This window comes from Kitasatospora xanthocidica, from assembly GCF_014656195.1.
Classification (GTDB): domain Bacteria; phylum Actinomycetota; class Actinomycetes; order Streptomycetales; family Streptomycetaceae; genus Kitasatospora; species Kitasatospora xanthocidica.
This window is the reverse complement of record NZ_BNBY01000007.1, coordinates 169066-226736: the sequence shown is the minus strand read 5'-3', so window position 1 is coordinate 226736 and position 57671 is coordinate 169066. Positions and strand designations below refer to the sequence as shown.

The 57671-nt window shown below is 71.6% G+C and carries 54 protein-coding genes and 1 pseudogene (2 of these 55 only partly in view); 34 read left to right on the top strand and 21 right to left on the bottom strand.

The window, feature by feature from the left end; translation table 11 throughout:
* On the bottom strand, positions 1-561 hold the 5' portion of the coding sequence (locus IE332_RS15570) for a TIGR04222 domain-containing membrane protein (RefSeq protein WP_189916440.1). It extends 570 nt beyond the left edge of the window; 561 of the gene's 1131 nt are visible here — the first part of the coding sequence; it begins with the start codon at positions 559-561; its stop codon lies off the left edge, out of view.
* Positions 562-595: 34 nt separating this feature from the next.
* Positions 596-1896: pseudogene (locus IE332_RS15565) on the bottom strand (MbnB/TglH/ChrH family RiPP precursor modification enzyme).
* 420 nt (positions 1897-2316) lie between these two features.
* Between IE332_RS15565 and IE332_RS15560 the strand changes: the two are divergent.
* The 7 genes from IE332_RS15560 to IE332_RS15530 all read left to right on the top strand — a co-directional run bounded on the left by IE332_RS15560 (position 2317) and on the right by IE332_RS15530 (position 9413).
* Positions 2317-3327, top strand: coding sequence for an MBL fold metallo-hydrolase (locus IE332_RS15560; RefSeq protein ID WP_189916439.1), 1011 nt, complete (start codon positions 2317-2319; stop codon positions 3325-3327).
* A 168-nt stretch (positions 3328-3495) separates the two neighbouring features.
* A complete protein-coding gene (locus IE332_RS15555; protein WP_189916438.1) occupies positions 3496-5382 on the top strand; it encodes an ATP-binding protein in 1887 nt (628 codons plus the stop codon).
* Positions 5379-5810, top strand: a complete 432-nt coding sequence (locus tag IE332_RS15550) for a roadblock/LC7 domain-containing protein (protein WP_189916437.1) — start codon at positions 5379-5381, stop codon at positions 5808-5810. The genes IE332_RS15555 and IE332_RS15550 overlap by 4 nt, the downstream gene beginning before the upstream one ends.
* A complete protein-coding gene (locus IE332_RS15545) occupies positions 5807-6160 on the top strand; it encodes a DUF742 domain-containing protein (protein ID WP_189916436.1) in 354 nt (117 codons plus the stop codon). The genes IE332_RS15550 and IE332_RS15545 overlap by 4 nt, the downstream gene beginning before the upstream one ends.
* A gap of 82 nt (positions 6161-6242) precedes the next feature.
* A complete protein-coding gene (locus IE332_RS15540) occupies positions 6243-6803 on the top strand; it encodes a GTP-binding protein (protein WP_189916569.1) in 561 nt (186 codons plus the stop codon).
* Complete coding sequence (locus IE332_RS15535; RefSeq protein ID WP_189916435.1) at positions 6800-7993, top strand: cytochrome P450; 1194 nt, start codon at positions 6800-6802, stop codon at positions 7991-7993. The genes IE332_RS15540 and IE332_RS15535 overlap by 4 nt, the downstream gene beginning before the upstream one ends.
* Before the next feature lie 412 nt (positions 7994-8405).
* Positions 8406-9413: an NsdA family TPR-like regulatory protein gene (locus IE332_RS15530; protein ID WP_189916434.1), complete on the top strand. Its 1008-nt coding sequence runs from the start codon at positions 8406-8408 to the stop codon at positions 9411-9413.
* On the opposite strand, the gene IE332_RS15525 is transcribed toward IE332_RS15530, so the two are convergent.
* The 5 genes from IE332_RS15525 to IE332_RS15505 all read right to left on the bottom strand — a co-directional run bounded on the left by IE332_RS15525 (position 9390) and on the right by IE332_RS15505 (position 13402).
* Positions 9390-10022, bottom strand: a complete 633-nt coding sequence (locus IE332_RS15525) for an HAD family hydrolase (protein WP_189916433.1) — start codon at positions 10020-10022, stop codon at positions 9390-9392. The genes IE332_RS15530 and IE332_RS15525 overlap by 24 nt on opposite strands.
* Positions 10023-10126: 104 nt before the next feature.
* Positions 10127-10531, bottom strand: coding sequence for a peptide-methionine (R)-S-oxide reductase MsrB (gene msrB / locus IE332_RS15520; RefSeq protein WP_189916432.1), 405 nt, complete (start codon positions 10529-10531; stop codon positions 10127-10129).
* Positions 10532-10553: 22 nt separating this feature from the next.
* Positions 10554-11936, bottom strand: a complete 1383-nt coding sequence (gene murC, locus IE332_RS15515; RefSeq protein WP_189916568.1) for a UDP-N-acetylmuramate--L-alanine ligase — start codon at positions 11934-11936, stop codon at positions 10554-10556.
* Between the two features lie 160 nt (positions 11937-12096).
* Positions 12097-12558, bottom strand: coding sequence for an indole-3-glycerol phosphate synthase (locus IE332_RS15510; protein ID WP_189916431.1), 462 nt, complete (start codon positions 12556-12558; stop codon positions 12097-12099).
* 73 nt (positions 12559-12631) lie between these two features.
* Entirely contained in the window at positions 12632-13402 is a 771-nt protein-coding gene (locus tag IE332_RS15505) for a pyrimidine reductase family protein (RefSeq protein ID WP_189916430.1), read from the bottom strand.
* A 157-nt stretch (positions 13403-13559) separates the two neighbouring features.
* Here IE332_RS15505 and zapE point away from each other — a divergent pair, with 157 nt between their 5' ends.
* The 4 genes from zapE (at position 13560) to IE332_RS15485 (ending at position 18810) form a co-directional block, all read left to right on the top strand.
* Positions 13560-14603 carry a cell division protein ZapE gene (gene zapE / locus IE332_RS15500; RefSeq protein WP_229928637.1) on the top strand — a complete coding sequence of 348 codons (1044 nt, stop codon included), beginning with the start codon at positions 13560-13562 and terminating at the stop codon, positions 14601-14603.
* 36 nt (positions 14604-14639) lie between these two features.
* Positions 14640-16730, top strand: a complete 2091-nt coding sequence (gene uvrB / locus IE332_RS15495) for an excinuclease ABC subunit UvrB (protein WP_189916429.1) — start codon at positions 14640-14642, stop codon at positions 16728-16730.
* Positions 16731-17037: 307 nt separating this feature from the next.
* Positions 17038-17616: a TerD family protein gene (locus IE332_RS15490; protein WP_189916428.1), complete on the top strand. Its 579-nt coding sequence runs from the start codon at positions 17038-17040 to the stop codon at positions 17614-17616.
* Positions 17617-17823: 207 nt separating this feature from the next.
* Positions 17824-18810, top strand: coding sequence for a TerC family protein (locus IE332_RS15485; protein ID WP_189916427.1), 987 nt, complete (start codon positions 17824-17826; stop codon positions 18808-18810).
* 102 nt (positions 18811-18912) lie between these two features.
* Here the strand turns inward: IE332_RS15485 and IE332_RS15480 are convergent, their stop codons facing one another.
* A complete protein-coding gene (locus IE332_RS15480) occupies positions 18913-19566 on the bottom strand; it encodes an MBL fold metallo-hydrolase (RefSeq protein ID WP_189916426.1) in 654 nt (217 codons plus the stop codon).
* A gap of 48 nt (positions 19567-19614) precedes the next feature.
* Positions 19615-20349, bottom strand: a complete 735-nt coding sequence (locus IE332_RS15475; RefSeq protein ID WP_189916425.1) for a maleylpyruvate isomerase family mycothiol-dependent enzyme — start codon at positions 20347-20349, stop codon at positions 19615-19617.
* Positions 20350-20618: 269 nt separating this feature from the next.
* On the opposite strand from IE332_RS15475, the gene uvrA reads away from it, so the two are divergent.
* From uvrA to IE332_RS15420, 11 genes are all read left to right on the top strand, one after another.
* Positions 20619-23639, top strand: coding sequence for an excinuclease ABC subunit UvrA (gene uvrA, locus IE332_RS15470; protein ID WP_189916424.1), 3021 nt, complete (start codon positions 20619-20621; stop codon positions 23637-23639).
* A 132-nt stretch (positions 23640-23771) separates the two neighbouring features.
* Positions 23772-24218, top strand: a complete 447-nt coding sequence (locus IE332_RS15465) for a Rieske (2Fe-2S) protein (RefSeq protein ID WP_189916423.1) — start codon at positions 23772-23774, stop codon at positions 24216-24218.
* 66 nt (positions 24219-24284) lie between these two features.
* Complete coding sequence (gene uvrC, locus IE332_RS15460) at positions 24285-26345, top strand: excinuclease ABC subunit UvrC (protein WP_189916422.1); 2061 nt, start codon at positions 24285-24287, stop codon at positions 26343-26345.
* Positions 26346-26463: 118 nt separating this feature from the next.
* Positions 26464-27348, top strand: coding sequence for an RNase adapter RapZ (rapZ, locus tag IE332_RS15455; protein ID WP_229928619.1), 885 nt, complete (start codon positions 26464-26466; stop codon positions 27346-27348).
* 66 nt (positions 27349-27414) lie between these two features.
* Entirely contained in the window at positions 27415-28512 is a 1098-nt protein-coding gene (locus tag IE332_RS15450; protein WP_189916421.1) for a gluconeogenesis factor YvcK family protein, read from the top strand.
* Entirely contained in the window at positions 28503-29483 is a 981-nt protein-coding gene (gene whiA, locus IE332_RS15445; protein WP_030238424.1) for a DNA-binding protein WhiA, read from the top strand. Before IE332_RS15450 ends, whiA begins: the two co-directional genes overlap by 10 nt.
* A 396-nt stretch (positions 29484-29879) precedes the next feature.
* Positions 29880-30887, top strand: a complete 1008-nt coding sequence (gap, locus tag IE332_RS15440; protein ID WP_189916420.1) for a type I glyceraldehyde-3-phosphate dehydrogenase — start codon at positions 29880-29882, stop codon at positions 30885-30887.
* Positions 30888-31039: 152 nt separating this feature from the next.
* Positions 31040-32245, top strand: a complete 1206-nt coding sequence (locus IE332_RS15435; RefSeq protein ID WP_189916419.1) for a phosphoglycerate kinase — start codon at positions 31040-31042, stop codon at positions 32243-32245.
* A 4-nt stretch (positions 32246-32249) separates the two neighbouring features.
* The gene (tpiA, locus tag IE332_RS15430; RefSeq protein ID WP_189916418.1) at positions 32250-33035 is read left to right on the top strand and encodes a triose-phosphate isomerase; all 786 of its coding nucleotides are present in this window, start codon (positions 32250-32252) and stop codon (positions 33033-33035) included.
* 87 nt (positions 33036-33122) lie between these two features.
* A complete protein-coding gene (gene secG, locus IE332_RS15425; protein WP_189916417.1) occupies positions 33123-33359 on the top strand; it encodes a preprotein translocase subunit SecG in 237 nt (78 codons plus the stop codon).
* 205 nt (positions 33360-33564) lie between these two features.
* On the top strand, positions 33565-33852 hold the full coding sequence (locus tag IE332_RS15420; RefSeq protein WP_030238413.1) for an RNA polymerase-binding protein RbpA: 288 nt from the start codon (positions 33565-33567) through the stop codon (positions 33850-33852).
* A 75-nt stretch (positions 33853-33927) separates the two neighbouring features.
* On the opposite strand, the gene pgl is transcribed toward IE332_RS15420, so the two are convergent.
* The 5 genes from pgl to tkt all read right to left on the bottom strand — a co-directional run bounded on the left by pgl (position 33928) and on the right by tkt (position 40742).
* Entirely contained in the window at positions 33928-34716 is a 789-nt protein-coding gene (gene pgl / locus IE332_RS15415; protein WP_189916416.1) for a 6-phosphogluconolactonase, read from the bottom strand.
* Positions 34713-35798, bottom strand: coding sequence for a glucose-6-phosphate dehydrogenase assembly protein OpcA (gene opcA / locus IE332_RS15410; RefSeq protein ID WP_189916415.1), 1086 nt, complete (start codon positions 35796-35798; stop codon positions 34713-34715). The genes pgl and opcA overlap by 4 nt, the downstream gene beginning before the upstream one ends.
* Positions 35795-37351: a glucose-6-phosphate dehydrogenase gene (gene zwf / locus IE332_RS15405; RefSeq protein ID WP_189916414.1), complete on the bottom strand. Its 1557-nt coding sequence runs from the start codon at positions 37349-37351 to the stop codon at positions 35795-35797. Before zwf ends, opcA begins: the two co-directional genes overlap by 4 nt.
* Positions 37352-37412: 61 nt before the next feature.
* Positions 37413-38555 carry a transaldolase gene (gene tal / locus IE332_RS15400; protein WP_189916413.1) on the bottom strand — a complete coding sequence of 381 codons (1143 nt, stop codon included), beginning with the start codon at positions 38553-38555 and terminating at the stop codon, positions 37413-37415.
* 87 nt (positions 38556-38642) lie between these two features.
* Complete coding sequence (tkt, locus tag IE332_RS15395) at positions 38643-40742, bottom strand: transketolase (protein WP_189916412.1); 2100 nt, start codon at positions 40740-40742, stop codon at positions 38643-38645.
* Between the two features lie 464 nt (positions 40743-41206).
* Here tkt and IE332_RS15390 point away from each other — a divergent pair, with 464 nt between their 5' ends.
* Positions 41207-42154: a heme o synthase gene (locus tag IE332_RS15390; RefSeq protein ID WP_189916411.1), complete on the top strand. Its 948-nt coding sequence runs from the start codon at positions 41207-41209 to the stop codon at positions 42152-42154.
* 55 nt (positions 42155-42209) lie between these two features.
* Here IE332_RS15390 and IE332_RS15385 read toward each other — a convergent pair whose 3' ends face one another.
* Positions 42210-42851 (bottom strand): DUF2461 domain-containing protein, encoded by a 642-nt coding sequence (locus IE332_RS15385; protein ID WP_229928618.1) that lies wholly within the window; start codon positions 42849-42851, stop codon positions 42210-42212.
* Positions 42852-42924: 73 nt separating this feature from the next.
* Between IE332_RS15385 and IE332_RS15380 the strand changes: the two genes are divergently transcribed.
* The gene (locus IE332_RS15380; RefSeq protein WP_189916409.1) at positions 42925-43263 is read left to right on the top strand and encodes a hypothetical protein; all 339 of its coding nucleotides are present in this window, start codon (positions 42925-42927) and stop codon (positions 43261-43263) included.
* A gap of 62 nt (positions 43264-43325) precedes the next feature.
* On the opposite strand, the gene tgmC is transcribed toward IE332_RS15380, so the two are convergent.
* From tgmC to IE332_RS15365, 3 genes are read right to left on the bottom strand one after another with little or no spacing between them, the layout of a single operon-like run.
* Complete coding sequence (gene tgmC / locus IE332_RS15375; RefSeq protein ID WP_189916408.1) at positions 43326-44468, bottom strand: ATP-grasp peptide maturase system methyltransferase; 1143 nt, start codon at positions 44466-44468, stop codon at positions 43326-43328.
* Complete coding sequence (gene tgmA, locus IE332_RS42375; RefSeq protein ID WP_189916407.1) at positions 44465-44767, bottom strand: putative ATP-grasp-modified RiPP; 303 nt, start codon at positions 44765-44767, stop codon at positions 44465-44467. Before tgmA ends, tgmC begins: the two co-directional genes overlap by 4 nt.
* Positions 44764-45297, bottom strand: a complete 534-nt coding sequence (locus IE332_RS15365) for an ATP-binding protein (protein WP_189916406.1) — start codon at positions 45295-45297, stop codon at positions 44764-44766. Before IE332_RS15365 ends, tgmA begins: the two co-directional genes overlap by 4 nt.
* Positions 45298-45476: 179 nt before the next feature.
* On the opposite strand from IE332_RS15365, the gene IE332_RS15360 reads away from it, so the two are divergent.
* Together IE332_RS15360 and IE332_RS15355 are read left to right on the top strand one after the other, a co-directional pair.
* Positions 45477-46751 (top strand): helix-turn-helix domain-containing protein, encoded by a 1275-nt coding sequence (locus tag IE332_RS15360; protein ID WP_189916405.1) that lies wholly within the window; start codon positions 45477-45479, stop codon positions 46749-46751.
* Positions 46748-47302, top strand: coding sequence for a flavoprotein (locus IE332_RS15355; RefSeq protein ID WP_189916404.1), 555 nt, complete (start codon positions 46748-46750; stop codon positions 47300-47302). Before IE332_RS15360 ends, IE332_RS15355 begins: the two co-directional genes overlap by 4 nt.
* A 66-nt stretch (positions 47303-47368) precedes the next feature.
* On the opposite strand, the gene IE332_RS15350 is transcribed toward IE332_RS15355, so the two are convergent.
* The gene (locus IE332_RS15350) at positions 47369-48349 is read right to left on the bottom strand and encodes a COX15/CtaA family protein (protein ID WP_189916403.1); all 981 of its coding nucleotides are present in this window, start codon (positions 48347-48349) and stop codon (positions 47369-47371) included.
* 190 nt (positions 48350-48539) lie between these two features.
* Here IE332_RS15350 and IE332_RS15345 point away from each other — a divergent pair, with 190 nt between their 5' ends.
* Complete coding sequence (locus IE332_RS15345) at positions 48540-49859, top strand: choice-of-anchor A family protein (RefSeq protein ID WP_189916402.1); 1320 nt, start codon at positions 48540-48542, stop codon at positions 49857-49859.
* A 331-nt stretch (positions 49860-50190) separates the two neighbouring features.
* A complete protein-coding gene (locus tag IE332_RS15340; RefSeq protein WP_189916401.1) occupies positions 50191-50883 on the top strand; it encodes an LAETG motif-containing sortase-dependent surface protein in 693 nt (230 codons plus the stop codon).
* 110 nt (positions 50884-50993) lie between these two features.
* Here IE332_RS15340 and IE332_RS15335 read toward each other — a convergent pair whose 3' ends face one another.
* Entirely contained in the window at positions 50994-51713 is a 720-nt protein-coding gene (locus IE332_RS15335; protein ID WP_189916565.1) for an ABC transporter permease, read from the bottom strand.
* 47 nt (positions 51714-51760) lie between these two features.
* Positions 51761-52687 carry an ABC transporter ATP-binding protein gene (locus tag IE332_RS15330; protein ID WP_189916400.1) on the bottom strand — a complete coding sequence of 309 codons (927 nt, stop codon included), beginning with the start codon at positions 52685-52687 and terminating at the stop codon, positions 51761-51763.
* Between the two features lie 164 nt (positions 52688-52851).
* On the opposite strand from IE332_RS15330, the gene IE332_RS15325 reads away from it, so the two are divergent.
* The 6 genes in view from IE332_RS15325 to IE332_RS15300 are tightly spaced (at most 57 nt apart) and all read left to right on the top strand, a layout consistent with a single transcriptional unit that may run on beyond the window.
* Complete coding sequence (locus IE332_RS15325; protein WP_189916564.1) at positions 52852-53667, top strand: helix-turn-helix transcriptional regulator; 816 nt, start codon at positions 52852-52854, stop codon at positions 53665-53667.
* Positions 53668-53716: 49 nt separating this feature from the next.
* Positions 53717-55132, top strand: a complete 1416-nt coding sequence (gene sufB, locus IE332_RS15320; RefSeq protein WP_189916399.1) for a Fe-S cluster assembly protein SufB — start codon at positions 53717-53719, stop codon at positions 55130-55132.
* 57 nt (positions 55133-55189) lie between these two features.
* Positions 55190-56419 (top strand): Fe-S cluster assembly protein SufD, encoded by a 1230-nt coding sequence (gene sufD, locus IE332_RS15315; RefSeq protein WP_189916398.1) that lies wholly within the window; start codon positions 55190-55192, stop codon positions 56417-56419.
* A 5-nt stretch (positions 56420-56424) separates the two neighbouring features.
* Positions 56425-56742 carry a non-heme iron oxygenase ferredoxin subunit gene (locus IE332_RS15310; protein ID WP_030055938.1) on the top strand — a complete coding sequence of 106 codons (318 nt, stop codon included), beginning with the start codon at positions 56425-56427 and terminating at the stop codon, positions 56740-56742.
* Between the two features lie 6 nt (positions 56743-56748).
* Positions 56749-57513: a Fe-S cluster assembly ATPase SufC gene (sufC, locus tag IE332_RS15305; protein ID WP_189916397.1), complete on the top strand. Its 765-nt coding sequence runs from the start codon at positions 56749-56751 to the stop codon at positions 57511-57513.
* Positions 57510-57671 carry the 5' portion of a cysteine desulfurase gene (locus tag IE332_RS15300; protein ID WP_189916396.1) on the top strand. 1098 nt of this gene lie beyond the right edge of the window, so the window shows 162 of its 1260 coding nt (coding positions 1-162); it begins with the start codon at positions 57510-57512; its stop codon lies beyond the right edge, outside the window. Before sufC ends, IE332_RS15300 begins: the two co-directional genes overlap by 4 nt.

Below are 57671 nucleotides of genomic sequence, written 5' to 3'. Positions count from 1 at the left end.
GCCGCCGACCACCAGGACGGCGGGGACCGTGAGGTCGGGGCGCTCGTGGCCGTAGGCGCCGTCGTCGATCACCTCGGCGGCCACCGCGAAGGCCACCACGACGAGCAGCGCGAGCCAGAGCAGCCGACGGGCGGTGCGGGCCCGCCGCAGCCGCTCGGGGCGGCGCAGCAGGCCGCGGTCGGCGAGCCGGTCGCCGATCTCCTGGACGGCGGCGGAGCGCATCACCATCCGGCGCAGCGGGGCGATCTCGCGGCTTCCGGTGGGGCCGACGGCGTCGTGGATCGCCTGGTCGACCGCGTCGTACGGTTGGCCGCCGGTGAGCGTGACCAGGCCGGAGCGGCTGATCACCACCTGCTCGCCCAGGTGCATCCGGACCAGCGCGGTGTCGAAGACCCGGCCCGGTCCGCCGGCCAGGAAGGCGGCGTCGAGCAGCGGCAGGCCGCGGCCGGGCAGGCCCTTGGCGTAGCGGACCTTGGCGACGTGCTGCCGGGCCTGGACGGCGAACAGGGCGGCGGCCACCAGCAGGACGGTTGGGACGGTGAAGTAACTGTTGTGCCACATGGGCGGTTCCCCCGGAAAAGACGATGGGTCGTGACTAGCGGCGCAGGGCCCGGCGCAGTCGCGCGAGCGGGCCGGACGGCCGTACGGGTGCCGGGCGGAGCCACTGCTCCAGGGCCCGGCGGTGGTCGGCGGCGAGCGGGCCGCCTTCGGTGAGCACCCACTGGGCGAAGGCCCGGGCGTCGGCGCGGTAGCCGCCGGTCTGCGGGTGGGTGCGGGCGTACGCGAGGAAGAGCGGCCCGTACCGCTCCCCGAGCAGGCGGGGAAGGTCCGGGGCCACCTTGGCGGTGGTGCCGCGCCGCTTGGCGGCGAGGCCGGTGGACTGGGCGCGGACCTGCGCCGGGTCGAAGCCGGGCGGGACGGGTCCGCCGGCCACCAGGGCGGCCAGCAGCTCCTCCTGGCGCCGGGCCAGCCGCTGCCGGGCGGCGGCGAGGTCCTGGTCGTCGGCGGGGGCCTGGGCCGTGATCCGGTCGCTCATCGCCGGGTGCTCCCCTCCAGCACCCGGCGGATGGCGTCCAGTTCACCGGCCAGCTCGCTGGGCGGCGGGAAGTCGGCGTCCCGCTCCAGCAGGACGCCGGGCGGTGCGACCCGGGCGCAGAGCTCGGCCAGCACCTCCAGCACCGGTTCGGTGACCGGGTGGGCGTGGGTGTCGTGCCAGACGCCGTCGACCGTGGTGCCGCCAGCGACGTGCACGTAGGCGAGCGCCTCCAGCGGCAGCCGGTCGAGTTCGGCGGCCGGGTCGATGCCGAGGTTGACCCGGTTGGTGTGCAGGTTGGCGACGTCGATCAGCAGCCGGACGCCGGTCCGCGCGACCAGCTCGGCGAGGAACTCGCCCTCGGTGAACTCGTCGTCCGGCCAGGCGAGTTGGGCGGCTATGTTCTCCAGGGCGAGCGGTGCCGGGAGCTGCTCCTGGGCGATCCGGACGTTCTCGGCGATCACCCGCAGCGAGTCCCGGGTGCGGGGGACGGGCAGCAGGTGCCCGGCCTCCAGGCCGCCGGCCCGGACGAAGGCCAGGTGTTCGGTGACCAGCGGGGAGCCGAGCGCCAGCGCGGTGTCGGCGAGCTTGGCGAGCCGGGCGGGGTCGGGCAGTGCGGCGCCGCCGAGGCCGAGGCCGACGCCGTGCGGGACGACGGTGACGCCGCGTTCGCGCAGCACCGTCAGGGATTCGGGCAGGTGGCCGGCGCAGATGTTCTCGGCGACCACTTCGACCCAGTCCAGGCCGGGTTGGCGCTCGACCACGGTGTCGATCTCGGCGCGCCAGCCGAGGCCGACGCCCAGGCGGGTGGCGGCGGGGCCGCCGGTGGCCCGTGCGGGCAGGTCCAGGGCAGGGGAAGTCATCGGTTCGCCCCCTTCGGAGGGCTGGGGTGGGAACGGCCGTCGGGTGGTGCGGGCGTCGTCGCCAGGACCGCGCGGCCGTGTTGCTGAGGATGTCCCCGGGCGGGGAGGCTGCCAAGCCTCGCCCGGTCTTCTCAGAGCATTATTTGAGCTTGCCACCACGGTGATCAGGGACTTTGGTCCCCAGCTGCGACCATTTCCGCAGGTGGAGTGCCCCATCGGCGGCAAAATCGAAAGCGCCGGCCGTGCGCACGCGGTTAGTCCGGCCGCCCGGGCCGTCCACGACCTGTCCCGATCAGTGAGACAATTGGTCTCGACCACAGGGTGCGAATCCGGACAGCCCGGGAGGGACCGGGTCATGAACTCCGCGCGTTCGTACAGGTTTTGCCCCGCCCTTGACGCATCATGGGCATAATCGCGCACATGACGATCAACCGTGCGAACGTGAGCGCGATTGCCGAGGACCTGTACGTGTGGCTCCCCCCGAAGCGGGGCTGGGGCCTGGCCAACTGCGGCCTGCTGGCCTCCGAGACGACCGCGCTCTGGATCGACACGCCGTACGACCCCTCGATGGCCGGGGAGTTCCTCGCCGCGAGCCGCCGGCTGCTGCCCGCCGGCGTCGAGATCGACCGGGTCGTCGTCACCCACGCCAACGGCGACCACCTGTGGGGCGCCGGGGTCGTGCCGGACGCCGAGGTGATCGCCACCCGCGAGGCCCTGGAGCACATCCACTGGGAGCCCACCCCGCAGCAGCAGCACGCCCTGGTCAACGGCAGCGACCCGGACTCGCTGCTCGGCGGCTACCTCAAGGAGCACTTCGGCCGGTTCGACTGGTCCGCCACCGAGCCCGTTCAGCCGGACACCGTCTTCACCGGTGAGCTGGAGCTGCGGGTCGGACGCTACCCCGTGCGGATCACCAGCCTGCCCGCCGCGCACACCGGCGGCGACCTGATGGTCCACCTCCCGCACCAGCGCGCGGTGTTCACCGGCGACGTGATCTTCTCCTCGACGCCCGAGCAGCCCGGCGACCACCCCTCGCACTGGGCCGGCCCGCTGGAGAACATCATCGGCGCCTGCGAACAGGCCCTGGCCACCGGCGCGGAGATCTTCGTCCCCGGGCACGGCCCGGTCCTCGACCGCGCCGGCGTCCAGGAGCACATCGGCTACCTCGCGTACGTCCGGGAGCGCGCCCACACCCTGCACGCCGCCGGGATACCCGCGCTGGACGCCGCCCGGCGGGTGATCGCCGAACAGCGCCACCCCGAGCTCGGCCTGCCCGAGCGGCTGGTGCTCACCGTCGCCGCCGAGTACCGGCACCTGGACGGCACCGAGGCACCCGGCGTGCTGGACGCCATGGGGCAGGTCGCCCTGGTCGCCCGGGAACTGACCGAGGACACCGCCCGGATCCCGCGCCCGCGCACGGCCGGGAGCTGACGACCCGAGCTGACGCCCGGAGTTGATGCCCGGAGTTGATGCCCCGAGCTGACACCCGGAGCCGGCGCCCCGAGCCGACGCCCGTACGGATCCCGAGCCCCCGCCCGCCCCGGCCGGCCCACCCACCCACCCGGCCGGCCCGCCCCGTCCGCACCCCCGAGGACTCCGATGACGCAGATCGCGCTGATCGCCCTGGCGCTGGTCGCCGCCGTGGCCGCGGCCGTGCTCGCCCGTGCCCGCGCGGCGGCCGGTGCCCGGGCGGCGACCGCCGAGACCGCGCTCACCCGGAGCGAGGAGCGCGCCCGGGTCGCCGAGGGCCGGCTCGCCCGCGCCGAGCAGCAGCTGCGCGAGGCGCAGGAGAACGTCCGGCGCGCCGTCGAGGACGCCCGCCGGGTCGAGGGCCTCGCCCGGGCCGCCGAGGACGCCTCCCGCGCCGCGCACGACGCCGCCCGGGCCGCCGAGGACGCCGCCCGGGACACCGCCCAGCAGGGCGCCGCCGCGGCCGCCCGCGCCGAGGAGGCCGACCGCCGCGCCGCCGCCGCCGAGGCGCGCACCGCCGCCCTGTTCGCCGAGATCGGCCACCTCGCCCAGGAGCGGGTGGCCGCCACCGCCGTCCGGCTCACCCACACCAACGCCCCGCTGGTCGGCCCGCTCGACCCGCCGGCCGTCGGCCCGGAGGCCGTCCGGGCGCTGCAGTCCGTCCTGGACGCCACCGCCACCGCCCTCGCCGACGAGCGCGAACGGGTGGACGCCGCCGCCCGCGCCGCCATGCGCGGCGCCACCTCCCGGATCCAGACCCTGCTGTACCAGATCCAGAGCCTGGTCCAGCAGCTGCAGCACGACAACGACGACCCCCGGCTGCTGGAGGTCGACTTCCGCAACGAGGTCGCGCTGCGCCGGATCCAGACCGTCGCCGTGCTCTGCGAGGCCTGGCCCGGCCTGGCCCGCACCGACTCGCCGCTCGCCGAGGTGGTCGTCGGCGCGCTCTCCCGGGTGCCCGGCTACGCCCGGATCAAGGTCGCCAACCACCTGCGGGAGCAGCGGCTCGCGGTGGTCGCCCGGGCCGCCGAGCCGATCGCCGTCACCATCGCCGAGCTGCTCGCCAACGCCACCGCCTACTCGCACCCGGAGACCGACGTCCCGGTCACCGTCCAGCAGGGCGGCCGCGGCGCGCTGGTCATCATCGACGACAGCGGCATCGGCATGGACGAGGACCAGCTGCGCCGCGCCCGCCGACTGCTCGCCGGCCCGCCGGACCTGCTGCTCACCGAGCTCGGCAACCCGCCCAAGACCGGCTTCGCGGTGGTCGGCAAGCTGGCCCGTCAGTACGGCTTCTCCTGCCACATCGAGCCCTCGCCGTACGGCGGCATGCGGACCATCCTGCGGATCCCGGCCGGGCTGGTGACCGTCGTCGACGACGGGCAGCCGCTCTCGGTGCTCACCCCGCTGCCGCTGCGGGCCGGCACCGGACCGGCCCCCGCGCCCACCGTCGCCGCCGTCCCGCCGATGCGCGACGCCGACGAGCAGGACGGCCCGCAGCTCGCCGACCGCCACCACCAGCCGGGCCCGCACCCGGCCCCGGCCATCCACGTGGTGCCCGACCCGGGCGGGGAGGCGACGGTGGCGGACCCCGTGACCGCCGCGAACCGGGCGGACGCCACGGTGGATTCCCCGGCGGACGACGGCAGCGGCCTGCCCACCCGGCGCCGCCGCCGCCCGCTGGCCGCCGAGGAGCCGGAGGCGCCCGCGACCCCCGCCGTCCCCGCCGTCCCCGCCGCCGGACGCACCCCCGAGCGCGCCGCCGCCCACTGGCAGGCGCTGCAGCGGGGCACCGACTCCGGCCGGGCCGCCGTGGCGCGGGCCGCCTCCGAGTCCGGCGGCCGCGACGGCGTCGCCACCCGGGGCAGCGGCACCACCGAACACAGCGACACCACCCCAGGCGACACCACCCCCGGCCGCCCCACCGGTGACCACACCGCCGGTGACCACACCGCCGGTGACCACACCACCGGCCCCACGACCGTTCCGACGCCCTTAGAAGGAGCCGAGCAGTGAGCAGCACGCCCAGCCCGACCGCCACCGACGAGATCTCGTGGGTGCTGACCCCGCTGCTGGAGCTGCCGGGGGTGCTGCACGCGGTCATCGCCACCGGCGACGGCCTGGTCGAGGGCGCCTCGGACGGCCTGGAACGGGCCTCCGCCGAACGGGTCGCCGCGATGACCGCGACCGTGCACGCCGCCGCCCGGGCGTTCACCACCGCGTTCACCGACGCCGAACGGCCGCGACTGGCCCAGACCGTGGTGGAGTCGGACCTCGGCTACGCGATCGTCGTGCCCGCCGGGGAGAACACCTCGCTCGCCGTGTTCACCACCCCGGACGCCCAACTCGGCAACGTCTCCTACCAGATGCAGGTACAGGTCGCCGCCCTGGGCCGCGCGCTCGCGAGCCCGTCCCGGCGGCAGGACGACACCGTCCGGTCATGACCGCCGTACCCCGCAGGCGGATGGTGCCCGCCTACCTGGCCACCGGCGGCCGCAGCCGCCCCGGCGGCGAGGGCTTCGAGCGGCTGACCGTCCTGTTCGCCGACCGGGCCGAACCGCCGACCGGGCTCGAAACCGAACACCGCCGGCTCTGGGACCTGCTGCGCCCCGGCGCGCTGACCGTGGTGGAGGCCGCCGCGCACCTGCGCCTGCCCGTCAGCGCCACCGTCTTCCTCGCGGCCGATCTGGTCGAGGCGGGCTGCCTGCGCGCCCGGGCGCCGATCCCGCCCGCCCAGCAGACCGACCGCTCCATCGTCGAGAGGCTCCTCGTTGGACTCCGTGCGCTCCGGTGACCCTGCCGGTGACCCGCCGTCCGGCCCGTCGGGCGACCCGTCCGGCCGGGTCGGCTACCTGCCCGACCGGGACCAGACGCTGATGAAGCTGGTGGTCGCCGGCCCGTTCGGGGTCGGCAAGACCACGCTGATCCGCACCCTCTCGGAGATCGCCACCCTGCACACCGAGGAGGCGATGACCGAGACCGGACGGCCGGTGGACGACCTGGCCGGCCTGCCCGAGAAGACCACGACCACCGTCGCCGTGGACTTCGGGCGGCTGACCCTGCCCGGCAACGTCGTGCTCTACATGTTCGGCACCCCCGGCCAGCGCCGCTTCTTCCCGCTCTGGCAGGACATCGCCCGCGGCGCGCTGGGCGCCCTGGTGCTCGCCGACACCCGCCGGCTGGCCGACTCCTTCGAGATCATGGACATGGTCGAGGAGCAGGGGCTGCCGTACGCCGTCGCCGTCAACCGCTTCCCGGACGCGCCGGTCCACCCGGAAGAGGTGCTCCGCGCCCACCTGGACCTGCACCCCGCCACCCCGCTGCTGCTCTGCGACGCCCGCGAGCGCGAGGCCAGCCTGGACGCGCTGATCGCGCTGGCCGAGCACGTCCTCGACGCCCTGCCCGCCGCCTCCCCCGCCACCCAGGAGCGCTCGTGACCGTCGAGACCCGTCCGACCCCGATCCACGGCCCGGCCTTCGCCGCGGACCCCCAGCTGGTGTACGAGCGGCTGCGCCGGCACGGCCCGGTCGCCCCGGTGGAGATCGCGCCGGGCGTGGAGGCGCTGCTGGTCACCGACTACCAGGCCGCGCTGGACCTGCTGCGGGACAGCGACACCTTTTCCAAGGACTCCCGCGCCTGGCAGCGGACCCTCCCGCCGGACTCCCCGCTGCTGCCGGTGCTCGGCTACCGCCCGACCGCCCTGTTCAGCGACGGCGACACGCATGCCCGCTACCGCGCGGTGATCACCGACGCCCTCGCCCTGTTCGAACCGCACCGGCTGCAGCGGCAGGTCGCCGAGACCGCCCACCGGCTGATCGACCGCTTCGCCGCCGTCGGCCGCGCCGACCTGATCGCCGAGTACGCCCGGCAGGTGCCCGCCTCGGTGCTCACCACCTGGTTCGGTGTGCCCGAGGAGCAGCACGCCGAGGTGGTCGCCGCGATCACCGGGCTGATCGAGTCCGGCGCGCAGGCCGGCGCCGCGTACGGCAAGCTCCTCGCGGTGGTCACCGCCATGGTCGCCGAGCGCCGCGAGCGCCCCCGGCACGACCTCGCCTCCTGGTTCGTCACCCACCCGGTCGGGCTGGACGAGGACGAGGCGATCCGGCAGATCAGCCTGACCATGATCGCCGGGCACGAGCCGACCACCAACCTGATCGGCAACGCCCTGCTGCGGCTGCTCACCGACGCCCGCTACGCCGGCTCGCTGTTCGGCGGCGCGATGACCGCCCACCAGGCGATCGACGAGGTGCTCTGGCACGAGCCGCCGCTGGCCAACCTCTCCGCCCACTACCCCCGCTACGACACCGTCCTGCACGGCCGCGAGATCAAGGCCGGCTCCCTCGTCCTGGTCTCGTACGCGGCCGCCAACTCGCAGGCCGCGCCGCCCACCGACGGGAGCGAGCTGCGCAGCGGCGAGAGCGCCCACCTGGCCTGGGCGGCCGGCCCGCACGCCTGCCCGGCCCGCGACCCGGCCCTGCTGATCGCGATCACCGCGATCGAGCAGCTGGGCAGCCGCCTCAGCGACCTCGAACTCGCTACCCCGGCAGCAGAGTTGCTCTGGCGCCCGGGCCCCTTCCACCGCGCCCTGGTCCACCTCCCGGTCCGCTTCGAACCGGCCGCCCCCTGACGCCGCACAGGAAGTCGGTCGAATCGACTTCCCGCGCGGCCGGGTCCCCGCGACTATCTCGCTGGGATCGGGCAGCCGGAAAAACAGAATTGATATTCGGAGGGCGGCCCGGCCGAATTGGCCGGGCCGCCCGAAACAGCGGGAAGCTGGTCTTGTGAGTGCCCAGCCCACCTGCCCCCGCTGGAAATGCACAGCAACGGCGGCCTCGGCCAGGGCTCGCCTCCTCACCTTGTGCGTCTTCTAAACAGGAAGTCGATCTGGTCGACTTCCTACGGCCGCCGCCTACGACGGGGTCCTCGGGACCGGTGGAAGCTTCGCCGCTGCTCTTGCCGACGCCGCGCCTGTGAACATTTCCTGAAGCCATGCCGGGGCGACTCTGGCGGTTCTCACGAGCCTGATGGAGGGAAGACGAGTGGATCGCCGAGGGTTCCTCGCTGCCGGCGTTGCTCTGTCAGCGTCAACGAACAACTGGGTCACGGCCATCGGGCACACCCTCCTCGAGCCACGGGCGACGCCTGTCGACCACTCCTCCCTGCTGGCCGGTTTGGAAGGCCGACTCCGGCTCCTACGCCACGTCGATGACGAACTCGGCAGCGGCGAGGTCTTCACGGCTGCGCGCAGCGATCTTGCCCTGGCGGTGGCGGCGATCAAGTCCCGGCGCTACAAGGGCGATCAGCTGTCGCGCTTGTACGCGATCACCACCGAGGCCGCCCGACAGGTCGGCTGGGCGGCCTTCGACCAGGGTCGCGTCGGCCTCGCCCAGTCCTACTTCGACGCCTCCTTGCGCGCCTCCGCCGAGTGCGGCGATGTGACCGCCGGCGCTTACACTCTGTCCTTCGCAGCCATCCAGTGCTACTCCTCCCCAGGCCTGGCTGGCCGGGCGGTGTCGTTCGTGGACACGGCCCGTATGCAAATGCGCGGCCGGAGCACCCCGCGCATGGAGGCGATGCTCGCCGCCCGCGCCGCCCGCGCATGGTCGAAGGACAGAGCGAAAGAAGAGACCAAGCATCAGCTCCACCTGGCACGAGCAGCGCTGGACAAGGGGCGGCGCGAAGACGACCCCGGCTTCCTCTGCTGGGTGGACTACGGCGAGATCGAGATGATCGCCGGCTCCTCCGCCCTGGAGCTGGGAGACCCTGCCGAGGCTCTGCGGCGATTCGAGGCCGGGATGCAGGCGTACCCGGGCGACGGGCAGTACCCCCGCAGCCACGCCATCTACCTTGCCCGCGCCGCGGAGGCGCACCTCGCGCTGCACGACCTGGATGCCGCCGTTGCCACCGGCCGGCACGCGGCAGCCTGCCTCGGCTCGGTCGACTCAGCGCGCTCCGCGTCCCAACTACGGGGACTGCGCGAGAAACTGGCGCCGCACACCGGCCACGCCGGGGTGCGCGACTTCCTAGAGGCCGGGCAGGCGCAGTAGCTCGCGCAGCCGCCGCACGACCACGTCCTCGTCCAGCCCGAGCACCGGGGTGAAGCCGAGCCGCTGGGCGGCCGCGAGGTTCTCCTCGCTGTCGTCCACGAAGAGGCATTCCTCGGCGCTGACGCCGAGGCGATCCAGCACGATCTGAAAGGCTTCGGGTTCGGGCTTGCGGACACCGTGGTCCGCCGAAAGCACCACCGCGTCGAAGGTGCCGTCCAGGTCGAAGCCGGCGTAGGGGTCGTAGGGTTGCCGCCCGAGGCTGTTGGACAGCACCGCGGTCCGCACCCCCGCCGCGCGGGCCTGCCGCGCGACTTGGAGGACCGAGTACGCCGGGAAGGCGTCGTGGAGGTACCTGGCCAGCAGGTTGTCCGGGTTCACGCCCATCAGGGCCGCGAAACCGGTGTTCCAGTCCTCCTGACTGATCCGGCCAAGCTCCAAACGCCGGAACAGGTCCTGCCCGCGCGGGTCCGACCAGGCGCGAAGGAACGTTCCCGGGGCGATCCGCTCCCGGTTCTCGAACCAGGTGATGACCTCCACCATGTTCGAGGTCAGGACGCCGAAGAAGTCGAAGACCACCGCACGAAACGAACTCGCTGCCGCCCGATCCATCCGCACAGCGTACGGGGAATCCGCCGTGGGCCGACACCCGGCGATACGCGTGAGGGCGGGGCCGTGGAGGTGTCCACGGCCCCGCCCTCACGCGATGGGAACGGCTACTCGGCCGGCTTCAGTGTCAGCGAGATGCTGTTGATGCAGTAGCGCTGGTCGGTCGGTGTGCCGTAGCCCTCGCCCTCGAAGACGTGGCCCAGGTGCCCGCCGCAGCGCGCGCACCGCACCTCGACCCGGCGCATGCCGAGCGTGGTGTCCTCGATGTACTCGACCCGGTCGCCGGCCAGTGGTGCGTAGTACGACGGCCAGCCGCAGTGGCTGTCGAACTTGGTCTCGGAGCTGAACAGCTCCGCGCCGCAGGCCCGGCAGCCGTAGACGCCGACCGTCTTGGTGTCGGTGTACTCGCCGACGAACGGGCGCTCGGTGCCCGCCTCGCGGAGCACGTGGTACTCCTCGGGGCTGAGCTCGGCGCGCCACTCGGCCTCGGACTTCTCGATCTCGTAGCTCATCACGACTCCCGCTCGGCGTACGTCAGACGTTGGAGGCAACGTTCGCGAGGTGCTCCAGAATTTCGGGCCCGAGGTTGGTGACGTCGCCCGCGCCCATGGTGAGCAGCAGGTCGCCCGGGCGGGCGAGGCCGGCCAGCAGGGCGGGGGCGGCGGCGAAGGAGTGCTCGGCGGTGACCTCGGCGCCGGCCCGGCGGGCGGCGTCGATGATCAGCTCGCTGGTCACGCCCGGGATCGGGTCCTCGCGGGCCGGGTAGATGTCGAGGACCACGGAGGTGTCCGCGAGGGCGAGGGCGGCGCCCATCTCCTCGGCGAGCTGCTGGGTGCGGCTGAACAGGTGCGGCTGGAAGACGACGAGGACGCGGCCCTCGGTGGCCTCGCGGATGGCCTCCAGGTCGGCGGTCATCTCGGTCGGGTGGTGGGCGTAGGAGTCGATCACCTGGACGCCGGCGGCCTCGCCCTTGAGCTGCAGGCGGCGGCGCACGCCGGTGTAGGCGCCGAGGGCCTTGGCCAGGTCGGCGGCCGGGACGCCCAGCGCCACGCCGGCGGCCAGCGCGGCGACCGCGTTGTGGGCGTAGTGGCGGCCGGGCACCGAGACGGTGAAGGCCAGCTCGGTGCCGTCCAGGAGGACGGTGACCTCGCTGGTCATGCCGTGGGCGACCACCGAGAGCACCCGGAGGTCGGCGTCCTCGGCGGAGCCGACGGTGACCACGTTCAGGCCCTCGCGGCCGGCCACCCGGGAGGTCAGCTCGCGGGCGCCGTCGTGGTCGGCGGAGACCACCAGGGTGCCGCCGGGGACGATCCGGCCGACGAAGGTCTCGAAGGACTCGTAGATCTCGTCGATCGAGGCGTAGTTGGCGTGGTGGTCCAGCTCCACGTTGAGCACGATCGCCACCTCGGGCGCGTACTTGTGGAAGCTGCGGTCGCTCTCGTCGGCCTCGGCGACGAAGATCTCGCCGGTGCCGTGGTGGGCGTTGGAGCCGGGCGCGTCGAGGTCGCCGCCGATCGCGTAGGACGGGTCCAGGCCCAGTTCGCCGAGGGCGACGGCGAGCATGCTGGTGGTGGTGGTCTTGCCGTGGGTGCCGGCCACGGCGAGCGCGCGGCGGCCGCCCATCAGCGCGGCCAGCGCGTCGGAGCGGTGCACGACCGGGATGCCGCGCTCCTGGGCGGCGGCCAGCTCCGGGTTGTCGGCGCGGATCGCACTGGAGACGACGACGCTGCTTGTGCCGTCCGGTACGTGCTCGGCGGCGTGGCCGACGTGCACGGTGGCACCGAGGGCGCGCAGCGCGAGGACGGTCTCGGACTCCTTGGAGTCGCTGCCGGAGACGCTGGCACCGCGCACTGCGAGGATCTTCGCCAGGCCGGACATCCCGGCGCCGCCGATGCCGATGAAGTGCGGGGCGTGCAGGTCGTGCGCGGCGTCGTTCAAGGCGTGGCTCCGTACGGGCGGGGGCAGACAGGTCGGGCGGACGGCTCGGGGTGGGTCGGCGTGGGAGCCGACGCCGGAACCGTCCTCGCGGGCGGACCGCAAGGACGATTCTGCACCACCGGCGCGCGGAGCCAGGGTTCTAGGAGTCGCTGGCGAACAGCCTCAGCACCGGGACCCCCACCTTGTGCCGGGCCTGGGAGGCCCAGTCGCGGTGGAAGAACTCCTCCACGAAGTGCGGTGAGGTGAGCACCACCACCTCGTCCGCCCGGTGCTCCTCGACGGCCGCGCGCAGCCGTTCCAGGGGCTTCTCCTCGACCAGCTCGCCCACCGCCTCGGCCCCGGCCGCGCGCAGGTGGCGCAGGCTGTGCTCCAGCGACTCGGTGGCCACGGTCGGGCCGCTCTCGGACTCGTCGTGCTCGTGCACCACCTTGTCGAGGTGGCCGAGGGCGACGTCGTCGAGCGCCCGCAGCAGTTCGTCCTGCTTGCCGCGCGGCTGCATCAGGACGACGAAGGAGACCTTCTCGTCGCTGTGGAGCGTGGTGACGAGCTCCACGTCCGCGTCGGAGAGAGCCTTTTCGATCATCAGTACCGTCTTGAACACGTGAGTCCCTTCCAGTGGCCGGCCCCCGGGCCCCGGCATCGCATAACGGGATCACGATCGGGGGGTCACGGGGTCATTCCGAACCCAGGTGACGCAGGTAGCGGGTGAAGAGGAATCCTTTCTGCTCGATCAATGAGACCAGCCGCATCCGCTGCACGTCAGGCATTTCCGCATCGTGGAGGATGCGCGGCGCGTCGCCGCCGGTGAGCAGCGGGGCCAGGGAGAGGCACAGCTCGTCCAGCAGGTCCGCCGCGGCGAGCTGTCCGAGCAGGCGCGGGCCGCCCTCGGTCAGCAGCCTGGTCCAGCCCCGTTCGGCCAGTGCCGCCACGCCCGCCCGCAGGTCCACCGCCCCGGTGCCGGCGAGCACCAGGTCGGCCACCTCGGCGACCGCCCGGCGGCGCTCCTCGGGGGCGTCCTCGGTGGTGATCACCACCGTCCTGACCAGCGGTTCCGTGAACAGCGGCGCGGTCAGGTCCAGCCGCAGCGAACGGGTCACGACGGCGATCGCCGGGGCCGGCGCCTGCCCCGCCGCCGCCCGGGCGGCCGCGAACTCCTTGCGGGCCCGGGCCGGCCGGTAACCCTCGGCGCGGACCGTCTCCGCGCCCACCAGCACCACGTCGGACAGCGCCCGCAGCACCCCGAAGATCCGCTTGTCGGCGTCCCCGGAGAGCCCTTCGGACAGACCGTCGAGCCTCGCCCCGCCGTCCAGGCCGGCCACCATGTTGGCGCGCAGCCACGGGCGGCCCCGATTCACCTGTTCGGGGTACGTGTACACGGCGGCGAGCGACTCCAGGGCGGCCGGATCGGCGACCGGCTCACCCAGCGGGCTGATCAACTGTTGCATGCCCTCAGTCTTCCACCGCCGGTCGCCCGGAAGCGGGTCGGAAGCGGGTCGGAAGCGGGTCGGAGGCGGTTCGGGGGCGGTTCGGAGGCCGCGGGGAGCAGGCGTACCCTCTACAGATGTGCCCGCAGCCTCCCGCCCCGACACCGCGACCGAGTCCATAGCCGCCGCGAGCGCGGCCGGCTCCCCGATCGCACTCACCGACCGCCGTCCCGTGGTGCCCGCCGAGCGGCTGGTCGCCGAGATGGTCCCGCCGCCCCGGTTCGCCGGCGTGAGCTTCGGGTCGTACATCCCGGACCAGAGCCAGCCGAGCCAGTACGAGGCCGTGCAGGTCCTGGAGCAGTTCGCGGCCACCCTCGCAGGAGGAAACGGTTCCGCGCCCAAGCGCGGCTGGTTCCGCCGCTCCGCCCCCGCGCCCACCGGCCCGGCCGGGGTCTACCTCGACGGCGGCTACGGCGTCGGCAAGACCCACCTGCTCGCCTCGCTCTGGCACTCCGCCCCCGGCCCCAAGGCCTTCGGCACCTTCGTCGAGCTGACCAACCTGGTCGGCGCGCTCGGCTTCCAGCAGGCCGTCCGCACCCTCTCCGGGCACACGCTGCTCTGCATCGACGAGTTCGAGCTGGACGACCCGGGCGACACCGTGCTGGTCTCCACCCTGCTCGGCCGGCTGGTCGAGGCCGGCGTCAAGCTCTGCGCGACCTCCAACACCCTGCCGGAGAAGCTCGGCGAGGGCCGTTTCGCCGCCGCCGACTTCCTGCGCGAGATCCAGGGCCTGTCCGCGCACTTCCGCCCGCTGCGGATCGACGGCCAGGACTACCGCCACCGCGGCCTGCCCGACGCCCCGCCGCCGTACTCCGACGAGGCCGTCGAGACCGCCGCTGCCCGCACCCCCGGCGCCTCCCTCGACGACTTCGACGCCCTGCTGACCCACCTCTCCGCCGTCCACCCCAGCCGCTACGGCGCCATGCTGGACGACGTCTCCGCGGTCTGCCTGCGCGGCGTGCGCCAGGTCGACGACCAGTCCACCGCCCTGCGCCTGGTCGTCCTCGCCGACCGGATGTACGACCGCGAGCTGCCCATCACCGCCTCCGGCATCCCCTTCGACCAGGTCTTCCCGGAGGAGATGCTCCGCGGCGGCTACCGCAAGAAGTACCTCCGCGCGATCTCCCGCCTCGTCGCCCTGGCCCGCGACAGCGCCAAGTAGGCCCCGCTTGTCAGTGGTGGGTCGTACGGTTGATGCGTGCGTCCCATCACGAGTATTGAGCGGTCCGTGGCGCCCTTCGAGGTCGTCAGTCCCTTCCAGCCGAACGGTGACCAGCCGGCGGCGATCGCCGAGCTGGAACGCCGGATCAGGGGAGGGGAGAAGGACGTCGTCCTGCTGGGCGCCACCGGTACCGGCAAGTCGGCCACCACGGCCTGGATGATCGAGAAGCTGCAGCGGCCCACCCTGGTGATGGCGCCGAACAAGACGTTGGCCGCGCAGCTGGCGAACGAGTTCCGCGAGCTGCTGCCGAACAACGCCGTCGAGTACTTCGTCTCGTACTACGACTACTACCAGCCCGAGGCGTACGTCCCGCAGACGGACACCTACATCGAGAAGGACTCCTCGATCAACGAGGAGGTCGAGCGGCTGCGCCACTCGGCGACCAACTCGCTGCTCACCCGCCGGGACGTGATCGTGGTCGCGTCCGTCTCCTGCATCTACGGCCTGGGCACCCCGCAGGAGTACGTGGACCGGATGGTGCGGCTGCGGGTCGGCGAGGAGATCGACCGGGACGTCCTGCTGCGCCGTTTCGTGGACATCCAGTACGCCCGCAACGACGTCGCCTTCAGCCGCGGAACCTTCCGGGTGCGCGGCGACACCATCGAGATCTTCCCGGTGTACGAGGAGCTCGCCGTCCGGATCGAGATGTTCGGTGACGAGATCGAGGCGCTGTACACCCTGCACCCGCTCACCGGGGAGATCATCAGCCAGGACGACTCCGTCTACGTCTTCCCCGCCTCGCACTACGTGGCCGGCCCCGAGCGCATGGAGCGGGCGATCACCGGCATCGAGACGGAGCTGGAGGGGACGCTCGCCCGGATGGAGAAGCAGGGCAAGCTGCTGGAGGCGCAGCGGCTGCGGATGCGCACCACCTACGACATCGAGATGCTGCGCCAGATCGGCACCTGCTCGGGCGTCGAGAACTACTCGATGCACTTCGACGGCCGCGAGCCCGGCTCCCCGCCGAACACGCTGCTGGACTACTTCCCGGAGGACTTCCTCCTGGTCATCGACGAGTCGCACGTCACCGTCCCGCAGATCGGCGCGATGTACGAGGGCGACGCCTCGCGCAAGCGCACGCTGGTCGAGCACGGGTTCCGGCTGCCGTCCGCGATGGACAACCGCCCGCTGAAGTGGGAGGAGTTCCTGGAGCGGATCGGCCAGACGGTGTACCTGTCGGCGACGCCCGGCGCGTACGAGCTGTCGCGCGGCGACGGCCAGGTCGAGCAGATCATCCGCCCGACCGGCCTGATCGACCCCGAGGTGATCGTCAAGCCGACCGAGGGCCAGATCGACGACCTGGTGCACGAGGTCCGCAAGCGGGTCGAGCGGGACGAGCGGGTGCTGGTCACCACGCTGACCAAGAAGATGGCCGAGGACCTCACCGACTACATGCTCGGCCTGGACATCCGGGTCCGGTACCTGCACAGCGACGTGGACACCCTGCGCCGGGTGGAGCTGCTGCGCGAGCTGCGGGCCGGCAAGTACGACGTGCTGGTCGGCATCAACCTGCTGCGCGAGGGCCTGGACCTGCCCGAGGTGTCGCTGGTGGCGATCCTGGACGCGGACAAGGAGGGCTTCCTGCGCTCCGGCACCTCGCTGATCCAGACGATCGGCCGCGCGGCCCGCAACGTCTCGGGCCAGGTCCACATGTACGCGGACCGGATCACGCCGTCGATGGAGAAGGCCATCGACGAGACCAACCGCCGCCGGGCCGTGCAGCAGGCCTACAACAAGGAGCACGGGATCGACCCGCAGCCGCTGCGGAAGAAGATCGGCGACATCCTGGACACCCTCGCCCGCGAGGACGTGGACACCGACGAGCTGCTCTCCTCCGGCTACCGCGGCCAGGGCAAGGGCAAGGCCCCGGTGCCCTCGCTGGGCGCCGAGCGCAAGCCCGCCAAGTCGCTGCCGGCCGCCGAGCTGGCGGAGCTGATCCAGGAGATGACCGACCGGATGCACACGGCCGCCGCCGACCTGCAGTTCGAGGTCGCGGCGCGGCTGCGCGACGAGGTCAAGGAGCTGAAGAAGGAGCTGCGGCAGATGCGCGAGGCCGGGGTGGCGTAGCGGGATCCGTGTGGAGCGGGATCCGCAGGGGAGTGCCCGGCGCCCGTCGGGGCGGGGCGTGACGGCCGGGGCGCCCGGGCTTGGCCGGAATGGCACCGGTCAAGCCCGGAGGTGTCTCAGCCTTGCCACAAACGGGGAAACCCTGAGGAGGTCGGGGTGTCGCAGGGCCTAGGCTGGCCTGCGGCATCGTGTCCGCTGGACGGGCGCGGGCCGTAGCAGAGGGGGCCTCAGCCGGGGGACGGCGACGGGGTGTTCCACCGGGGAGCCGGGCGGCAGCGACCGCGTGGCCGGCAGAGAGGACAACGTCGTGTCGGTGAACCTTGCCAAGGGGCAGCGGGTCAGCCTCCAGAAGGGGGCGGGCGCCGCCCTGACCGTGGTCCGGATGGGCCTCGGCTGGCAGGCGGCTCCCAAGCGGGGCCTGTTCGGCAGTCGCACCAGGACGATCGACCTGGACGCCTCGGCGCTGCTGTACGCCGAGAAGACCCCGTCCGACGTGGTGTTCTTCCAGCACCTGGAGAGCGAGGACGGCTCCGTCCGGCACACCGGGGACAACGTGCACGGCGGCTCGGGGCACGAGGACGACGAGGCGATCCTGGTCGACCTGATGCACGTGCCGGCGCACATCACCCAGGTGGTGTTCACGGTGAGCTCCTACACCGGGCAGACCTTCGCCGAGGTGGAGCGGGCGCACTGCCGCCTGGTGGACGAGACCACCGGGCTGGAGCTGGCCCGCTACGAGCTGGCGGGCGGCGGTCCGCACACCGGGCAGATCATGGCCAAGGTGGTCCGGGACGGCGAGGGCGGCTGGGAGATGCAGGCGATCGGCGCCCCGGCCAAGGGCCGGACCTTCCAGGACCTGCTGCCGGCGATCGATCCCTACCTCTGACGGTCCCCACCCCTGACGGTTCTTTACCTTCTTTACCTTTCCTTGCCTCTCCTGTTACTCTCGATGGCAGCGGAGGGGAGTATTCCTCGACAGCCGACCCCGTCATCACGGGTGCCCGTCGTGGCACCCCGGGGCGCTGGCCCGACGGGCGGAAGAGACCTCCGGCAGTGACGATGACTGTCTCGCCTACCTGCCGGAGGAGCAGTAGTGGACGTTTCCGTAACCATGTGGGTCACCACGATCGGTGTGTTGATCGCCCTGATCGTGGCCGATTTCTTCATCGGCGGCCGCAAGCCGCACGAGGTCTCGATCAAGGAGGCCGGGATCTGGACGGCCGTCTGGGTCGTGCTGGCGCTGATCTTCGGCGGGTTCCTCTGGTGGCACTCCGGCGGGCAGCCGGCGGGTGAGTTCTTCGCGGGCTACATCACCGAGAAGTCGCTCAGTGTCGACAACCTCTTCGTGTTCATCCTGATCATGGGCAAGTTCGCGGTGCCCAGGATCTACCAGCAGCGCGTGCTGATGTTCGGTGTGATCATCGCGCTGGTGCTCCGGGCGGTGTTCATCGCCGGCGGCGCCGCGCTGGTCGCCCAGTTCTCCTGGGTCTTCTTCATCTTCGGCGCCTTCCTGATCTGGACGGCGTGGAAGCTGATCAAGGAGGCCCGGGCCGACGAGGAGGACGAGGAGTTCGAGGAGAACCGCCTGCTCAAGTCGATCGAGCAGCGCTTCCCGTCGACCGACAAGTACCACGGCACCAAGCTCTTCATCAGGGAGAACGGCCGCCGGCTGATGACCCCGATGCTGATCGTCATGCTGGCGATCGGCACCACCGACGTCCTGTTCGCCCTGGACTCGATCCCGGCCATCTTCGGCCTCACCCAGGACCCGTACGTGGTCTTCACCGCCAACGCCTTCGCCCTGATGGGCCTGCGCCAGCTGTACTTCCTGATCGGCGGCCTGCTGAAGAAGCTGGTCCACCTGTCGTACGGCCTGTCGGTGATCCTCGGCTTCATCGGCGTGAAGCTGGTGCTGCACGCCGCGCACGAGGCGGGCGCGACCTGGGCCCCGGAGATCGGCATCCCGTTCTCGCTGGGCTTCATCGTGGTGGTGCTGGCCGTCACCACGTTCACCAGCCTGCGGGCCTCGAAGAAGGCCGCAGCCCTGGCCGAGCGGGAGCAGGAGAAGCTCGACGCCTGAGGTGCCCGCTGAACGCCGAGGCCCCCGTGACCGGTCACCGGTCGCGGGGGCCTCGGCGCACCCGGGGTGCGCGGCGCACCCGGCGCACCCGGGGTGCGCGGGCTACCAGCCGCGCTCGCGCCACTCGTCGAGGTGCGGGCGCTCGGCGCCGAGGGTGGTGTCGTTGCCGTGGCCGGGGTAGACCCAGGCCTCGTCCGGGAGGGCGTCGAAGATCTTCTCGTTGACGTCCCGGAAGAGCGTGCGGAAGGCCTCCGGGTCGCCCCAGGTGTTGCCGACGCCGCCGGGGAAGAGGCAGTCGCCGGTGAACACGTGCGGGTGGCCCTGCGGGTCGTCGTAGATCAGCACGATCGCGCCGGGGGTGTGCCCGACCAGGTGGCGGACGGTGAGCTCGACGTCGCCGACGCGCAGCCGCTCGCCGTCCGCGAGCAGCAGTTCGGTGGGCACGGGGATGCCCTCGGCGTCGTGCTCGCCGGCGGCGGTGCGGGCGCCGGTGGTGGCGACCACCTCGGCCAGCGCGCCCCAGTGGTCCTGGTGCCGGTGGGTGGTGACCACGGTTTCGAGGTCGTCCCCGACGGTCTCCAGTAGCACCGGGGCGTCGGCGGCCGCGTCGATCAGCAACTGCTCGTCGGTGGCCCGGCAGCGCAGCAGGTAGGCGTTGTTGTCGTACGGTCCTACGGCCACCTTGGTGATGATCAGGTGGGCCAGCTCGCGCACGTCCGGCGGTCCGCCGACCTTGACCGCTCCGTGGTACGTCATGCCACTGCTCCTCGTCCGGCTACAGGGTTCAGGGTCATCCTCGCGCCGTCAGCCCATCGGGGGAAGCGGGGGGAGGTCGGTGTCGGGGGTGCGGCGCAGATCGGCGCCGGCGGAGCGGCCGGAGAGCCAGGCGAGGAGGGCGCGGACGGGGCCCTCGACGGTCAGGGCGGGCTCGCCGGTGCCGATGACGGCGCGGTCCTCGGTGTCGGTGGCGACCAGGCGGACGGCGGGCAGGCCGGCGCCGGCCAGGCTCTCGGCGAGCTTGCGGAACTGGGCGGTGGCGAAGTCTTCCGGCCAGTGCGCGGGGGTGTGGCCGGCGGCCAGGTCGACGTGGTGGTACTCGACCTCCAGCAGGCGCTTGTGCGGGATGTCGGAGGCCGGGAAGACGTAGCCGGTGCGGTGGCGGACCTCGGCGGTCCAGGCCTCGTCCGGCAGCAGCGCGGCGGCCTCGGTGAAGCGGGCGTGCGAGTCGCGCAGGTCGGCGAGGTGGACTTCCAGCGGGCGGGGCGCGTCGCGCTCGATGTCCGCGTCGCGGGCCTCGCCGCTGGCGTACTGCGGGATGTCGGTGCCGGTGCGGGCGCCGTTCAGCAGGTTGACCAGGGAGTCGGCGTTGCGGGCGAGGTGGGCCAGGACGTGGCCGCGGGTCCAGCCGGGCAGTGCGGAGGGCTCGGTGACGGCGTCGGGCTTCAGCTCGGCGACGGTCTGCAGCAGGCGCTGGGTGCTCTCCTCGACCTGGTCCAGCCAGGAGGCGGCGGAGGCGGCGGCGGACTGCGGGTCGGTCATCGAATCTGCCTTCTGTCGGGAGGCGGAGCGTTGCCCACCGGGGGCCTCGCTCGTTGACCAGACGACGCTATCGCCGAATCCGGGCCCTGAGCAGGGGGTTTTTCGGTCCGGGTGCGGACGGTCCCGGGGCGGTCCTCACTCGTTCGGGTGGTCTCCACTGGACGAAGTCGAGATTCGAACGTCTGAGCTATAGGCTGGCTGCCGCATCCTGGAAGAAGACCCACCTCCCAACGCCAGTAGTCTCGCCCCGGAGAAAGGCGCCAGAAGCAGTGGCCGACCGCCTCATCGTCCGCGGTGCTCGCGAGCACAATCTCAAGAACGTCTCGCTCGACCTGCCCCGCGACTCCCTCATCGTCTTCACGGGCCTCTCCGGCTCCGGCAAGTCCTCGCTCGCCTTCGACACGATCTTCGCCGAGGGCCAGCGCCGCTACGTCGAGTCGCTGTCCTCGTACGCCCGTCAGTTCCTCGGGCAGATGGACAAGCCCGACGTGGACTTCATCGAGGGCCTCTCCCCGGCCGTCTCGATCGACCAGAAGTCCACCAACCGCAACCCCCGTTCGACCGTCGGCACCATCACCGAGGTCTACGACTACCTGCGCCTGCTGTTCGCCCGGATCGGCAAGCCGCACTGCCCGCACTGCGGCCGCCCGATCGCCAAGCAGTCGCCGCAGGCGGTCGTGGACAAGGTGCTGGAGCTCGCCGAGGGCACCCGCTTCCAGGTCCTCAGCCCGGTGGTGCGCGAGCGCAAGGGCGAGTTCGTCGACCTCTTCGCCGACCTTCAGTCCAAGGGCTACTCCCGCGCCCGGGTGGACGGCGAGACGATCCAGCTGGCCGAGCCGCCGAAGCTGAAGAAGCAGGAGAAGCACACCGTCGAGGTGGTCATCGACCGCCTGACCGTCAAGGAGAGCGCCAAGCGGCGGCTCACCGACTCGGTGGAGACGGCCCTGCGGCTGTCCGGCGGCATGGTCGTGCTCGACTTCGTCGACCTCCCCGAGGACGACCCGGAGCGCGAGCGGATGTACTCCGAGCACCTCTACTGCCCGTACGACGACGTGTCGTTCGAGGAGCTGGAGCCGCGCTCGTTCTCCTTCAACTCGCCGTTCGGCGCCTGCCCGGACTGCTCGGGCCTGGGCAACCGGATGGAGGTCGACCCGGAGCTGGTCGTGCCGGACGTCGAGCGCTCGCTCGACGAGGGCGCGATCCACCCGTGGTCGGCCGGGCACGCCAAGGAGTACTTCCAGCGCCTGATCGACGCGCTGGCCGGGGAGCTCGGCTTCCGCACCGACATCCCCTGGGCCGGGCTGCCCGCCCGCGCCAAGAAGGCGCTGCTGTACGGGCACAAGCACCAGGTGGAGGTCCGCTACCGCAACCGCTTCGGCCGGGAGCGCTCCTACAGCACCGGCTTCGAGGGCGCCGTCCCGTTCATCCAGCGCCGGCACACCGAGGCGGAGAGCGACAGCAGCCGCGAGCGCTTCGAGGGCTACATGCGCGAGGTGCCCTGCCCGACGTGCCAGGGCACCCGGCTCAAGCCGGTGGTGCTCGCGGTGACGGTCGAGGGCCGGTCGATCGCCGAGGTCTCCTCGATGTCGATCAGCGACTGCTCCGAGTTCCTGGGCGCGATGAAGCTCAACGCGCGGGACAAGCAGATCGCCGAGCGGGTCCTCAAGGAGGTCAACGAGCGGCTGCGCTTCCTGGTCGACGTCGGCCTGGACTACCTCTCGCTCGACCGCGCGGCCGGCACCCTGTCCGGCGGCGAGGCCCAGCGCATCCGGCTGGCCACCCAGATCGGCTCCGGCCTGGTCGGCGTGCTCTACGTGCTGGACGAGCCCTCGATCGGTCTGCACCAGCGGGACAACCACCGGCTGATCGAGACGCTGGTGCGGCTGCGCGACATCGGCAACACCCTGATCGTGGTCGAGCACGACGAGGACACCATCAAGACCGCGGACTGGGTGGTCGACATCGGCCCGGGCGCCGGCGAGCACGGCGGCAAGGTGGTGCACTCCGGCTCGCTCAAGGAGCTGCTCGGCAACGAGGAGTCGCTGACCGGCCAGTACCTCTCCGGCAAGCGGGCCATCCCGATCCCGGCGGCCCGCCGCGAGCGGGACAAGAAGCGCCAGCTGACCGTCCACGGCGCCCGCGAGCACAACCTCAAGGACGTCACGGTCGGCTTCCCGCTGGGCACCTTCACGGCGATCACCGGCGTCTCCGGCTCCGGCAAGTCGACGCTGGTCAACGACATCCTCTACACCCACCTCGCCCGGGAGCTGAACGGCGCCCGCAGCGTGCCCGGCCGGCACACCCGGATCACCGGCACCGACCAGGTGGACAAGGTGGTGCACGTCGACCAGTCGCCGATCGGCCGCACGCCGCGCTCCAACCCGGCCACCTACACCGGCGTGTTCGACCACGTGCGCCGGCTCTTCGCGGAGACGCAGGAGGCCAAGGTCCGCGGCTACCTGCCCGGCCGGTTCTCGTTCAACGTCAAGGGCGGCCGCTGCGAGAACTGCTCGGGCGACGGCACCATCAAGATCGAGATGAACTTCCTGCCGGACGTCTACGTGCCGTGCGAGGTCTGCCACGGCGCCCGGTACAACCGGGAGACGCTGGAGGTGCACTACAAGGGCAAGTCCATCGCCGAGGTGCTGGACATGCCGATCGAGGAGGGGCTGGCCTTCTTCGAGGCCGTCCCGGCGATCGCCCGGCACCTGAGGACGCTCAACGACGTCGGCCTCGGCTACGTCCGGCTCGGCCAGTCCGCGCCGACGCTCTCCGGCGGCGAGGCGCAGCGCGTCAAGCTGGCCTCGGAGCTGCAGAAGCGCTCCACCGGGCGGACGGTCTACGTGCTGGACGAGCCGACCACCGGTCTGCACTTCGAGGACATCAGCAAGCTGATCAAGGTGCTCAGCGGGCTGGTGGACAAGGGCAACACGGTGATCGTCATCGAGCACAACCTCGATGTGATCAAGACGGCCGACTGGATCGTCGACATGGGCCCCGAGGGCGGCTCCGGCGGCGGCACGGTGGTCGCCGAGGGCACCCCCGAGGAGATCGCCGCCGTCCCGGAGAGCCACACCGGCAAGTTCCTGCGGGACATCCTGCCGAGCGACTTCGCGGACGCCCCGGCCGCCGCCCCGGCCAAGAAGGCCGCGGCGACCAAGGCCGCGGCGACCAAGGCCGCGGCGACCAAGGCCGCGGCGACCAAGGCCGCGGCGACGAAGGCTGTGGCGACCAAGGCTGTGGCCAAGAAGGCGGCACCGCGCAAGCGCGCTGCCCCGTCGAAGAAGTAGCCGACGAGCCGTCCCGTCCGCCCCGCCGCTCCCGGCCCCACCCGACGGTGGGAGTACCGGGAGCGGCGGGGCGCGTGCGGCATAGAATTCCGTGGTCCCCGCAGCCGCAGCAGCAACCGTAGGAGCGCACCGATGTCCGAGGCCCCTGAAGGCAGCCCCACCGCCTCCCGCCGCACCCTGCTCTGCGGGGCGGCGGCCGTCCTGGCGGCCGGCGGCACCGTGGCGGTCACCGGCTGCAGCTCGTCCTCGTCCTCCTCCTCCGGCGGGGGCAGCACCGCCAAGGGCCCGGTGGACCTCGGCCCGGCCTCGGCGGTGCCGGAGGGCGGCGGCAAGGTCTTCCGCGAGCAGAAGATCGTGGTGACCCAGCCGGCCGCCGGCCAGTACAAGGCCTTCAGCGCCAAGTGCACCCACGCCGGCTGCATCGTGGACCAGGTGAAGAACCAGCAGATCCAGTGCCCCTGCCACGGCAGCCGGTTCGCCATCGCCGACGGCGCCGTCCAGGACGGCCCGGCCCCCTCCCCGCTGCCCGCCTACACCGTCACGGTGGAGGGCGGGAACCTCAAGGTGACCCCGAGCTGAAGCAGTTGACCGTCTCCCGAGAGATCCCGTCCCCGCGGCCCCGCCCCCACTCGGTACGGTGGACCCATGGCTGACCCGAGCACCTACCGCCCGGCGCCCGGTGCGATCCCGACCTCCCCGGGCGTCTACAAGTTCCGTGACGCCCACGGCCGGGTCATCTACGTCGGCAAGGCCAAGAGCCTGCGGCCGCGCCTGTCGTCCTACTTCCAGGACCTGGCCGGCCTGCACCCGCGCACCGCGACCATGGTCACCACCGCCGCCTCGGTGGAGTGGACCGTGGTCGGCACCGAGGTCGAGGCGCTCCAGCTCGAGTACTCCTGGATCAAGGAGTTCGACCCGCGGTTCAACGTCAAGTACCGCGACGACAAGAGCTATCCCGAACTCGCCGTCACCCTCGACGAGGAGTACCCGCGGGTCCAGGTGATGCGCGGGGCGCACAAGAAGGGCGTGCGCTACTTCGGCCCGTACGGGCACGCCTGGGCGATCCGGGAGACGGTCGACCTGCTGCTGCGGGTCTTCCCGGTCCGCACCTGCTCCAACGGCGTCTTCAAGCGGGCCCGGCAGGTCGGCCGGCCGTGCCTGCTCGGCTACATCGGCAAGTGCGCCGCGCCCTGCGTCGGCAAGGTCTCGGTGGACGAACACCGGGAGCTGGCCGAGGACTTCTGCGACTTCATGGCCGGGCGCACCGGCAACTACCTGCGCCGGCTCGAAGAGGAGATGCGGGAGGCCGCGGCCGGGCTGGAGTACGAGAAGGCGGCCCGGCTGCGGGACGACATCGGCGCCCTCAAGCGGGCGATGGAGAAGAACGCCATCGTGCTCGCCGACGCCACCGACGCCGACCTGCTGGCCCTCGCCGAGGACGAACTCGAAGCCGCCGTGCAGATCTTCCAGGTCCGCGGCGGCCGGGTGCGCGGCCAGCGCGGCTGGGTCACCGACAAGGTCGAGGACGTCGACACCGCCGGCCTCGTCGAGCACGCCCTCCAGCAGCTGTACGGCGGCGGCGAGTCAGTCCCGCGCGAGGTGCTCGTCCCCGCCCTGCCCGACCCGGCCGGGCCGGTGCGCGAGTGGCTGGGCGGGCTGCGCGGCAGCCAGGTCGACCTGCGCGTCCCGCAGCGCGGCGACAAGAAGGACCTGATGGCCACCGTGCAGCGCAACGCCCAGCAGGCGCTCGCGCTGCACAAGACCAAGCGGGCCTCCGACCTCACCACCCGCAGCCGCGCCCTGCAGGAGATCGCCGACGCGCTGGAGCTGGACTCCGTCCCGCTGCGCATCGAGTGCTACGACATCTCCCACCTCCAGGGCGAGGACGTGGTGGCCTCGATGGTCGTCTTCGAGGACGGCCTGGCCCGCAAGAGCGAGTACCGGCGGTTCCAGATCAAGGGCTTCGAGGGCCAGGACGACGTCCGCTCGATGCACGAGGTGATCAGCCGCCGGTTCCGCCGCTACCTCCAGGAGCGCGAGCAGACCGGCGAGTGGGCCGTCCCGGAGTCCGAGGACGACCGGCCCGAGGACCGGCCCGAGGAGGGGCCCGGGGACGGCCCGCGCACCGAGGAGGGCCGCCCCAAGCGCTTCGCCTACCCGCCCCAACTGCTGGTGGTCGACGGCGGCCAGCCGCAGGTCGCCGCCGCCAGGCGCGCCCTGGACGAGCTCGGCATCGACGACGTCGCGCTGTGCGGCCTGGCCAAGCGGCTGGAGGAGGTCTGGCTGCCGGGCGAGGACGACCCGGTGGTGCTGCCCCGCTCCAGCGAGGGCCTCTACCTGCTCCAGCGGGTGCGCGACGAGGCCCACCGCTTCGCGATCGGCTACCAGCGCACCAAGCGTTCCAAGCGACTCACCGCCGGGGAACTGGACTCCGTCCCGGGCCTCGGCGAGACTCGCCGCCAGGCGCTGCTCAAGCACTTCGGCTCGCTGAAGAAGCTCCGGGCCGCCACCGTGGACGAGCTCTGCGCGGTACCCGGCATCGGACGCCGCACCGCGGAGACTGTTGCGGCGGCGTTGTCCTCCCGTACACCCGCCGCACCCGCGGTCAACACCGCGACCGGCGAGATCATCGAGGACGGGGCCGACCAGGCCGCAGAGCCGGTGGCAGCAGCACCCCAGACCGCACCATCCCAGGAGACGCCATGACGGCCGACGCCGCCCGTCAGCCGGTGTGCCCCGGCCCCGCCCGCCTGCCCGGGCCGGGGAAGGGCGGCCGCGCCGTGAGCGTTCTCCCCAGCAGAAAGACCGAGAGCGGGGAACCGAAGTGACCGTGTCAGACGTGGCCGAGAACGCGCCGGAGCTGGTGATCATCTCCGGCATGTCCGGAGCCGGCCGCTCCACCGCCGCCAAGTGCCTGGAGGACCTCGGCTGGTTCGTGGTGGACAACCTGCCGCCGGCCCTGATCCCGACCATGGTCGACCTGGGCGCCCGCTCCCAGGGCAACGTCGCCCGGATCGGCGTGGTGGTGGACGTCCGAGGCCGCCAGTTCTTCGACGACCTGCTCACCTCGCTGGACGAGCTGGAGAAGCGCGGCGTCCGGCTGCGGGTCGTCTTCCTGGACTCCTCCGACGACGCGCTGGTGCGCCGCTTCGAGAGCGTCCGCCGCCCGCACCCGCTGCAGGCCGACGGCCGGATCGTGGACGGCATCGCCCAGGAGCGCGACCTGCTGCGCGACCTGCGCGGCGAGGCCGACCTGGTGATCGACACCTCCAACCTCAACGTGCACCAGCTGCGCGCCAAGCTGGACGCCCAGTTCGCCGACCACGACGAGCCCGAGCTGCGGGCCACCGTGATGTCCTTCGGCTTCAAGTACGGCCTGCCGGTCGACGCCGACCTCGTGGTGGACTGCCGCTTCCTGCCCAACCCGCACTGGGTGCCCGAACTGCGGGCCCGGACCGGCACCGACGCGGACGTCGCCGACTACGTGTTCCAGCAGCCCGGCGCCAACGAGTTCCTGGACGGCTACACCGAGCTACTCCGGATCGTGACCGAGGGCTACCGGCGCGAGGGGAAGCGTTACATGACGCTTGCCGTAGGCTGCACCGGTGGCAAGCACCGCAGCGTCGCCATGTCCGAGCGTCTGACCAAGCGTCTCATCGCCGACGGAGTCGAGACGGTGCTCGTCCACCGTGACATGGGACGGGAGTAACCGCCGCCCTCCTCGCCGGGCCCACCGGTGCAGCGGGTGACGGGGCCGAGGAACGCGAGGTGATGTGTGGCGGGATACCTGCCCGGGCGGCAGCCGCAGATCAGGACCGGTGACCGGGCGGGCAGCCCGGCCCGGCCCCCGGCTCCGAGCCGTCCGCGCAGCAGTCCCGCCCGGACGAATCCGGCCCCCCGGATCACCGCGCTGGGCGGCGGCCAGGGCCTGTCCGCCTCGCTGTCCGCGCTGCGCCGGCTGACCAGCGACCTCACGGCCGTGGTCACCGTCGCCGACGACGGGGGCTCCAGCGGACGGCTGCGCACCGAGCTGGGCGTGCTGCCCCCGGGGGACCTGCGCAAGGCGCTGGCCGCGCTGTGCGGGGACGACGACTGGGGCCGCACCTGGTCCGAGGTGATCCAGCAGCGCTTCACCGGCAACGGGGAGCTCGGCGGCCACGCCGTCGGCAACCTGCTGATCGTCGCGCTCTGGGAGAAGCTGGGCGACCCGGTGGAGGCCCTGGACTGGGTCGGCCGGCTGCTCAACGTCCAGGGCCGGGTGCTGCCGATGTCGGCGGTGCCGCTGGACATCGAGGCGACCGTCCGCGGCCACGACCCGGAGCGGCCCGGCGAGCTGTCGGCGGTCCGCGGCCAGGCCGACGTCGCGGTGACCCCCGGCACGGTGCAGTCGATCCGGCTGCTGCCGGACGAGCCGCCGGCCGTCCCGCAGGCCGTCACCGCCGTCCGGGAGGCGGACTGGGTGGTGCTCGGCCCCGGCTCCTGGTTCACCAGCGTGCTGCCGCACCTGCTGGTGCCCGAGCTGGCCAAGGCGCTCACCGAGACCCGCGCCCGCCGGCTGCTCACCCTGAACCTGGCCCCGCAGCCCGGCGAGACCGAGGGCTTCACCCCGCAGCGTCACCTGGAGGTCATAGCCGACCACGCCCCCGAGCTCGCGGTGGATGCGATCCTGGTGGACGAGCGCGCCGTCACCGGCGGTGCCTTCGGCCAGGCGGACCTCGCCGGTCTGGAGAAGGCGGCCGAGCGGATGGGCGCCGCCCTGGTGCTCGGTTCGGTGGCCCGCACCGACGGCACGCCGCGACACGACCCCGAGCTGTTGGCAGCAGCGTACGACCGGATTTTCCGGACACATGGAAGGATCGGGCCATGGCGATGACTCCAGCGGTGAAGGACGAGATCAGCCGGCTCCCGGTCACCCGGGCCTGCTGTCGCAAGGCGGAGGTGTCGGCGATCCTGCGGTTCGCGGGCGGACTGCACATCGTGAGCGGCCGCATCGTGATCGAGGCGGAGCTGGACACCGGGGCGGCGGCACGGCGGCTGCGCAAGGACCTGCTGGAGATCTTCGGGCACTCCTCCGACCTGGTCGTGATGGCGCCCGGCGGGCTGCGCCGCGGCAGCCGTTTCGTGGTCCGCGTGGTCAAGGACGGCGAGCTGCTCGCCCGGCAGACCGGTCTGGTGGACGGCCGGGGCCGCCCGATCCGGGGGCTGCCGCCGGCGGTCGTCTCCGGCGCCACCTGCGACGCCGAGGCCGCCTGGCGCGGTGCCTTCCTGGCGCACGGCTCGCTCACCGAGCCGGGCCGCTCCTCCTCGCTGGAGATCACCTGCCCCGGCTCCGAGGCGGCGCTGGCCCTGGTCGGCGCGGCCCGTCGGCTCGGCATCCCGGCCAAGGCCCGCGAGGTGCGCGGCGTGGACCGGGTGGTCATCCGCGACGGTGACGCGATCGGCGCGCTGCTGACCCGGCTGGGCGCGCACGAGTCGGTGCTCGCCTGGGAGGAGCGCCGGATGCGGCGCGAGGTGCGGGCCACCGCCAACCGCCTCGCCAACTTCGACGACGCCAACCTGCGCCGCTCGGCCCGCGCCGCGGTGGCGGCCGGCGCCCGGGTGCAGCGCGCGCTGGAGATCCTCGGCGAGGAGGTGCCCGAGCACCTGGCCGCGGCCGGCCAGCTGCGGATGCAGCACAAGCAGGCCTCGCTGGAGGAGCTGGGCGCGCTCGCCGACCCGCCGCTGACCAAGGACGCGGTGGCCGGCCGGATCCGCCGGCTGCTGGCGATGGCCGACAAGCGCGCCTCCGAGCTCGGCCTGCCGAGCACCGAGGCCAGCCTGACCGACGAGATGGCGATGAACTGACGCCCCCCGTCCGTGATCGAGACACGGCCGGCGCCCGGCTCCCCGGGCGCCGGCCGTCGGCGTTTCCGGACGGTCCTCCGCAGGTGTTCCCGGACGGTCGTCCGGAGGTGTTCCCGGACGGCCGTCCGGAGGTGTTCCCGGACGGTCGTCCGCAGGCCGTCCGGAGGCGTCCGCAGGCCCGAATTGGTAGAGACCAATGGTCCCGGGACCAACTGCCCGCCGGACCAAGGGCGGACGGCCTGAAATCGGGTTTCGGGTGCGCCACGCCACGTCTCACGAGGTGGCGCGATGTGCCCCTTCAGGCCCCGGAGGGGTAGGGTCATAGGCGGTCGGGGACTTCCCAAATCTCACCCCCGTCGGGCTCCGGCCCGGCGTACCTAACGAGGAGATCGGTTCGTGACGATCCGGGTAGGCATCAACGGCTTCGGCCGCATCGGCCGCAACTTCTTCCGCGCGGTCAAGGCCCAGGGCGCGGACATCGAGATCGTCGGTGTCAACGACCTCACCGACACGAAGACCCTGGCTCACCTGCTCAAGTACGACACCACCCTGGGTACCCTCCAGGCCGAGGTCTCGCACACCGAGGACAGCATCACCGTCGACGGCCACACCTTCAAGGTGACCGCCGAGCGTGACCCCGCCAACCTGCCGTGGGCCGCCCTGGGCGTCGACATCGTCGTCGAGTCCACCGGCATCTTCACCAAGGCCGAGGCCGCGAAGAAGCACCTCGCCGCCGGCGCGAAGAAGGTCATCATCTCGGCGCCCGCGACCGACGAGGACGTCACCATCGTCCTGGGCGTCAACGACGACAAGTACGACGCCGCCAAGCACGACATCATCTCCAACGCCTCCTGCACCACCAACTGCGTGGCGCCGATGGCCAAGGTGCTGAACGAGAGCTTCGGCATCGTCAAGGGTCTGATGACCACCGTCCACGCGTTCACCAACGACCAGGTGACCCTGGACTTCCCGCACAAGGACCTGCGCCGTGCTCGTGCGGCCTCGCAGAACATCATCCCGACCTCGACCGGTGCCGCCAAGGCGACCGCCCTGGTCCTGCCGGAGCTGAAGGGCAAGCTGGACGGCACCTCGCTGCGCGTCCCGGTCCCGACCGGCTCCATCACCGACCTGGTCGTCACCCTCGAGCGCGAGGTCACCAAGGACGAGGTCAACGCGGCCTTCCAGAAGGCCGCGCAGGAGGGCCCGCTCAAGGGCATCCTGGCCTACACCGAGGACCCGATCGTCTCCTCGGACATCGTCAACGACCCGGCCTCCTGCATCTTCGACAGCCAGCTCACCATGGTCCAGGGCAACCAGGTCAAGGTGCTCGGCTGGTACGACAACGAGTGGGGCTACTCGAACCGCGTCGTCGACCTGGTCACCCTCGTCGGTGGGCAGCTCTGACGCGGTGGGGGCTGACGTGATGTGAGGACGAGGGCCCGGACGGCGCACCATGCCGACCGGGCCCTCGTTCCGCGCTCATGGACTTCTCAGGCGGCCCCTGCGCCGTGCCGCCTCTGCGCATCGACCATCTCCCCAGGAGTAACCGAATCCCCGTGAAGACCATCGAAGACCTCGAAGTCGCCGGCAAGCGCGTGTTCGTGCGCGCCGACCTGAACGTCCCGCTGTCGGGCGACCGGATCACCGACGACGGCCGGATCCGCGCCGTCGCCCCGACCATCGCCAAGCTCGTCGAGCGCGGTGCCAAGGTCGTCGTCGCCTCCCACCTCGGCCGCCCCAAGGGCGAGCCGGACCCGCAGTACTCCCTCGCGCCGGTGGCCGCCCGCCTCGGCGAGGTCCTCGGCCGGCCGGTCGCCTTCGCCGCCGACACCGTGGGCGAGAGCGCCCGGGCCGCCGTGTCCGCGCTGGCCGACGGCGAGGTCGTGCTGCTGGAGAACCTGCGCTTCAACGCCGGCGAGACCAGCAAGGACGACGCCGAGCGCAAGGCCTTCGCCGAGCAGCTGGCCGCCCTCGCCGACCTGTACGTCGGTGACGGCTTCGGCGCCGTGCACCGCAAGCACGCCTCGGTCTACGACCTGCCCGGCCTGCTGCCGAGCGCCGTCGGCGACCTGATCGCCACCGAGGTCGGCGTGCTGAAGAAGCTCACCGAGGACGTCGAGCGCCCGTACGTGGTCGTGCTCGGCGGTTCCAAGGTCTCCGACAAGGTCGGCGTGATCGACAACCTGCTCGGCAAGGCCGACCGCATCCTGATCGGCGGCGGCATGGCGTACACCTTCCTGTACGCGCTGGGCAACGAGGTCGGCATCTCGCTGCTGCAGAAGGACCAGGTCGACACCGTCCTGGAGTACCTGGAGCGGGCGAAGCAGAACGGCGTCGAGTTCGTGCTGCCGGTGGACGTCGCGGTCTCCGCGTCCTTCCCCGACACCAAGACCCACGCGCCGGTGGAGGACTTCGCGGTCGTCGACGCGGACAAGATCCCCGCCGACAAGGAGGGCCTGGACATCGGCCCGAAGACCCGCGAGCTCTTCGCCTCGAAGCTGGCCGACGCCAAGACGGTGTTCTGGAACGGCCCGGTCGGTGTCTTCGAGCACCCGACCTTCGCCGAGGGCACCAAGGCCGTCGCCCAGGCCCTGGTGGACAGCGACGCGTTCACCGTGGTCGGCGGCGGGGACTCCGCCGCGGCCGTCCGCATCCTGGGCTTCGACGAGAACGCCTTTGGACACATCTCGACCGGCGGTGGCGCGAGCCTCGAGTACCTGGAGGGCAAGACCCTTCCCGGTCTCGCCGCCCTGGAAGGCTGACAGCATGACCGACCGTCTCCCGCTCATGGCGGGCAACTGGAAGATGAACCTCAACCACCTCGAGGCCATCCAGCACACCCAGAAGCTGGCCTTCGCGCTGGCCGACAAGGACTACGAGGCCGTCGAGGTCGCCGTCCTGGTGCCGTTCACCGACCTGCGCTCGGTGCAGACCCTGGTCTTCGGCGACAAGCTGAAGATCAAGTACGGCTCGCAGGACATCTCGCGGCACGACGGCGGCGCCTACACCGGCGAGGTCTCCGGCCCGATGCTGGCCAAGCTCCAGTGCACCTACGCGGTGATCGGCCACTCGGAGCGCCGCCAGTACCACGGCGAGAACGAGGAGATCGTCAACGCCAAGGTGAAGGCCGCCTACCGCGCCGGGGTCACCCCGATCCTGTGCATCGGCGAGCCGCTGGAGATCCGCAAGGCCGGCACCCACGTCGAGTACACCCTGGCCCAGCTGGACGGCGCCCTGGCGGACGTCCCGGCCGACCAGGCCGAGTCCATCGTGGTCGCCTACGAACCGGTCTGGGCGATCGGCACCGGCGAGGTGGCCACCCCGGAGGACGCGCAGGAGGTCTGCGCCGCCATCCGCGGGCGGATCGCCGAGCTGTACAGCGCCGAGCTGGCCGACAAGGTCCGCGTGCTGTACGGCGGTTCGGTGAAGTCGTCGAGCGCGGCCGGCCTGATGGCCAAGCCCGACATCGACGGCGGCCTGATCGGCGGTGCCTCGCTGGACGCCGAGGAGTTCGTCAAGATCGTGCGCTACCGTGAGCAGGCAGTAGGCTAACGCCGCCGCAGCAACGTAGGCTTTGGGGCCGGACCGCCGTACGCGGCCCGGCCCCTTCGCCGAAGATACGAGAGAGTTGGTCCCGCCGTGGTTCTCGGGTTCTCGATTGCCCTGATCATCTTCAGCCTGCTGATGATCCTCCTGGTGCTGCTGCACAAGGGGAAGGGCGGCGGTCTGTCGGACATGTTCGGCGGTGGCGCGATGTCCACCGGCGGCGGCTCGGCGGTGGCCGAGCGAAACCTCGACCGCATCACCATCGTGGTCGGCCTGGGCTGGTTCGCCAGCATCATCGTGCTCAGCCTGCTGCTGAAGTACAAGAGCTGACACAAGCCTGACGCCCCGTCGCCCGAGCGCCTATCCTGGGACGGTCGGGGGCGCAGGCAGTGGTGGCGGAGGCTTAACTCCTGCTTACACTAGGACGACTTTCGCCACCGACGCGCACCGCGGCGGGTCGGCGCACCAGTACGCAGGGAGTCAGACCGTGGCAAGTGGCAATGCCATCCGTGGCAGCAGGGTTGGGGCCGGCCCGATGGGCGAGGCGGAGCGCGGCGAGTCCGCCCCGCGCAACCGGATCTCCTTCTGGTGCGCCAACAAGCACGAGACCCGGCCCAGCTTCGCCGCGGAGGCGGCGATCCCGGACACCTGGGACTGCCCGCGCTGCGGCTTCCCGGCCGGGCAGGACCAGCACAACCCGCCGGCTCCCTCGCGCAACGAGCCGTACAAGACGCACCTCGCCTACGTCCGGGAGCGGCGCACCGACGCCGACGGCGAGGCGATCCTGGCCGAGGCGCTGGCGAAGCTCCGCGGCGAGATCTGACCGCGCGAGCGCCGTGCCGGCGGAAGCCGAAGGGCGCCACCGTCATCGACGGTGGCGCCCTTCGGCGTTCCTGCCCTACGCCGAGGCCGGCGGGTAGAGCTGCGGCGGGATCCGCTCCGCGGCGGCGCGGTCCAGCAGCATCAGGGTGCGGCTGCGCCCGTACGCCCCGGAGGCGGGCGCCTGGATCTCGCCGGGGCCGGACAGGGCCAGCGCGACCGCGCCCGCCTTGTCCTCGCCGGCGGCCAGCAGCCAGACCTCGCGGGCGGCCCGGATGGCCGGGAGGGTGAGCGAGACCCGGGTCGGCGGGGGCTTGGGGGCCCCGCGAACGCCGATCACGGTCAGCTCGGTCTCCCGCACGCCCGGGTGCTCGGGGAAGAGCGAGGCGACGTGGGTGTCCGGGCCGACGCCGAGCAGCAGCACGTCGAAGGCGGGGACGCCCAGCCGGTCGCCCGGCCCGGCCGCCTTCCGCAGCTCCTCGGCGTAGCGGGCCGCGGCGGCCTCCACGTCCGAGCCGTCCACCCCGTCCGAGGCGGGCATCTCGTGCACCCGCGCCGGGTCGAGCGGGACGGCGTCCAGCAGCTCGGCGCGGGCCTGGACGGCGTTGCGGTCCGGGTCGGCGGCGGGCACGAAGCGCTCGTCGCCCCACCAGAGGTCCAGCCGGCCCCAGTCGACCGCGTCGCGCGCCGGGGAGGCGGCGATCGCGGCGAGCAGGGCGTTGCCGTTGCGACCGCCGGTGAGCACCACCGAGGCGGTGCCGCGGGCGGCCTGGGCGTCCACGATCCGGGTGATCAGCCGGGCCGCGGCCGCCTGGGCCATCAGCTCCTTGTCCCGGTGGACGACCAGCTGCGGGGTCGCGTTGGTCATGCGCCGTCCTTGCCCGCGCGCTTGCCGACGGCCTTCTTCGCGGGCTTCTTCTCCGACGCGTCGGAGGTGACCCGGTCGGGGTTGGCCACCGGCTCCCCGGCGGCGACCGAGACCGCGTGGGCGACCCGCTCGGCCGCCGCCGTCTCGGCGTTGGCCGGCTCGCGCAGCCGGTCGACGGGCGTGCGCACGGCCGTCGAGTAGATGTCGTCCGGGTCCAGCCGGCGCAGCTCCTCGGCGATCAGCTCCGCCGTCTCGCGCCGCTTGAGCGCCACCTGGCGGTCCGGCGAGCCGGGCATGGAGAGCGTGCCCATCAGGCCGTCCGGCCGGTCCAGGGTGATGTCCCCGTCCTTGGTGCGCAGGTGCACCGCGGTGATGCCGGGGCCACCGGTGACGACCCGCTCGACCGGCACGTGCAGCCGGTTGGTCAGCCACAGGCCGAGCAGCTCGACGCTGGGGTTGTAGGACTCGCCCTCGACCGCCGCGGAGACGATCGTGGACGGCCGCTGGTCCAGCGCGGCGGCCAGCATCGAGCGCCAGCCGGTGATCCGCGTCCAGGCCAGGTCGGTGTCGCCCGGGGTGTAGCTCTGCGCCCGCTGGGCGAGCTGGCCGACCGGGGACTCGGCGGTGACGGCGTCGGTGATCCGGCGCTGGGCGAGCGAGCCCAGCGGGTCCTGCGCCGGGTGCAGCGGCGCGTTGTCCGGCCACCAGACCACGACCGGGGCGTCCGGCAGCAGCAGCGGCAGGACGACCGACTGGGCGTGCGCGGCGAGCTCGCCGTGCATGCGCAGGACGACCGTCTCCCCGGAGCCGGCGTCCGAGCCGACCAGGATCTCGGCGTCCAGCCGGGTCTCGGCGCGGGCCCGCGGCGAACGCCCGGCGCGCTTGATCACCGCGAGGGTGCGCATCGGGTGCTCGCGGGAGGCGTCGTTGGCGGCCTTGAGGGCGTCGTAGGCGCTGCCCTCGTCGGTCACGATCACCAGGGTGAGCACCATGCCGGCGGCGGTGGCTCCGCTGCCCCGGCGCGCCTCCATGAGCGCGGCGTTGATCTTGCTGGACGTCGTGTTGGTGAGGTCGATCTTCATGGCCGACGCCAGCTCCTGCCGTCTCGTGCGAGCATCTCGTCCGCCTCAGTGGGGCCCCAGGTACCGGAGGCGTACTGGGCGGGCTTGCCGTGGGTGTCCCAGTACTTCTCGATCGGGTCGAGGATCTGCCAGGAGAGCTCGACCTCCTGGTGGCGCGGGAACAGGTTGGCGTCCCCGAGCAGCACGTCGAGGATGAGCCGCTCGTACGCCTCCGGGCTGGACTCGGTGAAGGACTCGCCGTAGGCGAAGTCCATCGTGACGTCCCGGACCTCGAAGGAGGTGCCCGGCACCTTGGAGCCGAACCGCACCGTCACGCCCTCGTCCGGCTGGACCCGGATGACCAGGGCGTTCTGTCCCAGCTCCTCGGTCGCGTAGGAGTCGAAGGGCAGGTACGGGGCGCGCTGGAAGACGACCGCGATCTCGGTGACCCGGCGGCCCAGGCGCTTGCCGGTGCGCAGGTAGAACGGGACGCCCGCCCAGCGGCGGTTGTTGATCTCCAGCTTGATGGCCGCGTAGGTGTCGGTCTTGGAGTCGGGGTCGATGCCGTCCTCGTCCAGGTAGCCGGCGACCTCCTCGCCGCCCTGCCAGCCGGCGGCGTACTGGCCGCGCACGGTGTGCCGCCCGAGGTCGGCCGGGAGCTTGACGGCGCTGAGCACCTTGAGCTTCTCGGCCACCAGCGCCTTGGGGTGGAAGGACGCCGGCTCCTCGATGGCGGTCAGCGCCATCAGCTGGAGCAGGTGGTTCTGGATCACGTCACGGGCGGAGCCGATGCCGTCGTAGTAGCCGGCCCGGCCGCCGATGCCGATGTCCTCGGCCATGGTGATCTGCACGTGGTCGACGTACGAGCGGTTCCAGATCGGCTCGAACATCTGGTTGGCGAAGCGCAGCGCCAGGATGTTCTGGACCGTCTCCTTGCCCAGGTAGTGGTCGATCCGGAAGACCTCGTCCCGGGGGAAGACCTCGTGGACGACCTTGTTGAGCTCCTGGGCGCTCTCCAGGTCGTGCCCGAAGGGCTTCTCGATGACCGCGCGGCGCCAGGAGCCCTGCGGCGGGTCGGCCAGGCCGTGCTTCTTGAGCTGCTGGACGACCGTCGGGAAGAACTTCGGCGGGACGGACAGGTAGAAGGCGAAGTTGCCGCCGGTGCCCTGCGCCTTGTCCAGCTCCTCGATGGTCTCGCGGAGCTTGTCGAAGGCCTCGTCGTCGTCGAAGGTCCCGTGGATGAAGCGCATGCCCTTGGCGAGCTGCTGCCAGACCTCCTCCCGGAACGGGGTGCGGGCGTGGTCCCGGACGGCGTCGTGGACCTCCTTGGCGAAGTCCTCGTCGTCCCACTCGCGGCGGGCGAAGCCGACGAGGGAGAAGCCCGGGGGAAGCAGACCGCGGTTGGCCAGGTCGTAGATGGCCGGCATCAGCTTCTTGCGGGACAGGTCTCCGGTGACCCCGAAGATGACCAGACCGGACGGCCCCGCGATGCGCGGGAGCCGTCGGTCGGAGGGGTCACGAAGCGGGTTGACAGGGGCGGGCGGGAGGTCGTCCGCGTCCGATTCCGAAGTCAACTCAGGGAAATCAGTGCTCACTTGATGGGCTCCGCTTTCGTGCGCTGGCTGTGAGCAGGGGTCACTTCTCGTCGGCGAAGGAGGCGAGCGAGGCGGTGACGGTGTCGAGCAGCTCGTTCCAGGACTGCTCGAACTTCTCCACGCCCTCGTCCTCCAGGACCTGGACCACGTCGTCGTAGTCCACGCCGGCGGCGGCGATCGCGTCCAGCGCGGCCTTGGCGTCGGCGTAGTTGGGGACGATGGTGTTGCCGGTGATCACGCCGTGGTCGCCGGTGGCGTCCAGGGTGGCCTCGGGCATGGTGTTGACGGTGCCGGGGGCGACCAGCTCGGTGACGTACAGGGTGTCCGGCAGGGCCGGGTCCTTGACGCCGGTGGAGGCCCACAGCGGGCGCTGCGGCTTGGCGCCGGCGGCCTCCAGGGCGGCCCAGCGGGCGCTGCCGGCGGTCTTGCCGTCGACGCTGCCGAAGACCTCCTCGTACGCCTGGTAGGCGAGGCGGGCGTTGGCCAGCGCGGCCTTGGAGCGCAGGTTCTTGGCCTCGCCGCCGATCTTGTCCAGGCGCTTGTCGATCTCGGTGTCCACGCGGGAGACGAAGAAGGAGGCGACCGACTCGATCTGGGAGAGGTCCAGGCCCTTGGCCTTGGCGGACTCCAGACCGGTCAGGTAGGCGTCGATGACGGCCTTGTAGCGCTCCAGCGAGAAGATCAGCGTGACGTTGACGCTGATGCCCTTGCCGATGACCTCGGCGATCGCGGGCAGACCGGCCTTGGTGGCGGGGATCTTGATGAGGACGTTCGGGCGGTCGACCAGCCACCACAGCTGCTTGGCCTCGGCCACCGTGGCGGCGGTCTCGTGCGCCAGGCGCGGGTCGACCTCGATCGACACCCGGCCGTCGCGGCCGTTGGAGGCGTCGTAGACCGGGCGCAGCACGTCGGCGGCGTCACGCACGTCCGAGGTGGTGATCATGCGGATCGCCTCGTCGGTGGTGACCTTGCGGACGGCGAGGTCACGCAGCTGGCCGTCGTAGGAGTCGTCGCCGCTGCCGGCGATCGCCTTCTGGAAGATGGTCGGGTTGGTGGTGACACCCACCACGTGCTTGTTCTGCACCAGTTCGGCCAGGTTGCCGGAGTTCAGCCGCTTGCGGCTGAGGTCGTCCAGCCAGATCGCAACGCCTTCGTCGCTGAGGCGCTTCAGTGCGTCAGTCATGGTGCTTCAGTCCCTTGCTCTTCTGCTTCGTGGGGTAGTCAGAGGAGGCCGCGTACCCGCGTGCGGGCGAGTACGCGGCCCTGGGTGCTAGCGGTTGACGGCTTCGAGGGAGCGCAGGGCGTTGTGGGCCTCGGCCACCACGCGCTCGGCGGTGATGCCGAACTCCTCGAACAGCACCTTGTAGTCGGCGGAGGCGCCGAAGTGCTCCAGCGAGACGATCCGGCCGTGGTCGCCGACCAGCTCGCGCCAGCCCTGGGCGATGCCGGCCTCGACCGACACCCGGGCCTTCACCGACGGCGGCAGCACGCTGTCGCGGTAGGCCTGGTCCTGCTCCTGGAACCACTCGAAGGACGGCAGCGAGACCACGCGGGTCGCGATGCCCTCGGCCTCCAGCACCTCGCGGGCCTTGACGGCCAGCTGGACCTCGGAGCCGGTGCCGAGCAGGATCACCTGCGGGTCGCCGGTCGAGGCCTCGGCCAGGACGTAGCCGCCCTTCGCGGTGCCCTCGGCGGAGCCGAAGACCTCGCGGTCGAAGGTCGGGACGCCCTGGCGGGTGAGGGCCAGGCCGACCGGGCCGGGGTGGCTGGTCTGGCGCTCGATCACGGTGCGCCAGGCGACGGCGGTCTCGTTGGCGTCGGCCGGGCGGACCATGGCCAGACCCGGGATGGCGCGCAGCGAGGCCATGTGCTCGACCGGCTGGTGGGTCGGGCCGTCCTCGCCGAGGCCGATCGAGTCGTGCGTCCAGACATAGGTGACCGGCAGCTTCATCAGCGCGGCCAGGCGGACGGCCGGGCGCATGTAGTCGGCGAAGACCAGGAAGGTGCCGCCGTACACGCGGGTCTTGCCGTGCAGGGCGATGCCGTTCATGGTCGAGCCCATGGCGTGCTCGCGGATGCCGAAGTGGATCGTCCGGCCGTACGGGCTCGCCGACTTCAGCGGGTTGCCCTCGGGCAGGAACGAGCTGTCCTCGTCGATGGTGGTGAGGTTGGACTCCGCGAGGTCGGCCGAGCCGCCCCACAGCTCCGGGATCACCGCGCCGAGCGCCTTGAGGGTGTCGCCGGAGGCCTTGCGGGTGGCGACGTCCTTGCCGGCCGGGAAGGACGGGACGGCCTTCTTCCAGCCCTCGGGCAGCTCGCCGGCCTGGATGCGGTCGAACTCGGCGGCGCGCTGCGCGTCGGCGGCACGCCAGGCCTCGAAGGACTGCTGCCACTCGTCGCGGGCGGCCTTGCCGCGCTGGATGACCAGGCGGGCGTGCTCGATGACCTGGTCGCTGACCTCGAAGGTCTTCTCCGGGTCGAAGCCCAGGACCTTCTTGGTGGCGGCGATCTCGGCGGCGCCGAGCGCGGAGCCGTGCGCCTTGGCGGTGTTCTGGGCGTCCGGGGCCGGCCAGGCGATGATCGTGCGCATCGCGATCATCGACGGGCGGGAGGTCTCGGCCTTGGCCGCGGCCAGCGCCTCGGCGAGGGCGGCCACGTCGATGTCGCCGTTGGCCTTCGGGGCCACCCGCTGGACGTGCCAGCCGTACGCCTCGTAACGCTTGAGGACGTCCTCGGAGAAGGCCGTCTCGGTGTCGCCCTCGATCGAGATGTGGTTGTCGTCGTACAGAGCGACGAGGTTGCCCAGCTGCTGGTGGCCGGCCAGCGAGGACGCCTCGGCGGAGATGCCCTCCTCCAGGTCGCCGTCGGAGACGATGGCCCAGACGGTGTGGTCGAACGGGGACTCGCCGGCCGGGGCCTCCGAGTCGAACAGGCCGCGCTCGTAGCGGGCGGCCATCGCCATGCCGACCGCGTTGGCGATGCCCTGGCCGAGGGGGCCGGTGGTGGTCTCCACGCCGGCCGTGTGGCCGTGCTCGGGGTGGCCGGGGGTGCGGCTGCCGGCGACGCGGAAGGCCTTGAGGTCGTCCAGTTCCAGGCCGTAGCCCGACAGGTACAGCTGGGTGTAGAGCGTCAGGCTGGTGTGCCCGGGGGAGAGGACGAAGCGGTCACGGCCGACCCAGGCCGGGTCGGTCGGGTCGTGGCGCAGGAATCGCTGGAAGATCAGGTACGCGGCCGGGGCCAGCGACATGGCCGTCCCGGGGTGTCCGTTGCCGACCTTCTGGACAGCGTCCATCGCGAGGACGCGCGCGGTGTCAACCGTGCGCTCGTCCAGATCGGTCCACTCGAATGCGTTCGTCGGCGCAGTGCTCACCCTGTCTCAGGGCTCCTTCCGTATTGAAGAGTGACCCCGTGAATGGGGACCGGGTCGGCCACGGCGCTGTGGTCCCGACGCTGGGTGGTGCCGGTCACGGAGGGTAGATCCCGCTTCTGCGTGCGAGCCTACCGTCCGGGCCGGGGCTCACCCTCCGTGCTGAGACAACCGGGATTTCCGCATGGTGATTCCCACTAGGCCGGTGTGACTGCTTTTGTCCCAGGCTCTCCCGTTTCGCGGCCGCCCGCCGCCGGGGTGGTCAGGACGGGCTAGCGGGGGCGGCCGGAGACGCTTCGTGGCTTCACCCAGTCGGTTCACCCGGGGGTGTGCGGTTCCGCCTCGCCGGGGGACCCCGGAGCCGGATGGGATATATGGAGCGTCTATGGTGTCGTGGTACGCGCAGAGCGGACGATTCGGGACCCTTCGTTCCTGTGGACGCCTGCGAGGATTCATCTTCAGTTGGGGTGTTAGTGACCGCCGTCGAAACCCGTCCCGCCGGGGTCACCGGGGCGACTCCTGCGCACCGGCCGATCGGGGCCCGTGTCGGCGCGTTCGTCGCACTGACCAAGCCGCGGATCATCGAGCTGCTGCTGATGAGCACCGTGCCGGTGATGTTCCTGGCGCAGCAGGGCGTGCCGAACATGCTGCTGGTGCTGAAGGTCGTGATCGGCGGCTACCTCTCGGCGGGCGGCGCCAACGCCCTCAACATGTACATCGACCGCGACATCGACGCGATGATGACCCGCACCGAGCGGCGGCCGATCGTCACCGGGATGGTCTCGCCGCGCGAGGCGCTGGTGTTCGGCGTCGTGCTCGCCGTCGTGTCGACGCTGCTGCTCGGCTTCGGCGTCAACTGGCTGTCCGCGGGGCTGGCGCTGGGCGCGCTGCTCTTCTACGTGTTCGTCTACACGCTCGGGCTCAAGCGGCGCACCTCGCAGAACATCGTCTGGGGCGGCATCGCCGGCTGCATGCCGGTGCTGGTCGGCTGGTCCTCGGTCACCAACTCGGTGTCCTGGGCGGCCGTGATGCTGTTCCTGGTGGTGTTCTTCTGGACGCCGCCGCACACCTGGGTGCTGTCCATGAAGGTGCGCGACGACTACCAGCGGGCCGGGGTGCCGATGCTGCCGGTCGTCAAGGGCAACGTGGCGGTCGGCAAGCAGGTCGTCGCCTACTCCTGGGTGATGGTCGCGGTCTCCCTGGCGGTCTGGCCGCTCGGGCACATGAGCTGGCTGTACCCGGTCGCCGCGACGCTGCTGGGCGCGGCCTGGCTGCGCGAGGCGCACGCGCTGTACGCGCGGGCCAAGGCCGGGATCGTGGGCGCGAAGCTCAAGGAGATGCGGCTGTTCCACTGGTCGATCACCTACCTGTCGCTGCTGATGGTGGTCTGCGCGGTCGACCCGTTCGTGAAGTAGGACTCGTCTGACGTCGAAGAGCCCCGGTCCTGGTGGACCGGGGCTCTTCGCGTCGTCAGCGTGCCGGGAGCTCGGAGGGGCCGACATGGCCGTCCAGCCACTCCCGCAGCGGGAGGGAGGCGTGCAGGAAGCCGCTGATCCGGGTGTGTGCGGCGCGGGTGCCCAGCCACTTCGCCGGCTCCCACTCCTGCCAGGCCACCAGGCCCTTGTGGCGCAGCAGCTCGATCCTCGGGTGGTCCTTGGGGTAGCCGCGCGGGGCCGACTTGAGGGAGTCCCGGCCGAACACCTGCGGTCCTTCCTTCTCCACCCGGGCGATCACCCGCTCCAGCTCGGCACCGGTGACGTCCTCGGCGACGGCGGCGCGGTAGCGCTCCAGCTGGTCGGGGGCGAGCTGGTACATGCCGTTGCCGCAGGCCAGGCCGTCGGCGGAGAGCTGGATGTAGCCGCCGCTCTCCAGGTGCGCGCCGATGTGCGTCTTGTACGGGGACTTGTCGGCGCTGAAGCGGACGTCGCGGTTCGGGCGGAAGATCTTCCCCGGCCCGAACTCCGGCTCCAGCTCGGCGAGCAGCTCCTCCATCGGGGCGCGCACGGCTTCCTCGTAGCGGTCCTTGTGGGCCTGCCAGAAGGTCTTCGAGTTGTCGGCCTCCAGGTGCTCGTAGAAGTCGAGCGCCTCGGTCGGCCAGCCTTGGAACGTCACTCCTCCAGTATGTGTCCCGGTGCACAGGACGCTCCCGTCGCCAGCCGCACTACCGGTGGGTAGCATGCGGGGCATGAGCAGCGCAGAGACCGCCACCGCCGCCGCGCCGGACGCCCGCACCGAGCGCCGCGCCAAGCGCATCGCCAAGAACCTCACCAGCTTCGCCCGGCAGCACGGGGGCAGCGCCGACGCGGTCGTCGAGTACGTCGGCGCCGTCGCCACCCGCATCGTCGTCGTCGGCGCGGACGGCGCCTGGGGCGACCAGGTGGCCCCCAGCTACGCCGTGGGCCGCCGGGCCGCGGAGCTGGCCGGGCTGACCCTGCACGACGACTTCGAGGGCGAGCTGGGCCTCAAGGTGAAGACCGGTCCGTACGAGTGGAAGCGGATGGCCGGTATCCAGCTCGGCGGCTGATCCCGCCTGGTCCGAACATCGACGGCCCGGCTCCCCTCGGCGGGGGAGCCGGGCCGTCGTCTTCAGATGGGCAGGTTCCAGCCCGGACCGTCCTCGCGCCCGATCCAGACGCGTTGCCCCGAGCCCGAGACGGTGACCCCGAAACCCTCCTGGTGCGGTTCACCTGCCTGCTGCCAGGCTTCGACGGCGCTCTCCACCTGGTCCCAGAGCCGGAGCGGGCCGCGCTGGACCACGGTCCACCCGCCTTCAGGGGTGGGCATGGTCCGGGCCTGCGATCCGGTCGCCACGTCCGAGAGGATCTGGTGTCCGCCGGCTCCCATGCGTTCGGCGGATGGTGCCGCGAGCTGCGCCACCCAACTGCCCGTCCAGGTGCTGATGATCTCGGGGTCGATCCGGGTCGGGCGTTCGTCGCCGGGGAGCAGCGAGAGGCTTTGGCGGGGCGGCCGGTCGTGCGGGCGGGCGATCATGAAGCTGGTGTAGCCGGGCAGCAACCGGCCGGTGGCCTCCCCGGGGCCGGTCACGACCAGCAGCGCGAGACCGAAGCCGAAGGACCAGCCGGACAACGTGACCAGGATCCGACCGCCCGGCTTCACCTGGTGCAGCCACGGGGGCGGAACGTAGCGGACCGAACAGGTGGCGATGAGCCGGTCGTACCGGTCCCCGTCCGGGTCGCCGAGCAGCCCGTCGCCGATGATCAGCCGAGGGGAGTGCCCGGCTGTATTGATGGCGGTGGCGGCGGCCTCGCCCACCACCGGGTCGTACTCGATGCTGGTGAGGTCGGCGTCCCCGAGCCGGTGAGCACCGAGGGCGGTCGAGTAGCCCGTCCCGGTGCCGATCTCCAGTACCCGGTGTCCGGCCTCCACGCCGAGCTGGTGCCACATGCGCAGCACCAGCGACGGCAGGGTGGACGAGGAGGACGGGGTGCCGGTCGTGGTGCCGACGGGCACGTCCTCGGGGCGGGTCCGCCCGTCGAGCTGGGTGATCAGCGTTTCGTTCGCGTAGACGCGCTCCAGCCACCCGGGCTCGTCCCTGTGTACCGGACGGTAGGCAGTCGGGTTGCTTCCCGGAACAGGAACGAAGAACGACCCGGCGAACAGCTCCCGGGGAACCGTTCTGGCGGCGTCCTCCCACGCCGGGTCGGTGATCCTGTCATCCCCGGTGAGGCTGTCCACCAGGGCGGCGCGCAGCTGAGCCGATGTGCTCACGAGTCGGGACCTCTCTCCAACTGGTCGGCAATGGCCCGGGCGATCGCGGCAGTGGTCTCGGCCGGCTGCCACGCCCACTGGCCGTTGGGGTTGCACTCAAGGAAGTACCAGTCGCCGCGGGTGGTGATGGCAAAGTCGAACGCGCCGTACACCAAACGGAATTCATCGAGATTCGCCGTGTGCTCGTCCACGAACCCGGCAACCTGCGTCTCAGGGTCGATGACGGGCGTGAGGGCGGGGATGGGGCTGGACTCGGGGTACGGGCCCATGCGGGTGATGCCCCATGGTGCGGTGGTCATCTGGACTGTTCCTCCTTGGGCATGGTGGTCGAGGACCGGATCAACGACTCGGCAAGCCGGCCGAGTGGAGCGGCGCGGGCGATCGGGAGGTCGGCGTGGACGACCTTGCCGAAAGGGAGGGGCGTGACGCCCCAGCGGCCGTGGGTGAGGCGGTGGACCATCGCCAGGCCCCGGCCGGACGTGGCGTCGGGCCCGGCTTGGACCATCACGGGCATCGAGCGGGAACCGTCACCGACGAGGATGCGCAGCGTCCGGTCGCTTGGACGGCGGACGCCGACAAGCATGCGGGTCTGGCAGCAGGTCTCGACGGCGTTGGTGGCCAGCTCGCTGACGATGACGACGGCGTCGTCCACCAGCTCGTCCAGCCCCCAACCCCGCAACCTCGCACGCACGAAGCGCCGGGCAGTGCCCACCGAATCGGGCCGGTACGGCAGGCAGATGGTTGCCAGTCCGGCAGGCAGGTGGACGCTCGCGTCCGGTCCCTGTTGGAGCACGGCGTCGCCTCTCACAACGTTCGAGAGGACGGTCATCGGCGCTTCTCCTTGGCGACGGGGGCAAGGCTGCTGACACGAATAGGCAACTGCAGTTCGCGGCCAACCGGCTGGGCCCAAGCCCGCTGCGCATGATTCATGCAGATCCGGCATCACCAGTTGTCCCCGTGTGGCTACGCTCGGCATATCGGGTGTGATCGGTGCCGGTAGGAGGATCCATGTCGTGGATGGCCAAGGGGTACTCCGTGGAACTCGCGCCCGGCGAAGTGATTCGCCGGGCGCGAGTGCTCAGCGGCCGGTCTCAGGCAGATGTGGCTTCCGAGTTGGGTTACCACCAATCGAAGATCAGTCGGCTGGAGAGCGGTAAGGGAACGCAGGACGTGGGTGTCCTACGGGCGGTTGCAGCTGTGCTCGGGATTCCTCCGGGGAGCCTCGGGCTTGCCTCTCCTACCAGTACGGACGGCAGGACGGATGACATGCATCGGCGCAACTTTCTGGCGGCGAGCGTTGCTGCGCTTGCAGCTCCGGCAGGACCGCCCCGCGCGGGGATGGAGCTCGTTCGCGAACTGTTGCCCGGACCAGTACTCTCCGATCGCCCACTGCAGCCGTCGACGGCACTTGCAGCCCGGCTGTCTCAGGCCCGCAGGAACTTCTATTCCTGCCGGTACGCTGAACTTGAAGCGTCTCTGCCGCTGCTGATCGCAGACCTCCGGCATGCCCAGAGCGCGGCGGGAGGTGACGACCAAACCCTCTCCGGAATGCTTGCGACGGCCTATCAGACCGCTGTGAGTCTGTTGCTCAAACTCGGCGATCAGGGCAATGCCTGGCTCGCGGTGGGCAGGGCGATGGCTGAGGCTGAGCGGAGCAATGATCCGGTGGTGCTGGCCTCCAGCGTTCGCGTTCAGGTCCACGTTCTCGCGCGCGATCGGCACATCGCACCCGCCATCAGCCTCATTCATCACACCGCAGACCAACTCGGCGGCGGCTATGACCGGAGAACGCCCCAGTACCTTGCGGCATTCGGGCTCATGCTCCTGCGTGGCGTGACCGCAGCAAGTGCAGGTGGCGACCGAGCGACCGCAGCGGAACTTCTTGCCGAAGCCCGGAATGTTGCGCGCCATGTCGCCCTTGACAGCCCGGACTCCTGGGCGAACTTCAGCCCCACCAACGTTGCACTGCATGCAGTCAGCTCGGCCGCGGTTCTCGGTGACGCCGGCGCGGCGCTGGAAGCTGCTCAACCCCTGGTGCGGCGCCGCATCCCCGTTCCGGAGCGGAGGGCCGCGCTCTGGGTCGATGCTGCACGGGCCTACAGCCAACAAGGCAGACTGGCTGAGGGGTACCAGGCACTCAGGATCGCGGAGAGCTGTGCTTCTGAGGACATTCGCCGGCGTCCCAGCGTGCTGGAACTGGTCGGTGACATGGCCGCGCGGGACCGACGCGGTACGGTCCCGGAACTTCGCCGTTTCTGCCAGGAGTTGGGAGTTCGGATTTGACCGAGAACCGCGAGCCTTTCCTCTATGTGGTCGTCTGCGCTTCGGGAATAGCCGACGGTGTGGGCGAACTGATCGCGGCAGCCCATGCCGAGGGCTGGAGGGTCGGTGTGATTGCCACCCCCAGTGCCCTCGGCTTCGTAGACCAGGGCGCCATCGAGGCCCAGACCGGCTATCCGGTCCGCTCGGCCTGGCGCACGCCGAGCATTCCGCAGCCGCTGCCCCCGGCAGACGCGATCGCGGTGGCCCCCGCGACGTTCAACACCGTCAACAAGTGGGCCGCCGGCATCTCCGACACGCTTGCGCTCGGCATCCTCTGCGAGGCGTACGGGCTCGGCATCCCCGTTGCCGTTCAGCCTTACGTCAACTCCGCCCAGGCCGCTCACCCGGCCTATTCGGAGAGCCTGGCCCGACTGTGCTCGATGGGCGTCCTGATCGGCGACTACGTGCCCCACAAGCCCAAGTCCGGCGGAGGCCGCGACAAGTACAGCTGGACCCACGTCCTCGATCTGCTTCGTCCTACCCTCGGCAGCCTTTCCGAGCGGGCCACGTGACGGGCGGCAGCTGTTGTGACACGTCGAAGGCCCCCATCCGACGCGGATGGGGGCCTTCGACGATGCTCAGACAGCCGCGGCTTGCGGGGTCTGGGCGGGCAGGTGGTCGGCGGGCTCTTCGGTCTCGCGGGTGCGGAGGGCGAGGGGGATGCGGAGGGCGGCGATCCAGGTGAGGGTGGCGCCGAGCATGTGGAGGCCGACCATGAGCTCGGGGGCGTCGGTGAAGTACTGGATGAAGCCGAGGACGCCCTGGAGGAGCAGCACTGCCAGCAGTTCCTTGGCGCGGGCCTTGGCCGGCTGCGGGGCCTTGACGGCGGCGAAGACGAAGATCATCGCGATGGTCAGGCCCACGGACACGAAGGCGAAGTCGGCGTGGAACTGCGCGAGCCTGTCGTAGTCGATCGGGATGCGGGGGACGATCTTGTTGTCCTTGGGCGTGCCCGGGTGGTGGCCGGCGCCGGTGACCAGGGTGCCGGCGGCGACCAGGAGGCCGACCACGGTGACCAGGACGTAGGAGAGCTGGTGGATGGGGCGGGCGACCGACAGCTCGGCCGGGCCGTCGCCTTCCTTGGAGCGCTCCCACATCAGCAGGGCGACCCAGACCAGCGCCATGGCGGCGATCATGTGCAGTGCGACGGTGTACGGGTTGAGGCCCGTGAGGACCGTGATGCCGCCGAGGACGGCGTTGCTCATCACCAGCCAGAACTGGGCCCAGCCGAGCTTGGTCATGCTCCGCCGCCACGGGCGGTGGCAGCGGGCGGCCAGGATGGCCCAGCCGACCGCCGCGCTCAGCACGTAGGTGAGCATCCGGTTGGTGAACTCGACGATGCCGTGGAAGCCCATCTCCGCCGTGGGCGTCAGGCTCTCGGCGGTGCAGCGGGGCCAGGTCGTACAGCCGAGGCCGGAGGCGGTGAGGCGGACGGCGCCGCCGGTGACGACGATCACCACGCTCATCACCAGCGCGGCGAACGTGGCGCGCCGGACCATCGCGGCGGAGGGCTGCCAGCGCTCGGCGAGCAGGGAGAAGGGGTTCAGCACGCGCTCCATCGTAGGCGGCCTTACGGGCGATCTTGGGGCGGGGCGCGGGGTGCGGCGGCCGGGGGCCAAAGCGGACTGTTCGGACAAGGTGGTCAATGGTCTTGACCAATCACCCGCTCGGCCGAAAGAGTGCGGATTGGTCCATACCTTTTTTTCGGGCCTCTCCCACTCCTCCCGCACCCAAGCGGAGATCCTGCACATGCGCATACCCACTTCCGCCGCCGCGCTCGCGATCGGCGGCTCGTTCGTACTGGCCGGTCTGGTCGCGCCGGCCGCCCAGGCCGTCGGCGCCGACCAGGAGTGCCGCGGCCTCGGGGTCGCCAACCTCTACGGCGAGTTCATCGAGGGCGACGACACCCACACCCCGGACGCCGAGGGCGCGGTCGCCGTCGGCGGTGACGCCGACTTCACCGGCGGCTTCTCGGTCGGCCACGAGCTGACCCCCGCCGAGGTCGACGCGCTGCCCGGCAAGAACGCGCTGGTGGTGGCCGGCCGCATCACCGGCCGCAACACCCAGGTGATGAAGGGCAACGGCGTCTACGGCTCCAAGGCCGAGGGCGCGGTCGTCCAGGCCCACCAGGGCGTCGTCGCCCAGGGCGCCTCGCCGATCGACTTCAAGGCCGAGTTCGCCAAGCTGCGCGCCGCCGCCACCTCGCTGGCCGCCGTGCCGCAGACCGCGGGCGCCACCGTCCAGGCCGAGGGCGCCAAGCTCACGTTCACCGGCGGGGACGCGAAGTACAACAGCTTCACCGTCGACGCGGCGAAGCTGCAGGGCGCCAAGGACGTCTACCTCAAGGTGCCGGCCGGCTCGGTGACGGTGGTCAACGTGACCGGCGGCTCGTACGACATGGCCGCGGCCGGGACCACCGGCTTCCACCTCTGGGACACGGGCACCTCGGCCTTCGTCCTGGACGACAAGGCGCAGAGCGCGGCGGGCGGGGCGATCCGGGCCAAGCTGCTCTGGAACTTCCCGACCGCCACCAAGGTGGTCAAGAACAGCCAGGCCGCCTGGGCCGGTACGGTGCTCGCGCCGAACGCCGCCTTCGACCTCGGCAGCGGCGGCCCGGTCAACGGCTCGGTGATCGCGGCCTCGCTGGCCGGCAAGGGCGGCGCGGAGACGCACCACTACCCGTTCACCGGCTGCCTGCCGGGCACCACCGTCCCGACCCCGACCGGCACGCCGACCGTGCCGCCGGTGGTGCCGACCGGCTCGCCGTCGGTGACGCCGAGCGGTTCGGCCTCCCCGAGCGGGTCGGCGAGCCCGACGGGCACCCCGTCCGCGCCGGGCAGTGGCAAGCCCAGTGCGAGCGGCTCGGCGAGCCCGTCGGCCGGTGCCTCGACGGCCGCTCCGGCGGTCTCCGGTTCGGCGAGCCCGTCCGCCCAGGCGAACGGTGGCGGAAACCTGGCGCACACCGGCGCCGGCCCGGTGCTGCCGCTGGCGATCGGCGGTGCCGCGGTGATCGCCGCCGGTGGCGCGATCGTGGTGGCCGCGCGGCGCAAGGCGGCCAGGAAGGCCTGACAAGAAGGCCTGATAGGGACCGAAAAGCCCGAATGTCCGTCGGGTGATTGAAGCGGCGCCCCCGGTGATTGAACCCGATCACTGGGGGCGCCGTTCTGTCTGAAAGGTGACTAAGTTCATTCAAGTTTGCCGAATCCGCGTTCAGCGAGGTGGCGGCTGTGATGGGCTGGTCATGCACATCGAAGACTGGACGGACAGACGAATTCCGGTCGTACGGCGGGGTGTGGCGGGATGCGGGAGTGCCGGTAGAGTCCCCCGGACAGTCGTAGCGGGCCACCGCGAACCAGTCAACACGCCTGCTGCACAAGACCGTTCGGAGGGGAACAGCCTAATGGCGCGACAGCAGCGGCACATCGGGATCGGCGCGGCGGCACTCGCCGGCACAGCGGCGGCCGGTTTTCTACTGCCCCTGGCACTGGCCGGCAACGCCTCGGCGCACGTGCCGAGTTGGTCGGTGACCTGCGACAAGGTCGTGATCGACCTGATCAACTACAGCCCCAAGCCTGACGTGAAGAACACCGTCAGCCTCACCATCGACGGCGAGAAGGTCCTGGACGCCAAGGCCTTCCCCGCCGAGTTCCACGGCACCTTCCCGGTGAAGGACCACACCGCCCCGATCAAGGCCAACCTGGTGGTCGCCACCTCGGAGAAGCCGGACGAGAAGGGCTGGAACATCAACGAGACCAAGACCATCGAGCCGTGCCACACGCCGACTCCGACCCCCACGCCCACCCCGACCCCCACGCCCACCAAGACGCCGACGCCCACGCCGACGCCCACGGTGACGCCGTCGAAGACCCCGACCCCCACGCCGACGCCGACCGGGACGCCGTCCACGGCCCCGCCGGTCACGCCGCCGCCGAGCACCCCGTCCCCGGCGCCCAGCAGCAGCGGGCCGGTGCTCGCCCAGACCGGTAGCAGCGACGCGACCCCGATGATCGCGGCGGCCGGCGGCGGCGTGCTGCTGGTCGGCGGCGCGCTCGTCCTGCTCGCCCGCAAGCGCCGCAGCGGCAGCCAGGGCTGACGCGACCCGGGCTGAACAGCACGACGCCCCCCGGCCGGGAAAGGCCGGGGGGCGTCGTGCGTCGCGGGTACGGCTCGGGGAGCGGTCCTATCTCCCCGCGGGGAGCGGTCCTACTCCCAGCGGAAGAACCGGGCGGCCGCGGCCAGCCCGAGCACCGACCAGCCGGCCAGGATCCCCAGGTCCGCCCAGGGCACCCCGGCGCCGGTCTGCAGCACCGACCGCAGGCCGTCCGAGAGCGCCGAGATCGGCAGCAGCTCCAGCACCGACCGCACGGCGTCGGGGAACTTGCCCAGCGGCACGACCACCCCGCCCGCGAGCAGCAGCAGGATGAACACCAGGTTGGCGGCGGCCAGCGTGGCCTCGGCCTTCAGGGTGCCGGCCATCAGCAGGCCGAGCCCGGAGAAGGCGGCGGTGCCGAGGACCAGCAGCGCGACGACGGCCAGGGGGTTGCCGTGCGGGGACCAGCCGAGCGCCAGCGCGATCACCGACAGCAGCGCGACCTGCAGCGCCTCCGTCACCAGGACGCAGCCGGTCTTGGCGGTCAGCAGCGTCCAGCGCGGCAGCGGACTGGCGCCGAGCCGCTTCAGCACGCCGTAGCGGCGCTCGAAGCCGGTGGCGATGGCCTGCCCGGTGAAGGCGGTGGACATCACGGCGAGCGCGAGCAGGCCGGGGGCCAGGAAGTCGACCCGCTTGCCGGGGCCCTCCACCGCGACGATGTCCACGGCGGAGAACAGCACCAGCAGCACGGTCGGGATGACCACGGTGAGCAGCAGCTGCTCGCCGTTGCGCAGCAGCATCCGGGTCTCGAACGCGGTCTGGGCGAGCAGCATCCGGCCGACCGGGGCGGCGCCCGGCTTCGGGGCGTAGTCGGTCGTGGTCACGAGCGGAGCTCCCGTCCGGTCAGGTCGAGGAAGACGTCTTCGAGGCTGCGGCGCTGCACGGACAGCCGTTCGGGCAGGACGCCGACGGCCGCGCACCAGCCGGTGACGGTGGCCAGCAGCCGCGGGTCGACGGCCGCCTCCACCCGGTAGCTGCCGGGGGCGGTCTCGACGGCGGTGGCGCCCTCGGGCAGCTCCTTGAGCAGCGCGGCGAGGTCGAGTCCGGGCGGGCCGTCGAAGCGCAGGGAGCTCTCGGCGCCGCCGCGGCACAGCTCCTCGGTGGTGCCGTCGGCGATCACCTTGCCGCGGTCCACGACGGCGACGCGGTCGGCGAGCTGCTCGGCCTCGTCCATGTGGTGGGTGGTGACGACCACGGTGACGCCGTCCCGGCGCAGGTCGCGGACCAGTTCCCAGGTGGCGCGGCGGGCCTGCGGGTCGAGGCCGGCGGTGGGCTCGTCCAGGAAGACCAGCTCGGGGCGGCCGACCACGGCCATGGCCAGGGCGAGCCGCTGCTGCTGGCCGCCGGACAGCCGCCGGTAGGTGGTGCGGCCGCAGGAGCCGAGGCCGAGGCGCTCGACCAGGGCGTCCACGTCCAGCGGGTGGGCGTGCAGCCTGGCGGTGTGCCGGAGCATCTCGACGGCGCGGGCGCCCGCGTACACGCCACCCGACTGCAGCATGACGCCGATCCGGGGGCGCAGGGCGGCGCTCTGGGTGACCGGGTCGAGGCCGAGGACGCGGACGGTGCCGGCGTCGGGGCGGCGGTAGCCCTCGCAGGTCTCGATGGTGGTGGTCTTGCCGGCGCCGTTGGGGCCGAGGACGGCGGTGATCGCGCCGCGTGCGATGGTGAGGTCGAGGCCGTCCACCGCGGGCTTGTCGCCGTATCGCTTGACCAGCCCGGCGATCTGGACCGCGGGTTCGGAATGCATACCGGCGAGTCTAAGAGGCGCTCACGCGCGGGCCCCACGGCGGCCTCGGTGATCGTTTTCCCAGGTCAGGTAAGGCTTACCTGCGTGATCGATGACACCGGTGAGGCCTGGATCACGGCTTGTCCCAATGGAAGTAATTACGCAACACTGGTGTTGTGAAAAACATGCGCGAGCACGCCACGCACCAGGAGGCCGAGTCGGCCCCCGGCTGTGACGTGCCCGTGACGGCGGCCGAGGTGCTGCTGGAGGGCCACCGGGCCACCCGGGACCGGGTCGCCCGGTCGATCCTGGACCACGGCCCCTCCTCCGCCGCCGACCTCGCGAACCGCCTCGGCCTCACCGCCGCGGCCGTCCGCCGCCACCTCGACGGACTGACCGCCGCCCGTTTGGTCGAGTCCCGCGAACAGCGGGTCTACGGCAGCCGCGGCCGGGGCCGTCCGGCCAAGGTCTTCGCCCTCACCGACGCCGGCCGGGACGCCTTCTACCAGGCGTACGACCAGCTCGCCGCCGACGCGCTGCGCTGGATCTCGGACTCGGTGGGCGGCGGCAAGGCGGGCGAGGAGGCGGTCGCCGCCTTCGCCCGGGCCAGGTTCGGCAAGCAGGGCGAGAAGTACCTGGAAGCGCTGCACCGGGCCGACGCCGGGGAACGCACCGAGGCACTCGCCCAGGCGCTCAGCGCGGACGGGTACGCTGCCACGGTGCGGCGTGTCCCGTCGGCCGCGGCCAAGGCCCCGGCGGGCGCCCAGCTCTGCCAGCACCACTGCCCGGTCGCGCACATCGCCGAGCAGTTCCCGCAGCTCTGCGAGGCGGAGACCGAGGTCTTCTCCCAGCTCCTGGGCACCCATGTGCAACGGCTGGCCACCATCGCCCACGGCGACGGGGTCTGCACCACCTATGTGCCGGCACCCGGTGCCGCATCGTCGCCCGTCCGGGGTTCCGCGGACCGCGGCTCCGATGCAGTGCCGACTGCCAGTACATGAAAATCCCGCGTCCACCGAAGATTCAGCGTCCGCGCGTTAGGAAGCTCGCATGACTGACACCGTTTCGCACCCCGAGCTCGAAGGCCTCGGCAACTACGAGTACGGCTGGGCCGACCCGGACGCCGCCGGTGCCACGGCCAAGCGCGGGCTCAGCGAGGAGGTCGTGCGCGACATCTCCGCGAAGAAGTCCGAGTCCGAGTGGATGCTCAACCTGCGGCTCAAGGGCCTCAAGCTGTTCGGCAAGAAGCCCATGCCGACCTGGGGCTCCGACCTCTCCGGCATCGACTTCGACAACATCAAGTACTTCGTCCGCTCCACCGAGAAGCAGGCCGAGTCGTGGGAGGACCTGCCCGCGGACATCAAGGCCACCTACGACAAGCTGGGCATCCCGGAGGCGGAGAAGCAGCGCCTGGTCGCCGGTGTCGCCGCCCAGTACGAGTCCGAGGTCGTCTACCACCAGATCCGTGAGGACCTGGAGGAGCAGGGCGTCATCTTCCTGGACACCGACACCGCGCTGCGCGAGCACCCGGAGATCTTCAAGGAGTACTTCGGCACCGTCATCCCGGTCGGCGACAACAAGTTCGCCGCGCTGAACACGGCGGTGTGGTCCGGCGGCTCGTTCATCTACGTGCCGAAGGGCGTGCACGTCGACATCCCGCTGCAGGCCTACTTCCGGATCAACACCGAGAACATGGGCCAGTTCGAGCGGACGCTGATCATCGTCGACGAGGACGCCTACGTCCACTACGTCGAGGGTTGCACCGCGCCGATCTACTCCTCCGACTCGCTGCACTCCGCGGTCGTGGAGATCATCGTCAAGAAGGGCGGCCGCTGCCGCTACACGACCATCCAGAACTGGTCGAACAACGTCTACAACCTGGTCACCAAGCGCGCCGTGGCGTACGAGGGCGCGACCATGGAGTGGGTCGACGGCAACATCGGCTCCAAGGTCACCATGAAGTACCCGGCCGTCTACCTGATGGGCGAGCACGCCAAGGGCGAGACCCTGTCGATCGCCTTCGCGGGCGAGGGCCAGCACCAGGACGCCGGCGCCAAGATGGTGCACATGGCGCCGAACACCTCCTCCAACATCATCTCCAAGTCGGTGGCGCGAGGCGGCGGCCGGACCTCCTACCGCGGTCTGATCGAGATCGGCGAGGGCTCCAAGGGCGCCAAGTCCAACGTGCTCTGCGACGCGCTGCTGGTCGACACCATCTCCCGCTCGGACACCTACCCGTACGTGGACGTCCGCGAGGACGACGTGTCCATGGGCCACGAGGCGACCGTCTCCAAGGTCAGCGAGGACCAGCTGTTCTACCTGATGAGCCGCGGCATGACCGAGTTCGAGGCGATGGCGATGATCGTCCGCGGTTTCGTCGAGCCGATCGCGCGCGAGCTGCCGATGGAGTACGCGCTGGAGCTCAACCGGCTGATCGAGCTGCAGATGGAGGGCGCGGTCGGCTGACGCCCGGCCGCTACCGCCGTCCACCGAATTCCGAGGAAGAGAGCACTACGAACAGCCATGGCTGAGCAGAACACCACCGGCTCCACCACCGCCGGGTCGATCGAGGTCGGCACCGCCGGCGCGGGCGCGCAGCTCGCCGGCCCCGGCACCGGTCGGACCACCGTCCACCAGCCGATCGACGCGCGCGTCGCGGTCAAGCCGTCCTTCGACGTGAACGACTTCCCGGTGCCGACCGGCCGCGAGGAGGACTGGCGGTTCACCCCGCTGCACCGCCTCGGCGGGCTGCACGACGGGACCGCCGCCGCCGGCGAGCGCGGTGAGGACAAGGTCGGGTTCACGCTGCCGGACGGCGTCACCGCCGAGACCGTCGGCCGTGACGACGCCCGCCTGGGCAAGGCCGGCACGCCGGTCGACCGGGTCGCCGCGCAGGCGTTCAGCGGGTTCGAGCAGGCCCTGGTGGTCACCGTCCCCAAGGACGCGGTGCTGACCGAGCCGGTCCGGATCGACGTGCGCGGCGAGGGCGGCGTCCGCTTCGCCCACGTGGTGATCGACGTCAAGCCGTTCGCCGAGGCCGTCGTGGTGCTCAACCACGAGGGCACCGGCACCCGGGCCGCCAACGTCGAGCTGCTGGTCGGCGACGGTGCCAAGCTCACCTTCGTCTCCGTCCAGGACTGGGACCGCGACGCCGTCCACGCCGCCCAGCACAGCGCGCTGGTCGGCCGGGACGCCTCGTACAAGTCCGTGGTCGTGACCTTCGGCGGCGACCTGGTCCGCCTGCACCCGCGGGTCAGCTACGCGGGCCCCGGCGGCGAGGCCGAGCTGTTCGGCCTCTACTTCGCCGACGCCGGCCAGCACCTGGAGCACCGCCTGGTGATCGACCACGACACGCCGCACTGCCGGTCGAACGTGGCGTACAAGGGCGCGCTGCAGGGCCAGGACGCGCACGCCGTCTGGGTCGGCGACGTGCTGATCCGCGCCGCCGCGGTCGGCACCGACACCTACGAGCTCAACCGGAACCTGGTGCTCACCGACGGCGCCCGGGTCGACTCGATCCCGAACCTGGAGATCGAGACCGGCGAGATCGTCGGCGCCGGCCACGCCTCCGCGACCGGCCGCTTCGACGACGAGCAGCTGTTCTACCTGCAGGCCCGCGGCATCCCCGCGGACGAGGCCCGGCGCCTGGTCGTGCGCGGCTTCTTCGCCGAGCTGCTCCAGCAGATCGGCGTGGCCGAGGTCCAGGACCAGCTCATGGAGAAGATCGACGCCGAGCTGGAAGCGGCGGTCTGACCCCGATGACCTTCCTCCGTGCCTGTGCGCTGAGCGACCTCCAGGAGGACGTGCCCAAGCGCGTGGACCTCAACGGCGTGCCGGTCTCCGTCGTCCGCACCGACGAGGGGGTGTTCGCGATCAACGACATCTGCTCGCACGCGAACGTCGCGCTCTCCGAGGGCGAGGTCGAGGACTGCATGATCGAGTGCTGGCTGCACGGTTCCAGCTTCGACCTGCGCACCGGCAAGCCCTCCGGCCTGCCCGCCACCAAGCCGGTCGCTGTCTACCCCGTAAAGATCGAAGGGGACGATGTGCTCGTCTCCGTCAACCAGGAGTCCTGAGTACACATGGCAACCCTTGAAATCCGCGACCTGCACGTCTCCGTGGACGCCGAGAACGGCCCGCGCGAGATCCTGAAGGGCGTCGACCTCACCGTCAAGCAGGGCGAGACCCACGCCATCATGGGGCCGAACGGCTCCGGCAAGTCCACCCTGGCCTACTCGCTGGCCGGCCACCCCAAGTACACCGTCACCGGCGGCTCGGTGCTGCTGGACGGCGAGGACGTCCTGGAGATGTCCGTCGACGAGCGCGCCAAGGCCGGCGTCTTCCTGGCCATGCAGTACCCGGTCGAGGTCCCCGGCGTCTCGGTCAGCAACTTCCTGCGCACCGCCGCCACCGCCGTCCGCGGCGAGGCCCCCAAGCTGCGGCTGTGGGTGAAGGAGGTCAAGGAGGCGATGGCCGCCCTCCAGATGGACCCGGCCTTCGCCGAGCGCAACGTCAACGAGGGCTTCTCCGGCGGCGAGAAGAAGCGCCACGAGATCCTCCAGCTGGAGCTGCTCAAGCCGAAGATCGCGATCCTCGACGAGACCGACTCCGGCCTGGACGTCGACGCGCTGCGGATCGTCTCCGAGGGCATCAACCGGGTCCGCTCCACCGGCGAGGTCGGCACCCTGCTGGTGACCCACTACACCCGCATCCTGCGGTACATCCAGCCCGACTACGTCCACGTCTTCGCGGGCGGCCGCATCGTCGAGTCCGGCGGCGCCGAGCTCGCCGACAAGCTGGAGAACGAGGGCTACGAGGCGTACGTGAAGGGGGGCGCTTCCGAGTGACCCATACGTTTACGGGACTGCTCGACACCGACGCGATCCGTAAGGACTTCCCGGTCCTGCAGCGGCTCCTGCACGACGACAAGCCGCTGGTCTACCTGGACAACGCGGCGACCTCGCAGAAGCCGCGCCAGGTGCTGGAGGCGCTGACCGCCTACTAC

Coding starts and splice junctions, on each gene's coding strand:
- IE332_RS15560 (WP_189916439.1), top strand. CDS start 2,317: ATGACGATCAACCGTGCGAACGTGAGCGCGATTGCCGAGGACCTGTAC.
- IE332_RS15555 (WP_189916438.1), top strand. CDS start 3,496: ATGACGCAGATCGCGCTGATCGCCCTGGCGCTGGTCGCCGCCGTGGCC.
- IE332_RS15545 (WP_189916436.1), top strand. CDS start 5,807: ATGACCGCCGTACCCCGCAGGCGGATGGTGCCCGCCTACCTGGCCACC.
- IE332_RS15540 (WP_189916569.1), top strand. CDS start 6,243: ATGAAGCTGGTGGTCGCCGGCCCGTTCGGGGTCGGCAAGACCACGCTG.
- IE332_RS15525 (WP_189916433.1), bottom strand. CDS start 10,022: ATGGATCGGGCGGCAGCGAGTTCGTTTCGTGCGGTGGTCTTCGACTTC.
- msrB (WP_189916432.1), bottom strand. CDS start 10,531: ATGAGCTACGAGATCGAGAAGTCCGAGGCCGAGTGGCGCGCCGAGCTC.
- IE332_RS15505 (WP_189916430.1), bottom strand. CDS start 13,402: ATGCAACAGTTGATCAGCCCGCTGGGTGAGCCGGTCGCCGATCCGGCC.
- IE332_RS15480 (WP_189916426.1), bottom strand. CDS start 19,566: ATGACGTACCACGGAGCGGTCAAGGTCGGCGGACCGCCGGACGTGCGC.
- IE332_RS15475 (WP_189916425.1), bottom strand. CDS start 20,349: ATGACCGACCCGCAGTCCGCCGCCGCCTCCGCCGCCTCCTGGCTGGAC.
- IE332_RS15465 (WP_189916423.1), top strand. CDS start 23,772: ATGTCCGAGGCCCCTGAAGGCAGCCCCACCGCCTCCCGCCGCACCCTG.
- uvrC (WP_189916422.1), top strand. CDS start 24,285: ATGGCTGACCCGAGCACCTACCGCCCGGCGCCCGGTGCGATCCCGACC.
- whiA (WP_030238424.1), top strand. CDS start 28,503: ATGGCGATGACTCCAGCGGTGAAGGACGAGATCAGCCGGCTCCCGGTC.
- tpiA (WP_189916418.1), top strand. CDS start 32,250: ATGACCGACCGTCTCCCGCTCATGGCGGGCAACTGGAAGATGAACCTC.
- IE332_RS15420 (WP_030238413.1), top strand. CDS start 33,565: ATGGGCGAGGCGGAGCGCGGCGAGTCCGCCCCGCGCAACCGGATCTCC.
- pgl (WP_189916416.1), bottom strand. CDS start 34,716: ATGACCAACGCGACCCCGCAGCTGGTCGTCCACCGGGACAAGGAGCTG.
- opcA (WP_189916415.1), bottom strand. CDS start 35,798: ATGAAGATCGACCTCACCAACACGACGTCCAGCAAGATCAACGCCGCG.
- tal (WP_189916413.1), bottom strand. CDS start 38,555: ATGACTGACGCACTGAAGCGCCTCAGCGACGAAGGCGTTGCGATCTGG.
- IE332_RS15380 (WP_189916409.1), top strand. CDS start 42,925: ATGAGCAGCGCAGAGACCGCCACCGCCGCCGCGCCGGACGCCCGCACC.
- tgmA (WP_189916407.1), bottom strand. CDS start 44,767: ATGACCACCGCACCATGGGGCATCACCCGCATGGGCCCGTACCCCGAG.
- IE332_RS15365 (WP_189916406.1), bottom strand. CDS start 45,297: ATGACCGTCCTCTCGAACGTTGTGAGAGGCGACGCCGTGCTCCAACAG.
- IE332_RS15360 (WP_189916405.1), top strand. CDS start 45,477: ATGTCGTGGATGGCCAAGGGGTACTCCGTGGAACTCGCGCCCGGCGAA.
- IE332_RS15350 (WP_189916403.1), bottom strand. CDS start 48,349: ATGGAGCGCGTGCTGAACCCCTTCTCCCTGCTCGCCGAGCGCTGGCAG.
- IE332_RS15345 (WP_189916402.1), top strand. CDS start 48,540: ATGCGCATACCCACTTCCGCCGCCGCGCTCGCGATCGGCGGCTCGTTC.
- IE332_RS15340 (WP_189916401.1), top strand. CDS start 50,191: ATGGCGCGACAGCAGCGGCACATCGGGATCGGCGCGGCGGCACTCGCC.
- IE332_RS15335 (WP_189916565.1), bottom strand. CDS start 51,713: ATGCTGCTCGCCCAGACCGCGTTCGAGACCCGGATGCTGCTGCGCAAC.
- IE332_RS15330 (WP_189916400.1), bottom strand. CDS start 52,687: ATGCATTCCGAACCCGCGGTCCAGATCGCCGGGCTGGTCAAGCGATAC.
- IE332_RS15325 (WP_189916564.1), top strand. CDS start 52,852: ATGCGCGAGCACGCCACGCACCAGGAGGCCGAGTCGGCCCCCGGCTGT.
- sufB (WP_189916399.1), top strand. CDS start 53,717: ATGACTGACACCGTTTCGCACCCCGAGCTCGAAGGCCTCGGCAACTAC.
- sufD (WP_189916398.1), top strand. CDS start 55,190: ATGGCTGAGCAGAACACCACCGGCTCCACCACCGCCGGGTCGATCGAG.
- IE332_RS15310 (WP_030055938.1), top strand. CDS start 56,425: ATGACCTTCCTCCGTGCCTGTGCGCTGAGCGACCTCCAGGAGGACGTG.
- sufC (WP_189916397.1), top strand. CDS start 56,749: ATGGCAACCCTTGAAATCCGCGACCTGCACGTCTCCGTGGACGCCGAG.